This is a genomic window from Polaromonas sp. JS666, assembly GCF_900103405.1.
Lineage (GTDB): Bacteria > Pseudomonadota > Gammaproteobacteria > Burkholderiales > Burkholderiaceae_C > Polaromonas.
In genome coordinates this window covers 231043-286802 of the sequence record NZ_FNHX01000002.1, presented here as the reverse complement: position 1 = coordinate 286802, position 55760 = coordinate 231043, and the positions used below count along the sequence as shown (strand labels likewise).

Below are 55760 nucleotides of genomic sequence, written 5' to 3'. Positions count from 1 at the left end.
ACCTGCTGGCCTGGAAAGCGCTGAACCTGCGCGGCTTTCATGTGGCGCTGGAGCCGGCCAAGGCCACCCGCGTGGAGGTCAAGGAGACCGTGCTGACCGACTTTTTCGCGCGTGTGATCGTCATGCCCGACGGCCGCATCAACCTGCAGGACCTCGTCAAATCCGGGGAGCCGGCGGGAGCCGCGGAGACCACCGCCGCAGCCGCCGCGGCGGCATCCGCGCCCGCGGCCCCGCCTAAAACGGCGGTTGTCGATGCAAAAAGTGCTCAGGCCGCAGCGGGCCCGCCGCCCATCGTGAGCTTCGGCCCCATCAGCCTGATCAACGGCAAGGTGCTGTTTTCCGACCGCTTCGTCAAGCCGAACTACTCGGCCGACCTCAGCGACCTGACCGGCAAGCTCAGCGCCTTTTCGTCAGTGGCGCCCGCGCCCGCGGGCGGCGCGGCGGCCGCCCCCAATATGGCCGACCTGGAACTGCGCGGGCGGGCCGAGGGCACGGCCTCGCTTGAAATCCTGGGCAAACTCAACCCCCTGGCCAAGCCGCTGGCGCTGGACATCAAGGGCAAGGTGCGCGACCTGGAACTGCCGCCGCTGTCGCCGTACTCCGTCAAGTACTCGGGTTACGGCATCAACCGCGGCAAACTCAGCGTCGACGTGAGCTACCTGGTGCAGCCCGACGGCAAACTCACCGCCACCAACAAGGTGATCCTGAACCAGCTCAGCTTCGGCGAAAAGGTGCCCGGCTCCACGGCCAGCCTGCCGGTCAAGCTCGCCGTCGCGCTGCTGGCCGACCGCAACGGCGTGATCGACATCGACCTGCCCATCAGTGGCTCGCTCAACGACCCGCAGTTCAGCCTGGGCCCCATCATCGTCAAGGTCATCGTCAACGTGATCGTCAAGGCCATCACCGCGCCTTTCAGCCTGCTGGCCAACGCCTTCGGCGGCGGCGGCGAGGAGCTCAGCACCGTGGGCTTCGCGCCCGGCAGCGCCGAGCTGCGCCCCGAAGCCAAGGCCGGGCTGGACAAGGTGGCCAAGGCCCTGGCCGACAGGCCTTCGCTGCAGCTCACCGTGGTGGGCACCAGCAGCGTGGAGGCTGAGCGCGAGGGCTTCAAGCGCGAGCGGCTGGACGCGCTGGTGCGCGCCGAAAAACGCCGCATCACCGTGAAGGAGGGCGGCACCACCTCGGCCGCCGTCAGCATCAGCCCGGCCGAATACCCGGAGCTGCTCAAGGAGGTCTATAAACGCGCCGACATGCCCAAGCCGCGCAACCTGATAGGCCTGGCCAAGGACCTGCCCGTGCCCGAGATGGAAAAGCTGCTGCTGGCCGACATCAAGGTCAATGACGACGCCATGCGCGAACTCGCCGTGCAGCGCGGCGTGGCGGTCAAAGACTACCTCGCCTCGCGCGATCTGCCGCCCGAAAGACTGTTCCTGGGCGCGGCCAAAGCCGTGCCGCCCGAGGCCAAATGGACGCCCCGGGCGGAGCTGAATTTGGCGATGCCTTAAAAAAGGCGAAAATAGCACCAGCGCTTTATTGATAAAGCTTTTTATGGGACCAGAGCCAGTGCGCGCAACGCGGGTTGCGCGGCGCGGCCTCCCATCCATTCCAATACCTGCTGCCGCTGCGCAAGAATCCCCTGACGAGGGAGCCTTGCGGTCGGCGGCAACTATTTTTTTGACCTTGCGTTCCCATGTTTAAATCTTCAAAACCCGACACTCCCGCCGTGAAAACGCCATCCCCCAAGCAGGCCGAAGCCCATCCGCTGGACGGCCTGACCGGCGGCGCGTTTTCCGCGCCCACCTCCGGCGAGCGCGCCTCGCGCATCCGCAGCTGGCTGGCCACCGAGCCCACGGCCGAGCAGATGGCCGAGGTCTACAAGGACCTGTCCAACCGTGACAAGGGCGCGGCCAAGCCACTGAAGGAAAAGCTCGACGAGATCAAACGCAGCAAGGGCCAGGAAGCCGTGGCCGCCGAGTGGGCTGAAAAAGCCCAGGCGCTGCTGGCCGTGCCCAAGCTCAACCTGGCCGACGCCCTGGCCTGGCAGCGCGACGCCGCCAAGGCCGGCGCGCCCCTGTCCAAGGAACCGCTGGCCGGCCTGAAGGCGCAGCTGGCCGAGCGCGTCAAGACCATTGAAGACCTGCAGCATCGCACCCAGGTGCAGCGCGAGGCCGCCGTGCTGATCGCGCAGCGCATCGAGGTGCTATCTATCAAGCCCTGGCGCGAAGCCGAAGGCGCGCTGGACACCTTGAAGGCCGACGTGGCGCACTGGCAGGGCCAGGCCGACGAACTCACGCACGACGCCAACTGGGCCAGCGTCGACGCCAAGTTCCCGCCGCTGCTCGACGCCTCGCGCGGCCAGCTGCTGGCCGTGTGGGAGGCCTTCCAGGGCGCGCTGGCCCAGGCCGTCAAGGCCGCCGAGGACACGGCCGCGCCCTTGCCGGCGGTGCCCGTGTGGGCCGACGAACTGCGCGCCGCCCGCGGCCAGGCTCCCGCCGAGGGCGAGCAGCCCGCGCGCGCGCCCAAGGCCAAGATCGATCCGGCCGTGCTCAAGGAGATGCGCGAAAAGTCCTCGGCCGTCGTGCAGGCCGCGCTCGCCAAGCTCGAGCATGAGGTCACCGAAGGCCACGGCAAGTCCACACCCAAGGTCGCGGCCGAGCTGCGCCAGGCGCTCAAGGAACACATCCGCAACATCGACAGCAAGCTCGAAGCCGCCGCGCACGCCGCGCTCACCGCGGCTGGCGAACTCGAAGGCTGGCAGCGCTGGCGCGCCGACCAGATTCGCGAAGAACTGGTCGTGAAGGCTGAAGCGCTGGTGGCCAAGCCGCTGGGCGGGCGCAAGCAGCAGGAAGCCCTGCGCGCCATGCGCGAGCAGTGGAAGACCAGCGACCAGGGCGGCACGCCCAACCACGCGCTGTGGAAGCGCTTTGATGACGCCTGCAACGAAGCCCACAAGGTCGTCGAAGCCTGGCTCGAGAAGGTCAAGGAGCAAAACGAAACCGTCAAGGCCGAGCGCAAGCTGCTGATCGACGAAGTCCTCGCCTGGGCTGAAGCCAACAAGGGCAATACCGACTGGAAGCACCACATCCGCAGCCTCAACGGCTTTGTCGAGAAATGGCGCGAAGCCGGCCACCTGGGCGAAAAAGCGTTTGCCGAAATCCAGCCCGTGTGGAAGGCCGCCATGGATACGGCCGACGCCGCGCTGACCGCCGCACGCAGCGAAAGCATTGCGCGCCGCAAGGCCATGATTGAAGAAGCCGGCGTGCTGGGCGCCGAGCCGCAGCTGCGCATAGACGCCGTCAAGTCGCTGCAGCAGCGCTGGCAGCATGAGGCGCAGGCCGTGCCCATAGAGCGCAAGCAGGAACAAAAAATGTGGGACGCTTTCCGCAAGCCCATAGACGACGCTTTCCAGCGCAAGACCGCCGAGCGCGAAAAAGCCGCCGCAGCCCTGGGCGAATACGACCGCATGGTGCTGGAAGCCTCCAAAGCCGTGGAAGCCGCTACCGCCAGCGGCGACGCCCAGAAGATCCATGCCGCCGCCAAGGCGCTGGAAGCCATTGTGCGCGGCCAGGTGCCTGCGGCTGCCGCCGCAGCGCCTGCAGCCGCGCCTGCGGCCGCAACGCCTTCCGTGGAAGCCACGCTGGCCGCCGCGGGCAGCGAGCCGCCCGCTGAGGCCGCCGAGCCTGCCGCCGATGCTGAAGCCGCCGCTGCCGCTGAATTCGCCGAAGCCGGTGAGCCGGCCAGCGCGCCCGCTGAACCGCCTCCCGCACCCAAACCCGCGCCCAAGCCCATCGTGGCAAGGCGTGGCGACGACCGCCCCGGCATGAAAAAAGCCGACCCCGTGGCCGCAGGACGCGGCGGCAAGTTCGGCGACCGCAAGGATGCGCGTCCCGGCGGCAAGCCGGGCGGCCCGCGCCAGGGCACCGACAACAAATTCGAGCCCTACCGTCCCGACCGCGACGCCCGTGCGGGCCGTGACGAGCGCGGCCCGCGCGGCAGCGAGCGCCCGGCCTTTGAAGAGCGCGGCCCGCGCCTGGGCGACGCTGCTTTCCGCGCCCAGCGCGAAGCCTTTGAAGCGGCCAACCAGGCCCTGAAAAAGCTCGCCGTGCAGGCGCACGGCGAGGTGCTCACGCACCTGCTCAGCGCCTGGGAAAAACGCGATCCGGCGCAACTGCCCAGTGCGCAAGAGCTTGGCAAGGCCGTGCCGGCCACAGTGCGCAACCGCTGGGTGCAGGCCGTCAGCACACCTTCGGGCAAGGATGCTTCCGAAGCGCTGCTGCGCCTGGAAATCGCCGCCGACCTGCCCACGCCGGCCGAGCACATCAGCGCGCGCCGCATGCTGCAGCTGCAGCTGCTGACCAAACGCAATGCGCCCGCGCCGGCCGAAACCTGGGGCGAAGACACGGCCCAGGTGCTGGCGGCCGACTTTGACGCCGGCAATGCGCGGCGCGTGCAGAACGTGCTCAAGGCCCTGCTCAAACGATGAGCACTGCTGCCGCTGCTGTGGCCTTGCCCCAGGAGCGGCAACAGACGCTGGGCGAGGAAATCGCCAACAGCGTGAGCCACGGCGTGGCACTGCTTGCCGCGATGGCGGCCGTGCCTTTCCTGGTCATGGGCAGCATGCGCCAGGGCGATGCCATCGATATCGCGGGCGCCTCGGTGTTCGCCGCGAGCATGGTGCTGCTGTACTTCACCTCCATGCTGTACCACGCGCTGCCGGCGGTGCGCGCCGCGCGCGCCAAAAGCGTGTTCCAGGTCCTGGACCACGGCGCGATTTTTCTGCTGATCGCGGGAACCTACACACCCTTCACCCTGGGCGTGTTGCGTGGGCCCTGGGGCTGGACGCTGTTCGGCCTGGTCTGGGCCATGGCGCTGGCCGGCGTGGCGGTCAAAGCCGTTGCGGGCATACGCTACCCGCGTGTGTCCACGGCGCTGTATCTCGCGATGGGATGGATTGCCGTGATCGCCGTCAAACCCATGCTGGAGCTCATTCCCGGTTGGGGCTTGTTCTGGCTTGTGGCCGGCGGGCTTTTCTATACCCTGGGCGTGGGCTTTTTCGCCACCGATTCCAGGCTGCGCTACGGGCACTTTATCTGGCACCTGTTTGTGGCGGCGGGCACCGCCTGCCACTGCGTGGCCGTGCTGTATTACGCAAGCTGAAGCGCGGCACCCATCACGCCGCCCCGCTCAGCGGGCCGCTTCAATCAGGTGGGCAATCCCGTCATAACCGAGCCGCCGCGCGTGTTGCGGCGCGTTCAGGCCGTCGTGGTCTATCAGGGCTGTGTTCGCGCCCGCCGCCAGCAGGTGCTGGACCACGGCCGTGTGTCCCTGCATGGCGGCCAGTATCAGGGGCGTGCGGCCCGCCGCATCGGCCGCATTGAGGGCCGCGCCTTGCTGGAGCAGACGCTCCACCTGCGGCAGGTCGCCCGCGCGCGCCGCGTTCTGCAGTGCGCCTGCCAGTCTGGGTGTGCCGGGCGCTTCTGTGCGCGGTGAGGGCGCTGGCACACTGAGTTTTTCCCGTCGCTGCTCCGGTGCTGCGGCCGCGGCTGGCGCAGCGGCCCGTGCCGCCGGCGCCGCCATGGCGGGAGCTGCTGCAACCGCCGCGGCCGGTGCGGTCGGTGCGGCGTCCCGCATGGAAGAGGACGCCTGCCCGCCCGTTATCGCCTCGGCTGGGGGGGCAGGGCGTGCGAGCTGCGAGCTTTCTTTGGCGGCGGCAACTTCCGGCGCGGGCGGCGGTGGAGCCGCCGGGGCTGGCGAAGGCGCGGGTGAAGGTGCGGGTGAAGGTGCAGGGGAAGGCACCGCACTTGCCTGGGGCGGTGGTGCGGCTTCGGTTTCGGCTTTGCGTGCCACTGAGCCTGTGACGGAGGGTTGGGGTGAAGGTTTACCGGCGGAGGGCGTTGCGGGGGCTTTTGGCGGCGGTGGCGTGCCCGTTTTGGCGCTGCGGCTGTCGGCTTGGGGTGTTTGCTGCGGTGCGGGGGCCGATCCTGCCTCAGCTGCGGGTGCGGGGGTGGGCGGCGCGCTCGCACTGGGCTGGCCAAACGCCAGGTCTTTTTCTTCGTCGGTGCCGCGGTCGTATTGCAACACCAGCAGGCCGGTCAACCCAGCCAGTGCCAGGCCGGCCAGGGCGGAGATTTTCCAGCGCGACTGGTTGGCGGCGGTCGCCGTGGGTGCTCTGTCCGCTGTCGTGGAGGCTTTGTTTGCGGCGATCACCATCTGCGCGTGGGCGCGCACCGCCTCCCGCACGTGCGCGCCGGGGCGGCGTGTGTCCTGCGCGCTGGCTTCGCGGTAGCGCTGCGTCAGCTCATCGCCGGGCGGGCTGCGGTCAGGCTCTGTCATGCAAACTCCTGTAGCTGCTGGCGCAGGCTGTTTCGCGCATAGCGCAAACGGCTTTTGGCGGTCTCGAAATTCACGCCGGTCGCGGCGGCGATCTCATCCACGCTGAGGCCGGCTTCGGCCTGCAGCAAAAAGGCTTCGCGCTGCTCGCGCGGCAGGCGCTCGACCGCGGCGATCAGCGCCGCCGCCTGCTCGCTGGACTCGAGCCGGCGCAGCGGCCCGAAGCCGGAATCGGCGGCCAGTGTGTCGCCGATTCCCGGGCTGTCCTCGTCGTCGCTCGCGTCAATGCTCACGTGATGGCGCGCGCTGCGAAAGTGGTCAACGAGCCGGTTGTGCGCCATGGTGAAGAGCCAGGTCTTGAAGCGCGCCGACACCGTGTAGGTGGGTGCGCTGCGCGCCACGGCAAACCACACGTCCTGCAGCAGGTCGTCAGCCACCGCCTGCACTCGCACGCTGCGAAACACATAACGCCATACACCGAGTTCGTGGCGCGCATAGAGCGTGTCGAAAGCCGCGATGTCGCCGGCCGCATAGCGCAGCATCAGCGATTCGTCGCTGTCTTCGGCTGCGTTGTCTGGCGTTGGGGCGCTGGGCATGCGCCAGATTATCACGGCGCAGATGCACGCTTTCAGTATCGACGCAGAGGAGGGTCAGGGACATAGGAGGTAATACCTGATTGCGGGAAGGGATCCGGGACAGGGTGGTGCGCCACGGGTTCGCGGATCACGCCATTCGCAACCAGGTTCTCGCGGCTGTCGTAGCGGATGCGTATCACCTCATTGGGCTGGCTTTGCAGGCGCGCGAAGCTGGTGTGCGAGACCAGCGAGCTTTCGCGGGCACCGTGGCCCGTGCCCAATTTGGGAGCCGGCAAGGGGGCGGCCTGCGGCTTTCTGAGCAGGCCTTCCGCGGAGGCTGATGCCTCCGCGCCGCCGAGGATTCGGTCGGCCAGCGCGGATTTGCCGGCGGCCGGTGATTCCGCCGCGGGTGGTGCGGGGGCCGCGGGGGCGTCGGCTTCGCGCTCGCTGCGGCGGGGGCTGGAATACACGGGTGCCTGCGCCACCGGCTCGGGCGGCTGTTCGCGAAACAGCGCCACGCCGATCACACCGACATTGGCGGGCCGGCCGGTGCGGCCGGCATAAGAGTCCCCCAGCGCGGAAAACTCGAAGGCGGCGACTTCGCTGCTGCTTTTGCGCCAGCCCGTCACCTGGTACTGCTGCCAGGATGAAAACACATAGCCGGTCTGGTCCCAGGCGGCGGTTTCACCGCTCAGCACATTGACGCCATCGACGGCGGTCACGGCCAGCAGCCGCTCGCCGAGCTTGTTGCGCACGGCGATCGCGTATTTGGCGCCGTACTGGCCGGCCACCCAGTATTCGCCGCGGTGGTAGTACAGCGGCAGTGTGGCGCCGGTATTGCGGTCCACCACGGTGATGTCGGCCAGGCGGCCTATGGCGTGGGCCGGCAGGGTCCAGGCGGACAGGGCCAGCAGGAGGGAGGCGGGGAGGATGTGGTGTTTCATGGGGGCTCCAGAAAGAGGGTGGAGCTCCCTGAAACGGGGCAGGCGGGGAAAAGGGGTTAAAGGGGTTAAACGCGGCGCTTAATCCCCCGGCTGCGGAGGTTTGAGGCCACCCGCGGCCCTCCCGCTTATTTGGCGGGAATGAAGAATTTGTCGAACAGCACCGTCAGCGCCGGGAATTCCCGGGTGAAACGTTCGCGGTTGACGAAGTAGGCCTCGCAGGCCACGGCGAAAAACTCGGCCGGCGAGTTTGCGCCATAGTCGTCCAGCCAGGGCGGCTCGGCGCCGAAGCGTTTGGCCATGGCGACTTTTTCGCAAAATTCATCAAAGGCCGGCTGCATCACCGAGTGCCACCCGCTCATGGCGCTGCGGGTGGGCATGGGCGGACAGCCGTCGGCCGCGCCGTCGCGCATGTCCATCTTGTGGACGAATTCGTGGATCACGACGTTGTGCCCATGTTCGGCCGCGCTGCCCGCAGCGGCCACGTCCTGCCAGCTCAGGGTGACGGGTCCGCCGTCCATGGCTTCGCCCAGCAACTCTTCGTTGTAGCGGTGCACCACGCCGGCCTGGTCGGTGACTTCGCGGCGCGCCAGCATGGCGCCGGGATGCACCACGATGCCCTTGAAGTCGTCATACCAGCGCAGGCCCAGGTGCAGCACGGGCAGGCAGGCCTGCGCGGCGATCGCGACGGCCATTTCGTCGGTGACTTGCAGCCCCTGCGCGCCGGTGAACTCCTTTTGCTTGAGGAATTTCCCGGCCAGCTCGTGCAACTGCTGCAGTTCGGCCACCGGACGGCGGGCCAGGAAGGGAAACTGCAGCAGGGTGTCCATCCACAGGGTGTCGGGAATGGTCTTGGTGGGGGCGCTCTGGCGCCCCAGCGTTCTTAACCAGTTCAGCATGGGGAGGGTGTCTTGGTCGTAGGCAAGGCTTAAAGATTGGAAAAGAGGGTCAGCACAGGGCGATGCGCTGCAGGCCGCCGGCGGACAGGCGCAGCACGTCGGCACGCGGAACCGCAGCGGCCAGGTCCCAGTCGCTGAGCACCACCCGCGCCAGGCCCTCGCCCAGGTCGTGCATGGCGGGCTTGTGGGTGTGGCCGTGGATCAGGGTGGGGGCCTTTGCCGCGCGCAGCCATTGGCGCGCGGCTTCGGCATCGACGTCGGCATAGGATGTGCCCGAACGCTTGCGCGCCTCGCTTTGCCGGCGCAGCGCGCGCGCGATCTCCTGGCGCTCGGCCAGGGGCTTGGCCAGGAAAGTGCGCTGCCAGTCGGTGCCGCGCACCTGCCGGCGGAATTCCATGTAGTCGGTGTCGTCCAGGCACAGGGCGTCGCCGTGCGACAGCAGCCAGCGCCGGCCCGAGCCCGCGGGAAACTCCAGCACGGTCGGGTCGTGCAGCAAGGTGGTGTTGCACAGGTCCATCAGGGCCTGGCCCACCAGGAAGTCGCGGTTGCCGTGCATGAAAAAGAGCGCCAGCCGGCCGGCGGCTTCGCCCATGGCGCGCGCGCAGCGCGCATCGAAGCCGGCCGAAGGCGCGTTCAGGTCCTGGCCGACGGCATCGTCACCGACCCAGACTTCAAACAGGTCGCCCAGGATGAAGACCGCGTCGGCGGGCGTGCTTTCAAGGTAATGCCGCCAGGCTTCGAAGGTGGCCGGCTCGCCGGCCTGCAGGTGCAGGTCGGAAATGAAGTCGACCGTGCGCCAGGACGGCGGCGCCAAAAGCTCCGCGATCTCGGGGACGGCCTGGGGAGTGTTCACCGGCTGGGTGGGCGGGCTCAGTCCAGCGAGATGGCTCTCTGGATGATCACGTCTTCCATGGGCACGTCGTCGTGAAAGCCCTTGCGGCCGGTCTTGACGGCCTTGATCCTGTCGACCACGTCGGTGCCGGCGATTACCTTGCCGAACACGGCATAACCCCAGCCCGAAGCACTGGGCGCGGTGTGGTTCAGGAAGCCGTTGTCGGCTACGTTGATGAAGAACTGCGAGCTGGCCGAGTGCGGCGCGTTGGTGCGCGCCATGGCGATGGTGTAGTTGTCGTTCTTCAGGCCGTTGTTGGCTTCGTTCTCGATTTCAGCGTCGGTGGGCTTTTGTTTCATGCCGGGCTCGAAGCCGCCGCCCTGCACCATGAAGCCGGGAATCACGCGGTGAAACACGGTGTTGGCGTAGTGGCCCTTGTTGACGTAGTTCAGGAAGTTGGCGACGGTCTTGGGCGCCTTGGCGGCGTCCAGTTCCAGCGTGATGACGCCGTATTCGGCGATGTGGAGTTCGACTCTGGGCTTGCTCATGATGGTGTCCTGTAGGGGGAGGGCGGTTAATTGACGAGGGTGGCTGATTTGATGAGGACGGGTGTCTTGGGCGCGTCGCTCGGGAAGGGGCCGCCCGCGCCGGTCGGCACCAACTTGATTTTGTTGACCACGTCCATGCCGCTGACGACCTTGCCGAAGACGGTGTAGCCGTACAGTTGGGGCGCGTTGACGAGCTGCGCGCGCGGGGTGTTTTCGTAGACACGGCCCTGGTATTCGAATTTGGGCACCGGGTCGCCGGGCGGGATGATGGTGGGGTCCAGGAAATCGTTGTCCTTCACATTGATGAAGAACTGCGCCGAGGCGGAATTGGGGTCGTTGGTGCGCGCCATGGCCAGGGTGCCCACCACATTCCTCGGGCCGCCTTTGGCGAGTGCCTCACGGCCTTCGTGCGGCACGGGCGGGCGGGTTTTTTTCTCGGCGTAGGTGGCGTCGTAACCTCCGCCCTGCACCATGAAGTTGCTGATCACGCGGTGAAAAATCGTGCCGTCGTAGTGTTTGTCCTTGACGTATTGCAGGAAGTTCTCGACGGTCTTGGGGGCTTTGTCGGGGTAGACCTCGACCACGAAGTCGCCCTCGCTGGTGGCGAATTTGACCTTGGGCGCGTTTTGCGCGAGCGCCGGGCCGGCCAGCAGGGTCAGGCTCGCGGCGGCGGCCAGCGCGAATGCCGCGCGGCGCAAGGGGGAATGGAGGGAATGGAGAAAAGAGGCCGCGGACATCGCCGGCCTGGGGTGAACTGCCATCAAATGGCTCCTTCGAAAAATATTTTCCACTGGCTGCCCTGGCGGACCCAGTACTGGCGCTTGGTGCGGCCGGTCTTGGCGCCCTTGACCAGTTCGCCAAAGGTTACCACCATCGTGTCGGTGCTGTCGGTCCAGCGCAGGTAAGACACGTCCTTGAGCTGGATACCGCGCCCGCCCAGCTGCTTGAGTTCGCTTTGCAGGGCCGGCGTCCATTCAGCCAGGGTCTTGCCGTAGCTTGTGAAGTCGGGGGTGTACCAGGCGGTGAGCTTGGCGATGTCGCCGCTGGACTTGGCGCTGTGCCAGCCTTGCAGCACGCTCTCAAAGGACTTGATGTCGGATGCCAGCGATTGCGGCGCCACCCATTTGAGGCTGTGCGCGATGACGACGGGCGTGCTGCGCACCTCGACGGTGCGGATGATGCGTTCCAGGTCGGGATTGGCCAGCACCACGCAGCCGTCGGTGGACAGCGGCGCCCGCGAAAACTGCGCCGGCGGCGTGCCGTGCAGCCAGATGCCGCCGCCGGTCTTGCCGCGCTTGACGTCGAGCTGGTTGGGATAGTTGATGGGCAGCGCGCCCGAGCCGTAGAAGTCGCGCAGCGATTTGCGGTCCAGGTTGCTGGTGATGAAGTACACCCCGACCGGCGTGCGCAGGTCGCCCTCGACGGATTTTTCAATGCCGGACTTGCCGACCGAGATGTAGTAGTCGGCCACCAGCTTGATGCCGGTGGGCGTGTTCTCAAACAGGTAGAGGCGCGACCTGGAGGCGTCGACGGCGATCGCATGCTTGTTGCGCGGCGACAGCGCCAGGAATTGCGAGGGCACGGTGCCCGGCGCCGGGCGTTCGCGCAGCGCGCGCAGCCTGAGCAGCGATTCCTGGCGCAACTCGGCCAGCAGCGGGGCCGCGCTCTTGTTCGCGGTGATGTCGGGCACGTCGCCGGGCGCGCGCAGCGGGCGCGTGAAGCCGGCCAGCAGGTCGCCGTAGACCAGCTGCGCGAGCTGGAAATTGGGGTGGTCCTTGACCAGGCTCTCGGCCTTGCGCAATGCCTCGCGGGGGGCGGCCTGGCCGATCAGCTTGTAGATCTCAATCAGGCGGGCTTCCGCTTCGCCGTCGCGCGGTTCGCGTTGCGGTGCCGCGGCCGGCTTGGCGGCTTGTGCGTGGGGGCGGGCTTCCGTGCGCGCGAAGGCAAGCGCCGGCACCAGGCAAGGCGCCATGAAAAAAAGGGCGGTGAGCACCTTCTTCATGCAAGTTTCCACGACAGGGTGCCGGCCGGCGAAGAAGGGCAGGGACGGGCTGGGTAAAACACGTGGGCCAGGTCAGCCGCCCGTGGATTCCTTGACGATCACCCAGCGGTCACCCACCTTGGCGAGGTCCAGGGTCTTGCGGCTGGAGATATTCAGCGAATCGGCGCTGTAGTCCTGCTTGAACCGGGCCGTGGCCTTGCTGCCCTGCACCGAAATCGACAGGTTGGAAAGTTTCACGCTGATTTTGGACTTGCCGACGATGCGCGCGCGGCGGTCTTCTTCCCAGGCCTTGCGGGCCTGTTTGCCGGGTGGCTCGAAGTTCTGGCCGTAGCTGCCGAGGTAGCCGCTCATGTCCTTGTCGGACCAGGCCTGGGCCCAGCCGCGCACGGCGGCTTCGACTTCCTTCTCGGCGCCGGTGGCGGCGACCGGGCTGGGTGCGGGGGCCGGGGCAGCGGGTGCCGGCGTCGCGGCGGGTGCTGCCGCAGGCGCGGGCGCGGGTGCGGGCTTGGCGGCCGGTGCGGGCGCTGCTGCCGGCGCGGCGGCCGTGACCTGGCCGGAAGCCTGGGCGCCGGCGGCGGGCTTGGCGGCGGCTTGCGGCTGGGCCTTGGCGTCGGCCGAGAACAGGTTGCGGATCAGGGCCAGCTTGGGCGGGACGGCCGCATTGCCGCCGTCCAGCTGCAGTGCCTTGCTGTAGGCCTGGCTGGCCAGGCGGGCATAGACGTCGCCTAGGTTTTCGTGCGCGGTGGCGTAGCTGGGGTTGGTGCGTATGGCCATTTCCAGGGCGGCGCGGGCCTTGTCGAACTGGCTCTGGCCGGCATACAGCACGGCCATGTTGTTATAGGGCTCGGGAAGCTCGGGGTAGTCTTCGGTGATCTTGGTGAAGGTGGCGATGGCCTCGTTGGCCTTGCCGGTTTCGGTCTGGATCACGCCCTTGAAGAAACGCATCTGCGGGTCGCGCGGCTTGCTGGCGAGGTATTGGTCCACTTTGGCCATGGCTTCGGCAAACTGGCCGGCGCGCATCAGGCGGCTGACATCGGCATAGTCGTCGGCATGGGCCGCGGACATGGACAGGGCGGCGGCAGCCACCAGCAGGCGCAGGACGGCTGACAGGGGTTTGCGTTTAAAAAAGTTTTGCGTGGGCATAAGAACTTCTCGCTATTGTTTTGGGTCCCCTGGGGCTGTTTGAGGGCCGTGGGTCGAAAATTGCCATAAACAGCCCGGCTTTTCAGGTGGCCAGAGGGGCCGCTGAATGTTGTCCATCGGGCTGGATATACTGGCCGATTGTAGCTGAGGGGGTATAGTCCATGGCCGCCCGGATTCCGTACTTTTCCGTTTTGTCGCAGGTTTTTGCGCGTATGCCAACCGGCCCTTGTCCGCCCTTGGTGTCCGTGAGATAAACCTTCCTGTTCCCCCTGTCCAATTGATAGTCGGTTTTCGACCGATGTCTCCCGCCGCCCCAATTTTCATGAGCCTTCGCATTTACAACACGCTGTCGCGTGCCGTGGAAGAATTTTCCCCCCTGGAGCCCGGCCATGTGCGCATGTATGTGTGCGGCATGACGATTTACGACCTGTGCCACATCGGCCATGCGCGCATGATGATGGCTTTCGACGTGGTCCAGCGCTGGTTCAAGGCCAGCGGCCTGCGCGTGACCTATGTGCGCAACATCACGGACATCGACGACAAGATCATCAAGCGGGCGGTCGAGCGCGGCATCAGCATCCGGGCGCTGACCGACGAGATGATCCAGGCCATGCACCAGGACATAGGCGCGCTGGGCATGGAGCCGCCCTCACTGGAGCCGCGCGCCACCGAATACGTGCCGCAGATGCTGGGCCTGATCGCCACCCTCGAGGGCAAAGGCCTGGCCTATAAGGGCTCGACCGGCGACATGAACTATGCGGTGCGCAAGTTTCCCGGCTACGGCAAGCTCTCGGGCAAGTCCCTGGACGAGCTGCGCGCCGGCGAGCGCGTGGCGGTGCTGGACGGCAAGGACGACCCGCTGGACTTCGTGCTCTGGAAGAGCGCCAAGCCCACCGAGCCTGAAGACGCCAAGTGGGACAGCGATTACGGCCCGGGCCGCCCCGGCTGGCACATCGAGTGCTCGGCCATGAGCTGCCAGACCCTGGGCGAGACCTTCGACCTGCACGGCGGCGGCGCCGACCTGCAGTTCCCGCACCATGAAAACGAGATCGCCCAGAGCGAAGGCGCCAGCGGCAAGCCGCTGGCCCGTTTCTGGGTGCACAACGGTTTTGTGCGGGTGGACAACGAAAAAATGTCCAAGTCGCTGGGCAACTTCTTCACCATCCGCGACGTGCTCACGCGCTACGACGCCGAGACCATACGCTTCTTCCTGGTGCGCACGCATTACCGCAGCGCCCTGAACTACAGCGACGCCCACCTGGACGATGCCCGCAGCGCCCTCAAGCGCTTGTACACCGCGCTGGACGGGGTCGCAGCGGACACCGTTGCCATCGACTGGGCACAGCCCTTCGCCGCCCGCTTCAAGGCGGCCATGGACGAGGACTTCGGCACGCCCGAGGCGGTGGCCGTGCTGTTCGACCTGGCCGGGGAAGTCAACAAGACGCGCTCGCCCGCGCTGGCGGGCCTGCTCAAAAGCCTGGGGGGCTGCCTGGGCCTGCTGCAGGGCGAGCCCGGCGCCTATTTGCAGGCCGGCGCCGGCCTGGACGAGGCCAGCATCCAGGGCCTGATCGCCCAGCGCGCCGCCGCCAAGGCCGCGAAAAATTTCGCCGAGGCCGACCGCATCCGCCAGGATTTGCTGGCCCAGGGCATTGTGCTCAAGGACTCCGCCGCCGGCACGACCTGGGAGGCCCAGTCGTGAGCCTTGCCCGACCGGTCGGCCCCTGGCCGCCGCTGAACCCGCAGACCCTGCGCAAGGCGCCATGAAACAGGTCGTCAAAAGCGGCCCCGCCAGCGCCGAGCTGGCCGATGTGCCGGGCCCGGTCGCCGCGGCCCCCGCCTACTGGGCCGAGGCCTGCAAGCACCTGGTCAAGAAGGACCGCGTGATGAAGCGCCTGATCCCGCAGTTCGGCGACGCCCACCTGCAGGCCCGCGGCGACGCCTTCAGCACGCTGGCGCGCAGCATCGTGGGTCAGCAGATCTCGGTCAAGGCCGCGCAAACGGTGTGGCACCGCTTCGAGGCCCTGCCCAAAAAGATGACGCCGGCCAATGTGCTCAGGCTCAAGGTCGACGACATGCGGGCCGCCGGCCTGAGCGCGCGCAAGGTCGAATACCTGGTCGATTTGGCCATCAATTTCGACGCCGGCACGGTGCACGTGAAGGACTGGCAGTCCATGGACGACGAGGCCATCATCGCCGAACTCGTGGCCATCCGCGGCATCGGGCGCTGGACGGCCGAGATGTTTTTGATCTTTTACCTGATGCGTCCCAATGTCCTGCCGCTGGACGACATCGGCCTGATCAGTGGCATCAGCCAGAACTATTTTTCCGGCGAATCCGTCAGCCGTAGCGACGCGCGCGAGGTGGCCGCCGCCTGGGCGCCGTACTGCAGCGTCGCAACTTGGTATATTTGGCGCTCGCTGGATCCCTTGCCGGTCCTGGGTGCCCCTGGCGGCACCGAGCAAGATCTAAGTTTGAAGAAGCCCTGAGGAGCAACACATGGCGAAGAAAACCTTCCTTGATTTCGAGCAGCCGATCGCGGAACTCGAAGGAAAAATTGAAGAACTGCGCTACGTCCAGACCGAGTCGGCCGTCGATATCTCCGAGGAGATCGACCAGCTGGCCAAAAAAAGCCAGCAACTCACCAAAGACATCTACAGCGACCTGACGCCCTGGCAGATCACCAAGATCGCCCGCCACGCCGAGCGTCCCTACACGCTGGACTACATCAACGAAATCTTCACCGATTTCGTCGAGCTGCACGGCGACAGGCACTTCGCCGACGACCTGTCCATCGTCGGCGGCCTGGCCCGCTTCAACGGCACCGCCTGCATGGTGCTGGGCCACCAGAAGGGCCGGGACACCAAGGAACGCGGCCTGCGCAACTTCGGCATGAGCAAGCCCGAGGGCTACCGCAAGGCGCTGCGCCTGATGAAGACCGCCGAGAAGTTCAAGCTGCCGGTGTTCACCTTCGTCGACACGCCCGGCGCCTATCCCGGCATAGACGCCGAGGAGCGCGGCCAGTCCGAGGCCATAGGCCGCAACATCTTCGAGATGGCGCAGCTTGAAGTGCCCATCATCACCACCATCATCGGCGAGGGCGGCTCCGGCGGCGCGCTGGCGATTTCGGTGGCCGACCAGGTGGTGATGCTGCAGTACTCGATTTATTCCGTCATCAGCCCCGAGGGCTGCGCCTCCATCCTCTGGAAGACCTCTGACAAGGCCCAGGAAGCGGCCGAAGCCCTGGGCATCACCGCGCACCGCCTCAAGGCCTTGGGCGTGATCGACAAGATCGTCAACGAGCCCGTGGGCGGCGCCCACCGCGACCACAAGCAGATGGCGGCCTTTCTCAAGCGCGCCCTCAACGACGCCTTCCGCCAGGTCAGCGACCTGAAGGTCAAGGAGCTGCTGGACCGCCGCTACGAACGCCTGCAAAGTTATGGCCGCTTTACCGACACCAAGGCCGACGCTAAATAAACCGCCGGCTGGCTTCACGCCGGGCACGGCGTGAGCGGCCCTAACCCGGCGCTGGCGGCGCTGGAATCCCTTGATCCCGTTTTGCCTGTGGGCGTGGCCTACAGCGGCGGCGCTGATTCCACGGCGCTGCTGCTGGCCGCCGCACAGCGCTGGCCGGGGCAGGTGACCGCGCTGCACATCCACCACGGCCTGCAGGCCGCCGCCGACGACTTCGCGCGGGTTTGCGAGGACACCTGCGCGCGCCTGAAGGTGCCGCTGCAGGTGCTGCGCGTGCAGGCCGGCAACGCGGCGGGCCAGAGCCCCGAGGATGCGGCGCGGCTGGCGCGTTACGCCGCGCTGGCGCAGGCCGCCACCGAAAAAGGCCTGGGAGCCGTACTGCTGGGCCAGCATGCCGACGACCAGGTCGAAACCCTGCTGCTGGCGTTAAGCCGCGGCGCGGGCCTGCCGGGCCTGGCCTCCATGGCCGCGCGCTTTGAGCGCGGCGGCGTGCTGTTCCTGCGGCCGCTGCTGCAAATCCCCGCCGCGGCCCTGCGCGCCTGGCTGCTGGAGCAGCAGATCCCCTTTGTCGACGACCCGACTAACAGCGACGAGCGCTACACCCGCAACCGCATACGCGCCCGCCTGCTGCCGGCCCTGGCCGAATCCTTTCCGCAGTTTCGCGAAACCTTCGCGCGCAGCACCCAGCACGCGGCCCAGGCGCAGGCCCTGCTGGCCGAGGTGGCCCGTGAAGACCTGGCGCGCGTCGGTACGCCGCCCGCCATCACGGCCCTGCAGGCGCTTTCCGCGCCGCGCCAGGCCAATGTGCTGCGCCACTGGCTGCTGGAGTCGCATGGCGCCACGCCCAGCGCCGCGCAGCTCGAGCAGCTGCTGTCGCAAATCGCCGCCTGCACCACCCGCGGCCACCGCATCCACCTCAAGGTGGCAAGCGGCCACGTCACCCGGGCTGGCGCCACCTTGCGCTATGAGGCCGCGGCGGATAAGCCGGCTTAACCAGGTAGTAGTCCTCGGTATAATTGAAGGCTTTGCTGGCGCCGCAGCACCGTCAAAAGCCTCTCAATGAGCGCTTTTTGCCGGTAACAGCCCGCAAAAAATTCGCAAACAACTTCTGATTGACATCCTGCAATGGCATTGATCGTTCATAAATACGGCGGCACGTCGATGGGCTCGACCGAGCGCATCCGCAACGTGGCCAAACGCGTGGCCAAGTGGGCGCGGGCCGGCCACCAGATGGTCGTCGTCCCCAGCGCCATGAGCGGCGAAACCAACCGCCTGCTGGGCCTGGCCAAGGAACTGGCGCCCGCCAAGGCCGGCGACGCCTACAGCCGCGAACTCGACGCCCTGGCCGCCACCGGCGAACAGGCCTCCAGCGCCCTGCTGGCCATTGCGCTGCAGGCCGAAGGCATGCAGGCCGTGAGCTATGCCGGCTGGCAGGTCACCATCAAGACCAACAACGCCTATACCAAGGCCCGCATCGAGTCCATCGACGACGAGCGCGTGCGCGCCGACCTGGATGCCGGCAAGGTCGTCATCATCACGGGCTTCCAGGGCGTGGACGAGGGCGGCAACGTCACCACGCTGGGCCGCGGCGGCTCCGACACCTCGGCGGTCGCCATCGCCGCGGCGCTCAAGGCGCATGAATGCCTGATCTACACCGACGTCGACGGCGTCTACACCACCGACCCGCGCGTGGTGCCCGAGGCGCGCCGCCTGCACACCGTGAGCTTCGAGGAGATGCTCGAGATGGCCTCCATGGGCTCCAAGGTGCTGCAGATCCGCTCGGTGGAATTCGCCGGCAAATACCGGGTGCCGCTGCGCGTGCTGTCCAGCTTCACTGAATGGGACATCGACATCAACGAAGAAGCCAAGTCTGGCACTTTGATCAGCTTTGAGGAAGACGAAAACATGGAACAAGCCATCGTATCGGGCATCGCTTTCAACCGCGATGAAGCCAAAATCTCCGTGCTCGGCGTGCCCGACACCCCCGGCATCGCCTACCAGATCCTGGGCGCTGTGGCCGACGCCAACATCGAAGTCGATGTCATCATCCAGAACATCAGCAAGGACGGCAAGACCGACTTCAGCTTCACCGTCCACCGCAACGACTACTCCAAGGCCGTCGACCTGCTCAAGACCCAGGTCGTTCCCAAGCTGGGCGCCCAGGAAGTCACCGGCGACGCCAAGATCTGCAAGGTCAGCATCGTCGGCATCGGCATGCGCAGCCACGTGGGCATCGCCAGCAAGATGTTCCGCGTGCTGAGCGAGGAGGGCATCAACATCCAGATGATCTCCACCAGCGAAATCAAGACCTCCGTGGTCATCGACGAGAAGTACATGGAGCTCGCCGTGCGCGCCCTGCACAAGGCTTTTGACCTGGACCAGCCGTCCACCTGAAAATGGCCCGCAAGTCGTGAGATAATCGATTTATTGGAAACGTGACCGAGTGGCCGAAGGTGCTCCCCTGCTAAGGGAGTATGGGGTGTAGAGCCTCATCGAGGGTTCGAATCCCTCCGTTTCCGCCAAAACTACCGACTCTCTCCGCAAGGAGGAGTCGGTTTTTTTATGTCCTGCGCCGTCAGCCACCGCGCACGGCTGGCGAGACCAGTCCCGCTGTGGATTTTCGCGCTTGTTTGATCCGTTTTTTCATCGAGCGCTGGGCCACCGGTGGTGCTCTTTTGCGCAGGACTGGCGATCCACATTTCAGGGTTTTGATGGGGTCAAGCGACTGCGAAAAAGGTAGGTCACAGCAACGCGAAACTTAACACCATGGAAGCCTGACGCTTTGAGAATACTGAAAATGCCTCTTGATACGGCAAAGCATCATGAATACTTCACCTGCGACATGGGGAGCAATGCTTCACTATTTAGGCCGTCAATATCTGTATCAAGTGTGACGGAAACGCCCCTCGTCAGGGAGTCTATTCGGGCCTCAAAAATCTTCAGGGCATCGCTTTCATTTGATGTTGCCGAAATAATTGCACTTCGGGTCCCCGATACGGGGTCGGTCGCAATTAATGAATAGCCGCCCCTCTGATCCGGCTCCCAGGTCTGCCCAGGCCGCAAGGAGGAAGCCAAGATAGCGGTAATGGCGAATACCCAAATACCGTCGCGACCCTTTTGTCCACCGCAAGTGGTGTAGCGAGAGAACCATTTAGGCAAAGAGTCCCTCGGATGTACTTTAAAAAACGCATCCATGAATATTTCGCCGGCAGCATCAAACTCTTTCTTGTCATTCATTGCCAACACCCGTTCTAAAGTAGTTTCTCCGCTTGCGACGCATAATACTCGCGCTCGCGTCCGCATCTAACGATGGATGGCTCCACAATACCGGTGAGTCATAGGTAGTAAACATGAAATTCTTTGTCCTCGGTCTTGTGCTTCTTGTCGGTGGCATTCCACTAATGAATGTCAACTTTTATCTAGGCTGGGCATCAATTGGCGTTGGTGCAATACTGGCCCAATGGTTTAGAGGCGATGTAGTGGCTGCTCAGCGCCGCAGGTTGATGCAACGGCTCGAGGAAGCTGAAACAAAAGCAGAGCTAAGGAAGCAAGAAAAGAGATGAGAGCACTCGGGGTAAAAAAACCGGCAGTTGCCGGTTTCCAGATGTCCTATTTGCCTTGATCGGCGGTAAGTAGCGCATCGAGGGTTCGAATCCCTCCGTTTCCGCCAGTATAAAAAGCCGCCTTAGGGCGGCTTTTTTGCGTCTGCCAAAAACTCATCACTGCACCAAAGCCGCCGCAAGCTGCCCCACCTGTGCCAGCGCGGCATCGCGTTGCGCAGCCGGCTGTTTGGTGCCGGTAAGGTAAGCCGCCACCAGCAAAGGCGCGCGCCCACCAGGCGGCCAGATCAGGCCCACGTCGTTGGTGGAGCCGCGGGCCCCGCTTCCTGTCTTGTCGCCGACACGCCAGCCCGGCGGCAGCAGGGCGCGCAGGCGGCGGTCGCCGGTGGTGTTGGCTTGCAGCCATTGGACTAGCAACTGGCGCGAGGCATCGGACAGCGCCGAACCCAGTGTGAGCTTGTGAACCGTCGCCAGCATGGCGTCCGGCGTCGTGGTGTCGCGAACGTCGCCGGGCGCTGATTCATTGAGTTCGGGCTCGGTGCGGTCCAGCCTTGTCATCTTGTCGCCCAGGCCGCGCAGGTAGGCCGTGAGCCCGGCCGGGCCGCCGAAGCTGGCCAGCATCAGGTTGGCGGCGGCGTTGTCGCTGACGATGATGGACGCTTCGCACAGCGCGGCCATGGGCAAGCCTTGCGGGCCTATGTGCTGCTGTGTGGTGGGCGAGTGGGGCAGGATGTCGCCGGCCGCGATGGGGATTCTTCGGCCCAGCTGCTCCTGGCCGCTATCGACGCGATGCAGCACCAGGGCGGCCGCCAGCAGCTTGAAGGTGCTGCACATCGGAAAGCGTTCGCCGGCGCGGTAGCCGTATTTCGCGCCGCTGCCGGTGTCGAGCATGGAAACGCCCAGCCGGCCGCCGCTGGTTTTCTCGATGGCCACCAGGCGCCGGGTGACGGATGCCGGGGTCGAACTACCGGGCCTGCCGCCGGCGCCCAATGATTTCTGGGTGTAACCGAACAGCCCGCCCGCGACCACCAGCCCGCCCAGCGCACCTGAAAACTGCCGTCTCTGCATGTGTTTTCCTCTGAAGTTATTGAACAAGGCCGTGACGATAACAAGGGCCCGGCGATCCAACAAACGGCAATAATCAAGGCTATCCATAAGTAAATCTGGGGCTTGACGCTTATGCACCTTCCTCTGAATGCCTTGCGCGCCTTTGAGGTCTCGGCCCGGCACCTGAGCTTCACGCGGGCGGCCGATGAGCTCAACGTGACGCAGACCGCCATCAGCCAGCATGTGAAGAACCTCGAGGAGCGCATGGGCGTGCCGCTGTTTCGCCGACTGCCGCGCGGCCTCGCGTTGACCGACGAGGGCCTGGCCTTGCTGCCGGTGCTGGCGGAGTCTTTCGGCCGCATGGGCTCGGTGCTGGAGCAGTTCAAGGACGGGCAATTCCGCGAGGTACTGACGGTGGGCGCGGTCGGCACTTTCGCCGTCGGCTGGCTGATTCCGCGCCTGCGGGATTTCCAGCGCGCCCATCCTTTTATCGACTTTCGCCTCTTCACCAACAACAACCGCGTCGACCTGGCCGGCGAGGGCCTGGACTACGCGATCCGCTTCGGTGACGGCGCTTGGCACGGCACCGAGGCCGAGCCCCTGCTGGTGTCGCCGCTGTCGGCCATGTGTTCGCCCGCGCTGGCACGGGGCCTGCGCGAGCCCGCCGACCTGGCCAGGGAGCTGCTGCTGCGCTCCTACCGGGCCGATGAATGGGCGCGCTGGTTTGCCGCGGCCGGGGTGGCCTGCCCAGTGGTCAGGGGTGTGGTGTTTGATTCTTCGCTGACCATGGCCGAGGCGGCCGCGCAGGGCGCCGGTGTGGCGCTGCTGCCGGTGAACATGTTCGCGCGTGAACTGCAGGGCGGGCGCCTGGTGCGGCCGTTCGCGGTGGAAATCGAAACCGGCGGCTACTGGCTGACCCGGCTCAAATCGCGGCGGGCGACGGCGGGCATGCGCATCTTCCGGGACTGGCTGCTGGCCGCGGCGGCCGCCGCGTGATTCAGGTGTGCCGGCGGCCTGCCGGCTGCTTCACCACTGCGTAGAGCCCGCGGCCCGCTCGACTTCCTCGAGCGCGTAGCGGGTGAACTCGTCGATCTCATTGGACTTGTCGAACACCGCATCGGCCCCTATGGCCAGGCAGCGTTCGCGCACGGCGGGCGTGGCGTAGTTGGTCAGGACGATGACCTTTTGCCGCAAGTCCCTCTCGCGGCAATTCATCACCACACCCAGGCCGCTGCCCTCGAGCAAAAACAGGTCGACGATGGCGAGGTCCCAGGAGGCCTTGTTCTCGTTCAGCCACTGGACCGCTTCGCTTTCCTTGCTGGCCCAGCCCACGATGCGCGCGCGAGCCAGTTCCTCCAGCGATTCCGCGAGGCTGTCGCGGATGACGGGGCTGTCTTCAACCAGGTAGATTCTGAGGCGCATGCAGCTTGGGGTAACGGGGATTCGGGTCCGGCGGAATATGCCGCAGTTTACTGAGCGAACGCGTATTTCCGACTCGGGAAAAACGTGGACGGACGATTATGAAACAAAGCGTGAAAAAATCCCCGGGGCCGAGCGACCTTCGCGCCTTGGGGCCTGTTCGCCATAATTCGCGGTGTTCCACGCCGAAACAGATTACGGACCCCCATCATGCGCCTGCGCCACATCGAAGTCTTCAACGCCGTCATGTTGACCGGCAGCGTGAGCGGGGCTGCTCGCCTGATCAACGTCACGCAGCCGGCCGTGAGCCGCATCCTGCAGCATGCGGAACTGCAGCTGGGTTTTGCGCTGTTCCAGCGCAGCAAGGGCCGGCTGACGCCGACCTCCGAAGCGCTGACGCTGTACCCACACATCGAGCGCCTGTTCGCCCAGCTCGACGAAGTGCAGCGCCTGGCCGCCAACCTCAAGACCGGCGGCAGCGCGGGGGAACTGCGCATCCTCACGGTGCTGGCGCTCAGTTATGAAATCCTGCCGCACGCCATCAAGCTGTTTCGCGTCAAGCATGCCGACGTGGCTATCACCCTGCAGGCCCTGCATTCGCCGCAAATCGTCTCGGCGCTCGCGTTGCAGGAGGCCGATGCCGGCTTTCTGTTCAGCCCGGTCGCGCATTCGGCGCTGGCGCAGGAGCACCTGGCCGACGGCCGCATGGTCTGCGTGGCGCCCAAGGGCATGCTGGCTTCGCGCCTGGTCAAGCGCGGCAGCGTCACGCTGGCCGACTTGAGCAAGTCGCCGGTGGTCGGGCTGGATGCGCTGGACCCGGTGGGCCGCAGCCTCAACCAGGCCTGCCGCGAAGCCGGTGTGGGCCTGGAGTTCCCCATCACGGTGCAGACCTACCACTCGGCGCTGGCGCTGGCCCACCACGGGCTGGGCATCGCCGTGATCGATACCTGCACCGCGGCCTCGGCCGACCCGGCGCGCGTGGACGTGCTGGAGCTGGAGCCGCTGATCCCCGTGCCCATCAAGGCCTTGTTCCCGGCCGGCAAGCCCGGCTCGGTGGTGGTCAGGGCGTTTGTGCGCTGCTTCCAGCAGGCCTTGACGCAGCGCGCCTGAAACCCTAGGTGCGGCTTGCTGGTCTCTTCGCAAGAAACAGCGCGGAACCGGCTTTGCCGGGCCGCTGCTGTTGCCCCCTGCGGGGGGATCCGGCTACACGAAGTGAGCCGGGAAGGGGGTAACTTACCTCGCGATCATGCGGCTGATGCGCTGCGCCGAACCGAAGGCCAGGGTAAAGCCCAGCGCGCCGTGGCCGGTGTTGAAGAACAGGTTGTCCGGCCCTTTGGCGTGCCGGCCTATCACCGGCAGGCCGGTGGGTGTGGCCGGGCGCATGCCGGCCCAGGGGTGCAGGTTGTCAAAGCGGCTGCAGCCCGGGAAAACCGTCTCGGTCGAAGCCTGCAGCGAGGCGATCTGCGCCGGGTCCACGGCCGTGTCGTAGCCCGAGAGTTCGGCCATGCCGGCCACGCGCAGGCGCGAGCCTATGCGGGCGAAAACCACCTTGCGCGCGCTGTCGGTCACGCTGACCGAGGGCGCCGCATGCTCCGCGGGGGCGACGTCCACCGTGATGCTGTAGCCCTTGAGCGGATAGACCGGCAGGTGCAGGCCCAGGCCCTGCGCCACCAGGGCCGAATTTGCGCCCAGCGCCATGACAAAACGCTCGGCCTCGATGTGGCCTTGCGGCGTGGCCACGGCGGCGAGGGACTTGCCGCGCTGCACCAGCTGCTCTATGGGCGTGCCCAGCAGAAAGCGCACGCCCAGCCGGCGCAGCACCACCCCCAGCGCGTCGCAGGTTTTCTGGCAGTCGGCCGCGCACTCGCCGGGTGTGTAGATGGCGCCGGCGATCTGCCCATGGCGGCTTTTGAGCGCGGGCTCTATCTCCACGCAGCGGTCGGCGTCGACGGCTTCCTGGTTGCTGCCCAGTTCGCGCTGCAGCAGCATCTGGCGCTGCGCGGCCGCGAAAGCGGCTTCGTCGGAATACAGCACCAGCTTGCCGGTGGCGGAGAAATCGTTGTCGAGTTTTTCCTCGGCCATCATGGCGTCGAAGGACTGGCGGCTCAGCGCCGCCAGCGACAGCAGCTGGCCCGTGGTGCCCCGCGAGGTCTTGCTGTTGCAGGCTGCAAGGAAGCGCAGGCCCCACAGCCACTGCCGCGTGTCCAGGCGCGGGCGCAGCTTGAGCGGCGAGGAGGGCGACAGCAGCAGCTTGGGCAGTTGCCGCCAGATGGCCGGGTCGGCCAGCGGCTGGACGTAAGAGTAGCTCAGCTGGGCGCCGTTGCCGCCGCTGGCGCCGCTGCCGGGGCTGGCGCGGTCCACCACCGTGACTTCATGGCCGGCGCGGCGCAAGCTGTAGGCGGTCGCGAGGCCCACGATTCCCGCACCAAGCACGCACACATGCATAAAAACCCTTGTTGTTTCTCGAATGGACGCGACTGTACGCAAGGCGCGCGGGTTTGAACAATGCTGAATTCGCCCACGGCCATGACCTTTGGTTATGCCCCGGGCCCCATGGCGGTGCGCTTGGGTAAACCATGAGTTTTTGTCATGGGTTTGACGCGAAAATGAATGACACGCCGGGCGCGGCTCTTCCTACACTAGCGATGCCTGCTTACTCCCGGTTACCGAAACTACCAACCCATTGCCCCCGAAAGGACACGCATGAAATTCACTACCCTCATGAGCGCCGTGCTGCTGACAGCCGGCCTGGCCGCCAACGCGGGCGCGCAAACCGTGCCGACGCTGAAGAAGGTCGCCGACAGCAACAAGATCACGGTGTCCTATCGCGAGGCATCGGTGCCTTTCAGCTACCTGATCGGCTCCAAGACCTCGGTGGGTTTTTCCGCGGAACTGACCGAAGCCATCATTGACGACGTGCGCAAAAAGGTGAAAAAGCCCAACCTCGAAGTCGCCTACATGCCCGTGACCTCGCAGAACCGCATCCCGCTGCTGGTCAACGGCACTTACGACCTCGAGTGCGGCTCGACCACCAACAACTCCGCGCGCGGCAAGGACGTGGCCTTTGCCATCAACCACTTCTACACCGGCACACGCCTGCTGGTCAAAAAATCGTCCGGCATCAAGAACTACGCCGACCTGGCCAAAAAGACGGTGGCCAGCACCACCGGCACCACCAATGCGCAGGTGATCCGCAAGTACAGCGCCGACAAGAAGCTGGACATGCAACTGATCCTGGGCAAGGACCATGACGACTCGCTGCTGCTCGTCGAAAGCGACCGCGCCCTGGCCTTCGCCATGGACGACATCCTGCTGTTCGGCCTGATGGCCAATTCCAAGAACCCGGCCTCGCTGGAAGTCGTCGGCGACTCGCTGCAGGTAGAGCCCTATGCCTGCATGCTGCGCAAGGACGACCCCGAGTTCAAGAAGCTGGTCGACGGCACCATCACCCGCCTGATCAAGTCCGGCGAGTTCACCAAGATGTACGCCAAGTGGTTCACCTCGCCGATCCCGCCCAAGGGCGTGAACCTGAACCTGCCTATGAGCGAGGAGCTCAAGGCCAACCTCAAGGCGCTGAGCGACAAGCCGGCGCTGTAAGCCCGCCGGGGAGCGCCGGCGCGCCGCTCCCCGTTGATGGCTTCACGCCATCCCGCTGCCGGCCTCGGTGAGGACGGCAGTTCTTCCCCCCCAACAACATGAAACGGCCAGATGCCCTGAGGCACAGGCGGCCGGCGTTCGCCTGGATTTTGCTGTCCGGGCCCACTCACACTGAAAGGCAATGACATGAACAGACCCCGCGTGGTCGGCATCCTGGGCGGCATGGGGCCTGCCGCGGGCGCGGATTTTGCGCGCCTGTTTGTCCAGGCTTGCGCAGACCACATGCGCGCGCTGGACATTCCGGTGTCGGACCAGGGCTTTCCCGAGCACTGGCTGGCTCAGGTGCCGGTGCCCGACCGCAGCACGGCGCTGGAGCTGCCCGGGCCGGGCGGCCACCAGCCGCTGGACCCCATGCTGCAGGCCATGGGCAAGCTGGCGGCCCTGGGCGCTACCACGGTCGCGGTGGCCTGCAACACCGCCCACGCCTGGCACGGCCAGCTGCAGGAGCGTTTCCCGCAGCTCGAAGTGCTGCACGTGGCCCGCGAGGTGGCGCGGACGCTGGCCGCGCGCGGCGTGCGCGAAGTGGGACTGCTGGCCACCGAGGGCACTTACCGCGCGGGGCTCTACGACCAAGCGCTGCGCCAGGCCGGCCTGCAGTGCCATACACCCACGGCCGAAGAACGCGAACGCCTGATGCGCGGCATTTATGAGGGCGTGAAAATGGGCAACATGGCCCTGGCGCGCGAATGCTTCACGGGCGTAGCCGAGGCGCTGGCCGCGCGGCATGGGCTTTCCACGCTGATACTGGGCTGCACCGAGATACCGCTGGCGCTCAGCGTGGTGCCCGGCATGGAAACACTGGACTTGGTGGACCCGGCCGCGTTGCTGGCGCAGGCTTTGGCACAGCGGGCCTACGCGGCTTGAGCGGCTCTTAGTCCGCCGACGCGCTCCAGCGGTTATTCCAGGCTTTGTCCAGCGTGCGGCGGTCGCGCTTGGTGGGGCGGCCGTGTTCCTGGGCGCCGGCCGGGTCGCTGTTCAGGCGGCGCTGCTCGGCGGCCTCGGCCTTCAGGCGCAGGCTTTCCTCGGTTTCTTCATAGAGCTGCTGGGCCACCGGGGCTGAGCCGCGCTGGCTGCTGATGCCGCGTACCACCACGGTGCGGTTGACCTGGCCCTGGCGCAGCGACACGGTGTCGCCGGACTTGACCTCGCGCGCGGGCTTGGCTTCGGCACCGTTGACCTTGACCCGGCCCCTGTCGATTTCCTCGACCGCGAGCGCGCGGGTTTTGTAAAAGCGGGCGGCCCACAGCCATTTGTCGATGCGCAATTTATCCATTGGCGGCTATTTTGAACCAAGACCCAACGCCCCTGCCGGGCGCGTGGGCGCTTCAGGCCGTGGGCAGGCGGACCACCGCGTCCAGCCCCGTGACCTGGCCGTGCACGACGCGGTTTTCCAGGGTGATGCTGCCATGCATGGTTTCGACGATCTCGCGGCAGATGGCCAGCCCCAGGCCGGAGCCGTGGCGCACGTCGCCCGCCGAAAACGGCTCGTAAAGCCGCGCCGACAGCTCGGCCGACACGCCGGGCCCGCTGTCGCTCAAGGTCATCGCGACAAAGCTGGCGTCGCGCACGATGCGCACGGCCAGCGGGCCGCCGGCCGGCGTGTGCTTGATGGCGTTGTGCAGCAGGTTGCGCGTGAGTTCGCCCAGCATCCATTCATGCGATCTGACCTGGGCGGGCACGGTTTCTATCTCGAAGTCGATGTCTTTTTCGGCGATCAACGGTGAGAGGTCCAGCGCCACCGAGCGCACTACCTGCGCCAGGTCTATGGCCTGCAGGTCGGCCTGCTGGCGCAGTTGCTCCACCTTGGCCAGCGCCAGCATCTGGTTGGCCAGCACGGTGGCGCGGTCCACGGTCTGGTTGATCTCGCCGAGCGCGTCGCGCGCCTCCATGTCGCCGCGCAGCGCCGACTGCACCTGTACCTTGAGCACCGCCAGCGGCGTGCGCAGCTGGTGAGCCGCGTCCCGCACAAAACGTTTCTGGTTGTCCAGCAGGTGCTGCAGCCGACCCATGACCTGATTGGTCGCCTCGATCAGCGGCAGCAGCTCGCGCGGCGCGTCGGGGGCGGCAATGGCCGTCAGGTCGCCCTCGGGGCGCGCCTTGAGCTCGCCGCTGAGCCGGCGTACCGGCCGCGTGGCGCGCTGCACCACGACCACCGCGACCAGGGCGATCACTGCCAGCAGCACGGCCTGGCGCCACAAGGTGTCAAAGAGGATCTTGCGCGCCAGCGTCTTGCGCAGCTCCAGGGTCTCGGCCACCTGCACCACGGCCATGGCCCGGCCCTTGCCGCTGGCCACGGGCTGCAGCAGCACGGCGACGCGAACCGGTTCCTCGCGGAACACGTCGTCGTAAAAATCCACCAGCGCCGAATACGGCGGGCGTATCGGGATCTCGCCGCGCCAGAAGGGCAGTTGCGCAAAACCCGAGACCAGCTCCCCCTTGAGGCTGGAGACGCGGTAGAACAACCGGCTCTGGTTGTCGGCCTCGAAGGCCTCCAGCGCCGCATAGGGCACGGTCACGCGCAGTTCGGACTGTTCGTCGTAGCCGGTCACGTCGAGCTGTTCGCCTATGGATTTGGCCGAGGCCAGCAGGGTGCGGTCGTAGGCGGTGTTGACCGCGGCCAGCGCCTGGCGGTACAGGCTGGCGGTGTTCACGATGATCAGCAGGCCGACGGGAAGCAGGATGCCGGTCAGCAGATAACGCCGTAGCGAGATGGCCCGCTGGCTTGTGGGTTCGGGCGGCACAGGCTCCCGGTCGCTCATGCATCCACTTTCAGCAGGTAGCCCAGGCCGCGCAAGGTGACCAGGGTGACGCCGGTCTGGGCCAGCTTTTTGCGCAGGCGGTAGACCACCACTTCCACGGCCTCGTACTGCACGTCGGTTTCGCCGGGAAACACCAGTTCGAAGAGGCGCTCCTTGGACACGGCGTGGCCCAGTTTGCCTATCAGGGTCTGCAGCAGGGCCAGCTCGCGCGGCGTGAGTTCCAGCACCTGGTCGCGGTGGTAGATGGCGCCGCTTTCTTTGTCATAGCGCAGGTGGCCGACGAATTGGGGCGCGGCGCCGGGCTCCGCGCCGGCCGCGGGGCGGCGCCGGCTCAGGGCGCGCAGCCGCGCCTCGAGTTCGTCCAGGTCAAAGGGCTTGGGCAGGTAGTCGTCGGCGCCGGTGTTCAGGCCGACGATGCGGTCGCCTACGGTGCCGCGGGCCGTGAGGATCAGCACCGGGGTCGTCAGGCCCTGGCCGCGCGCCTGCGCCAGCACCTGCAGGCCGTCCAGGCCGGGCAGGGTCAGGTCCAGCACCACCACGTCGGGCTGTGTGGCCTTCCACTGCGCCAGGGCCTGGCGGCCGTCGGTGCAGCTGAAAACCTCCATGCCGCGCCGGCCCAGGGCGCGCTGCAGCGCCGCCTGCATGGAGGCGTCGTCCTCCACCAGCAGCAGTTTGACCGTGGACATCACCGTGGGCATCATGGGTTAGGGCCTGTTTGGGCCTGTTAACAGGCCCTAGACATTAGCACTTTCCCCAGTCCCGCCGGACAGCCGTTTGACAGCCAGGGGGTGCATGATAGGCGGGTTATCAGCCATCCGGGCGCCCCAGGCGCCCATCCACAGGAGACATTCCCATGCGTCGCGATACCTTTCTGAAATCCCTGGCGGCCCTGGCCGCGACCGGTGCCTTGCCCCTGTCGGCCTCCGCGGCCGCCAACATCAAGATGTTGATTCCGGCCAATCCCGGCGGCGGCTGGGACACCACGGGCCGCGCCCTGGGCAAGGCCATGACCGACTCCAAGGTTGCCGACACGGTGACCTACGACAACAAGGGCGGCGCCGCCGGCGCGCTGGGCCTGGCCCAGTTCGTCAACGGCTCCAAGGGTGACCCCAACGCGCTGATGGTGATGGGCGCTGTGATGCTGGGCGGCCTGATCACCGGCAAGCCGCCGGTGAGCCTGTCGCAGGCCACGCCGATCGCGCGCCTCTCAAGCGAATACAACGTGTTCGTGCTGCCCGCCAATTCGCCCTTCAAGACCATGAAGGACGTGGTCGACCAGCTCAAGAAAGACCCCGGCAGCGTGAAGTGGGGCGGCGGTTCGCGCGGCTCCACCGAGCACATCGCCGCGGCCATGATCGCGCAGAAGGTCGGCGCCGATCCTTCCAAGATCAACTACGTCGCCTTCCGCGGCGGCGGTGAGGCCACGGCGGCCATCCTGGGCGGCAACGTCACGGTGGGCGGCAGCGGCTACAGCGAGTTCGCCGAGTACATCAAGGCCGGCAAGATGCGCGCCATCGCCGTGACCTCCGGCAAGCGCCTGCCGGGCGTGGACGTGCCCACGCTCAAGGAGCAGGGCATAGACGTGGAAATCGGCAACTGGCGCGGCGTCTACGGCGCCCCCGGCATCACGGCCGAGCAGCGCAAGGCCCTGACCGACCTGGTGCTGGCTGCGCTGAAGTCGCCGGCCTGGGCCGAAGCCGTGAAGAAGAACGACTGGACGCCTGCCGTCCTGTCGGGCGAGGCTTTTGCCAAGTTCGTCGATGACGACTTCGCCGCCCTGCGCGCCACCATGGTCAAGTCCGGCATGGTCTGAGCCTTCGGGCCTTCGCACGCGCAAGTGTGCAAGGGCGCCACGCCGTCCCGGGTTCAGATTTGATGAAAATTTGACGAAAGGGCGGCGTGCCGCCAGACTGTTCACGTCCGTCCCACGTCTTTCGGGAACTATAACGATGACAACAACAACTTCGGATCCCTCGGCCGCCTGGCCGCAAACCCTGGTCGGCGCCGGCGTGCTGCTGACCGGCCTGGCGCTGGCCTTCGGCGCGATCAGCATCTCCTCCGAGGCCGGCTACGGCGGCGTCGGCCCCAACTTCCTGCCCTGGCTGGTCTCCGTCGGCCTCACGGTTTGCGGCGCCTGGATCATCTGGGAAGCGCGCAGCGGCGGCTTTCGCGAGCTGGATCCTCCTTCCGGCGCCGCGCAGGCCTACTGGCCCGGTTTTGCCTGGGTTTCGGCGGGGCTGCTGCTCAATGCGGCGCTGATCACCACCATAGGCTTCATCCTGAGCTGCACGCTGTGCTACCTGCTGGCGGTGCAAGGCCTGCGCCGCGCCAGCGGCCAGACGGGCGTCAATGCACCGCGCACCTGGGCCACCGACCTCGTGGTGGGCCTGCTGATTTCCGCGCCGGTCTTCTGGATGTTCACCAAATTCCTGGCGATCAACCTGCCGGGCCTGACGAACACGGGGTGGATCTGACATGGACATCTTCAATGCCCTGATGGCGGGTTTCGCCACGGCGATCACGCCGGTCAACCTGATCTGGTGCCTCGTGGGCTGTGCCCTGGGCACGGCCGTGGGCGTGTTGCCCGGCATAGGCCCGGCGGTGGCGGTGGCCATGCTGCTGCCCATCACCGCCAAGGTCGACATCACCGCTTCGATGATTTTTTTCTCGGGCATCTACTACGGCGCCATGTACGGCGGCTCCACGACCTCCATCCTGCTGAACACGCCCGGCGAAACCGCCAGCATGGTCACGGCCATGGAGGGCAACAAGATGGCCAAGAGCGGGCGCGCCGGCGCGGCGCTGGCCACGGCGGCGATAGGCTCGTTTGTGGCAGGCACCATCGCCACCGTCATCGTCACGCTGTTCGCCCCCTTTGTGGCGGAGTTCGCCGTCAAGCTGGGCCCACCCGAGTATTTCCTGCTGATGCTGCTGGCCTTCACCACGGTGAGCGCCGTGCTGGGCAAAAGCACCTTGCGCGGCATGACGGCGCTGCTGGTCGGCCTGGCCGCCGGCTGCGTCGGCCTGGACCAGATTTCGGGCCAGGGCCGCTACACCGGCGGCATCCCGGAACTGCTGGACGGTATTGAAATTGTGCTGGTGGCCGTGGGCCTGTTCGCGGTGGCGGAAGTGCTGTACGCCGTGCTCTACGAGGGCAAAACGGTGGAAGACCAGAACAAGCTCAGCCGCGTGCACATGACCAAGGCCGACTGGAAGCGGTCCATCCCCGCCTGGCTGCGCGGTACCGCGATCGGCACGCCTTTCGGCTGCATCCCGGCCGGCGGCACCGAGATACCGACCTTCCTGAGCTACGCCACGGAAAAGAAACTGGCGAGCCCCGAGATCAAGTCCGAGTTCGGCGGCAAGGGCGCCATCGAAGGCGTGGCCGGCCCCGAGGCGGCCAACAACGCCACGGTGACGGCGGCGCTGATCCCGCTGCTCACGCTGGGCATCCCGACCTCGAACACTACGGCCATCCTGCTGGGCGCTTTCCAGAACTACGGCATCCAGCCCGGCCCGCAGCTGTTCACCACCTCCGCCGCGCTGGTGTGGGCGCTGATCGCCTCGCTGTACATCGGCAACGTCATGCTGCTGGTGCTCAACCTGCCCATGGTGGGCCTGTGGGTCAAGCTGCTGAAGATCCCCAAGCCGCAGCTCTATGCGGGCATCCTGATCTTCGCGACGGTGGGCGCCTACGGCATGCGCCAGAGCGCCTTCGATTTGTTCCTGCTCTATGCCATCGGATTGCTGGGCGTGCTGATGCGCCGTTTCGACTTTCCCACCGCGCCCGTGGTGGTCGGCATGATCCTGGGCCCTCTGGCGGAGGCGCAGCTGCGCAACGCCGTGTCGATAGGCGAGGGCAGCGCCATGGTGTTTTTCCAGCGCCCCATGTCGATCACGCTGGTCGTGATTGTGGTGGCGGTACTGGTACTTCCACGCCTTGCCAAATACTGGACGAGGAGCAAAACTGTAAGCTGAGGTTCCAACAACAGAAGGAGACGACATGCTGACCATCAAACGACGCGCTGCCCTGGAAAAACTCGCAGGGCTGGGATTGGCGACATGGGGCGGGGCCATCCCCGCGTGGGCGCAGACGGCGGCCAAGCCGCCGGCGGCCGCGCAACCCAAAGCCAAGGTGGTCAAGCTGGCGCCCAAGCTGCGCATCGTGATCCCGGCCAATGCCGGGGGTGGTTGGGACCAGACCGGCCGCGCCCTGGGCACGGCGCTGGTGGGTGCCGGCGCGGTGGATGAGATCGAGTATGAAAACAAGGGCGGCAAGGGCGGCACCATAGGCTTGGCCTACTATGCCGAAAAATACAGCGGCGACGCCAACACCCTGCTGATGGGCGGCATGGTGATGGTGGGCGCGGTGGCCTTGCAAAAGCCCGCCGTGGACATGAGCCGCATCCGCCCGATCGCGCGCCTGACCAGCGACTACCTCGTGGTGGTGGTCGCCGCCAATTCGCCGGTGCGCACGATTGCGGACCTTGCCGGCCGCATGCGCGCCAATCCCAAGGACGTTCCCATCGCGGGCGGCTCCGCCGGCGGCGTGGACCATGTGTTCGCCGGTGTGTTCACCCGCGCGGCCGGCAGCAAGCCGGAAGAACTGGTGTACCTGCCCTTTGCCGGCGGCGCCGAAGTGGTGCAGGCCGTGCTGGGCGGCAAGGCGGCGGCCGGCATTTCGGGCTACAGCGAATTCGCCGACGAGCTGGCCAGCGGCAAGCTGCGCGCCATCGGTGTGTCGTCCAAGCGCACGGTGTTCGGCATTCCCTCCATCCGTGAGCAGGGGGTGGACGTGGACATGGCCAACTGGCGCGGTGTCTTCACCGGCCAGAACGTGGCCGAGGCGCGCCAGGCGGAAATGCTGGAGGCCGTGAAGGCGGCCACCGGCCATGAGTCCTGGCAGAAAACGCTCAAGCAGAACCACTGGGAGTCTTCGCTGCTTTCGGGCCCCAGCCTCGCGAGTTTTATCGATTTCGACCTGACCACTTCGCGGGTCATGGTGCATTTGCTCAAGCTCAAGGCCTGAGCCCGCACGCGCCCCGGGTGCATGCCCGGGTGCCTGTGCCTCTGCGTGTGGCATGAAAAGTGCTCCGGTGCAAGGGTCCGGGCACTGGATCAAACACCTAGCCATTGCCATGGAAACTCCATCTACCATGGCCTTGGGAGGAAAAAGACATGCTGACCATCCAACGACGCTCGGTTCTGGGTGCACTCGCCGGCCTCGGAATGGCCGCACCGCTTTGGGCCCAGTCCGCACCCAAGGGCAAGCTGGCGCCCAAGCTGCGCATCGTCATTCCCGCCATGTCCCGCACCGCGCTCGACGAAGCCGGCCGAGCCCTCGGTGATGCGCTGGTGGGCCAGGGCCTGAGCGACGAGATCGAATACGAGAACAAGGAAGGCGGCAGCGGCACCGCGGGCCTGGCCTGGTATGTGCAGAAGTACGGCGCCGACCCCAACGCCTTGTTCATGGGCGACAGCAACCTCGTTGGCGCGCTGGCATTGCAAAAGCCGGCCGTGGACCTCAGCAAGGTCAAGCCGATTGCGCGCCTGACCAGCGACTACCCGGTGGTCGTGGTGGCGGCCGCATCGCCGCTCAAGACCATCAACGAGCTGGTGGAGCGCCTGCGCAGCAATGCCAAACAGACGCCCATGGCCATAGGCGCGGTTGGCGGCGCCGATCATGTGTTTGCGGGTCTCTTGGCCAAGGCCGCCGGCGCCAAGCCGGAAGACGCGGTTTACCTGCCGTTCGCGCGCAACTTCGAGCTGGTCGATGCGGTGATGGGCGGCAAGGCGGCGGCCGGCGTTTCGAGCTATGGCACCTTCAGGGCGGAGCTGGCCGGCGGCAAGCTGCGCGCCCTCGGTGTCTCTTCCAAAAAAGCCGCTTACGGCGTCAAGTCGGTGCGCGAGCAGGGCCTGGACGTGGATCTCACCAACTGGCGCGCTGTGTTCACCGGCGCCGGCGTGCCGGCCGCGCGCCAGGCCGAGATGGTGGAGGGCGTGAAGGCTTCACTGGCCTATGAGCTCTGGAAGAAGACGCTCAAGGAAAGCTATTGGGAGCAGTCCTGGATGTCGGGGCCGGACCTCGGCAGCTTTATCGACTTCGATGTGAAGACCACGCAGCTGATGGTGCAGCTGCTCAAGCTGAAAGCTTGAGCACCGGCCTATTTCTTCGCACCCAGGGCCAGCGCCCGCTCACGCGAGGCCACCAGCGCCGCCGCATCGGCCTGTTGCACCGGCCAGCCCGCCAGGTGCTGCTGCGTGATCTCAGCCAGCCCCGCGATCCATTCGTGGCTGTCGTTGAGGCAGGGGATGTAGCCGAACTCCTTGCCGCCCGCGCGCAGGAAAGCCTCGCGCGCCTCCATGTTGATCTCTTCCAGTGTCTCCAGGCAGTCGCCGGTAAAACCCGGGCAGATCAAATCGACCCGCTTGACGCCGGCTCGGGCCATGGCCACCAGGGTGGGCTCGGTATAGGGCTCAAGCCATTTGGCCTTGCCGAAGCGCGACTGGAAGGTGACCTTGTACTGCGCGGGCTCCAGGCCCAGTTGCGCGGCCAGCAGGCGCGCGGTCTTGTGGCATTCGCAGTGGTAGCTGTCGCCCAGCGTGAGCGTGCGTTCGGGCACGCCGTGAAAACTCATGACCAGCTGTTCGGCGCGGCCCTCGGTGCGCCAATGCTCGCGCACGCGGGCGGCCAGGGCCTTGATGTAGCCCTCGTGGTCGTGGTAGTGATTGACGAAGCGGAGCTCGGGGATGCGGCGTATGCGCGCCGCCCACTGGTAGACCGCGTCAAACACGCTGGCGGTGGTGGTGCCGCTGTACTGCGGGTAGGCGGGCAGTATGAGCACGCGTTCCACGCCATCGGCCTTGAGCTGGCTCAGCTGCGAGGCGATGGACGGGCTGCCGTAGCGCATGGCGTAGCGCACCTCAACAGGGTGGCCGCGCACCGCCAGGTAGCCGCGCAGCATGGTGGCCTGCTTCTGCGTCCAGACCCGCAGCGGCGAACCCTCCTTCATCCAGATGCTGGCGTATTTGGCGGCCGATTTTTTGGGCCGCACGCGCAGGATGATGCCGTGCAGAATCAGCCACCATAGCGGCTTGGGGATTTCGACCACGCGCGGGTCGCCCAAAAATTCGGCCAGGTAGCGGCGCAGCGCCGGCGCCGTGGCTTCGTCAGGGGTTCCCAGGTTGCACAGCAGCACGGCGGTGGCGGAGGAGGCTGCCGGGCCGACGGGCGGCGCGCCGTGGGAGAAGGGCGGTTCAGGAGCGAAGCGGGGGCGAAAAAACATGGGTTATTCTCGCCTATCCCTTAGTCTTTTCCTATGCTCGACCTGACCACCATCAAAGCCATCACGCTAGACCTCGATGACACGCTGTGGCCCATCTGGCCGGCCATCGAAAGAGCCGAGAAAGCACTGGACGACTGGCTCAGCCAGCATGCCCCCATGACCGCGGCGCTGTTTTCCAACCCCGCCGCGCGGCACGAAATCCGCGAGCATGTCACGCGCTCGCGTCCCGAGCTCAAGTACAACCTCAGCGCCATACGCCGCGAGGCGATACGGCTGGCGCTGTACCGCTCGCGCGAGGACCCCCTGCTGGCCGAGCCCGCCTTCGATGTTTTTTTTGACGAGCGCAACAAGGTCACGCTGTTCGAGGACGCGGTGCTGGCGCTCGAGTTCCTGTCAGACCGGTACCCGCTGGTGGCGGTGTCCAACGGCAATGCCGACATCAAGCGCATAGGCATTGACGGCTATTTCAAGGCCAGCATCAGCGCCCAGCAGTTCGGCGTGGGCAAACCCGACCCGCGCATCTTCCATGCCGCCGCCGGGGCGGTGGAGGTTCTGCCGGGAGAGGTGCTGCATGTGGGCGACGATGCCACGCTGGACGTGCTGGGCGCGCTCAATTGCGGCATGCAGACGGTGTGGGTCAACCGATCCGACCAGTTGTGGGCGCACCCGGCGGTGCCGCACGAGACGGTGGCCACGCTGACCGAGTTGTGCGACCTGTTCCCGCGCTGATACCGGTCGGTGCCTCAGGGCTTTTTCCGAAGGAGCTTGCATGACGCTCAAGATTTATGGAACGGCGGCCTCGCGCGCGGCGCGCCCGCTGTGGCTGGTCCACGAGATGGGCCTGGCCCATGAACACATCCCGCTGCCCTTCACGGGTGGCGCCACGCGCACGCCGGAGTTCCTGGCCATCAACCCGAACGGCCGCATTCCCGTGGTGGACGATGACGGCGTGCTGGTCTGGGAGTCCCTGGCCTGCGTGCTCTACCTGGCCGAGCGTTTCAAGGCGCCCGGGGTGCCGCTGCTGGCCGCGCAGGACCATGCCGAGCAGGCCGAGATTTTGCGCTGGAGCTTCTGGGTGGTTACCGAGTGCGAAAAAGACGCGCTGGCGTTTTTGATGCACCGCATCCTGATGCCGGCCGACCGCCGCAAGCCCCAGTTGGCCGACGATGCCGAGCGCCACCTGCTGACACCGCTGCGCGTGCTCGATCAGCACCTGCAGGCCAGGCCTTACCTGGCCGGCGAGCGTTTCACCGCGGCCGACATCTGCGTGGCCTCGGTGCTGGCCTGGGTGCAGGGCGCGGCCGGGCTGATGGAGAAATGCCCGCGGGTGGATGAGTGGCTGCAGCGCTGCCTGTCGCGGCCGGCTTACCGCACGGTGCGTTTGCTGGCCAAAAGCGCCTGAGGGCGCTTAATGAAGATGCCGGGCTGCCTCCAGCCCTGAGCGCACCGCGCCTTCCAGCGTGGCGGGGTAGGGCCCGGCGATGTAGTCGCCGCAGGCATACAGGCCGGGCGCGACCTCGGCGCCGGGGCGCAACAGGCCGGGCGTGCAGGCAAAGGTGGCGCGCTTTTCCACAATGGTCTGCACAGCCTGCATGGCGCCCAGCCCCAGGTGCCAGAGTTGGGATTTCGCCTGCGCCAGCACCTGTGCGGTCAGCGTGGCGCTGTCGCCGCTGCTGGCGCTGATCACAAAGGCCAGCAGGCCGGCCGGGCCGCCCAGCTGCCCGCGGTCAAACACGAACTGGGCCGGCTCCGCCGCGTTGGATGGCAAGGCCAGCATGGGAAGCGGCAGGCGCGCGCCCGAAGACCAGGCATAGACGGTCGTCAGGGCCTCGTGTTGCAAGCCCTGCGCGCGCGCCAGCCAGTCCGCCGCAGCCACGCCGCTGCCTTCCACCAGGCGTGCGGCCTCTTGCGGCGGGCAGGCCAGCACCACACAGTCGAAGGCCGCGCTGGTATCGGTGCTCACGACCCAGCCCGAGCCGAGAGGCGCGATGGCCTGCACGCGCGCGCCCAGCTGCGGCGCATTGCCCTGCGCGGCCAGCCAGGACAGCGCCGCATCGGGCAGCAGGGTGCTGAGGTCGGTGCGCGGCAGCAGCAGGTTGGAGCCGCCGGTTTCCGAAAAAAGCGCGTCATGCATCACGCGCAGGAACACCTGGCCGCTGGCGCGTTCGGCGGGCGTGTTGAGCGCCGAGACGCACAGCGGTTCGATCAGTGCGGCCATGGCGCCGGGCGCCAGGCCCCGGCACAGGTCGGCCACCGACTCGCCCGGCGCGCACTGGAATTTCTTGAGCTGCCAGCCCACCGCGAGCTTGAGCATGGAAAACTTGTCGCCCAGCGGCCAGTCGCGCGCCAGCAGGATGCCGGCCAGCGCGTCCAGCGGCGCCGGCAGCTGCGGCAGCTTCAGGCCGCCGCCATCGGGAAACTGCAATGTCAGCGGCATCCTCAGCAGCGTGGCCTCGGTGTCCACACCCAGGTCTTTCATCAGGCGCAGCGTTTCGGCGTAAGCACCTATGAGGATGTGCTGGCCGTTGTCCAGCACCACCGGCTCGCCCTGCAGGGTGCCGCCCACGCGGCGCGCGCGTCCGCCGGCGACGCGGGTGGTTTCAAACAGCGTGGCCTGGTAGCCCAGGCGCGTGGCTTCGACGGCAGCGGCGCAGCCGGCCCAGCCCGCGCCTATGACGGCGACTCTCATGATCAGACAACTCGCCCGAAGGCCTGCGTTTTCCAGGCCAGCCAGAACTTGCGCAGCGGCGTGAGGCTCACGCGCTGGTGCAGCACCTGGTAGCCGTCGGCGGCGATCTCGCGCAGCAAGGTGCGGTAGATGCTGGCCATCATGAGGCCGGGCTTTTGCGCGCGGCGGTCGGTTTCGGGCAGCATGGCCAGCGCTTCGTCGTAAAGCGCCAGGGCGCGCTCGGTCTGGAATTTCATGAGCGCGGTAAAGCGGTCGGAGTACTGGCGCTTCAGGATCTCGTGCGCTTTCACGTCGAACTGCTGCAGCTCGTTGACGGGCAGGTAGATGCGCCCGCGCATCGCGTCCTCGCCCACGTCGCGGATGATGTTGGTGAGCTGGAAAGCCAGGCCCAGCTTGTGTGCGTAGGCGGTGGTGGCCTCGTCGGCCTGGCCGAAAATCCGCGCGGCCACTTCGCCCACGATGCCTGCCACCAGGTGGCAATACTGCTTGAGGCCGGGGTAGTCGAGGTAGCGGTTTTGCTCCAGGTCCATCTGGCAGCCGTCGATCACGGCCTGCAAGTGGCGCGCCTCTATGCGGTAGGTGGCGGCCAGCGGCATCAGTGCTTTCATGACCGGGTGCGTCGGCTCGCCGGCATAGGATTTCAGGACCTCGGTTTGCCACCAGGCCAGCTTGGTGCGGGCCACGCCGGGGTCGGTGACCTCGTCGACCACGTCGTCGATCTCGCGGCAAAAGGCATAAAAAGCCGTGATGGCGGCGCGCCGCTCTTTGGGTAAAAACAGGAAGGCGTAATAAAAACTGCTGCCGGATGCGGCGGCTTTTTGCTGGACATACTGCTCAGGCGTCATGCGGCGATTGTCACATGGGATGCCGCGTCTTCATGGGGCCGGATCAGCGCATCCGCAAGGCGCGCCAGCCCATCAGCAGCAAGTCCCAGGGCTTGAGCTTGGGGCGCCGCTGCAAGGTGTTAAAGCCTTGCGCTTCTATCTTGTCCAGGATGCGCAGGCCGCCCTGCACCACCAGGCGCAGCTCCCAGCCGCCGCGCCCGGGAATTATTTTGCACAGGGGTGCGCCCCTGAGCATCATGGCGCGGGCGGCGCGCACATGGGCCGCGATCAGCGCGAGGGTGGCCGGGTTGGCTTGCAGCGCCAGCAATTGCGCTTCATCGACGCCGTGGCGAGCCCAGGCGTCGGCCGGCAGGTAGATGCGCCCGCGCGGGATGTCCACGCCCAGGTCTTGCCAGAAATTGATCAACTGCAGGGCGGTGCAGATGTCGTCGCTCATGTGCAGCGAAGCGGCGTCCTGGATGCCGTAGAGGTGCAGCAGCAGCCGGCCCACGGGGTTGGCCGAACGCTTGCAGTAGTCCAGCAACTCGGCCTCGTCGGCATAACGCTGCTTGACCGCGTCCTGCTCAAAGGCGCTCAGCAGGTCGGCCAGCAGGTTGACGGGCAGTTCGAACCGGGCCAGCTGTGGACTCAATTGCGCGAAGACCGGCACCCAGCGCGGGGACGGCGGCAAACCTGCCGCGGTCGCCATCAGGTCGGCGCGGTAGGCGGCCAGCTCGTCCAGCCGGGCCTGCGGCGTGGCCTCGCCCTCATCGGCGATGTCATCGGCCGTGCGGGCGAACCAGTAAATCGCCGCGATGGGCGGGCGCAACCGCGGCGGGCACAGCAGCGAGGCGACGGGGAAGTTTTCATAGTGCGACACCCCCTGAAGGGGAACCGGGGCGCTGGGCTGTTGGAGGCCTGGGGTCATGCGGGCGATTGTCGCTTGACAAGCCTCAGCATTTACCCTAGATTACTAACCGGTCAGTCAGTAGTGAGTTTTCCAAGCTTCTTCTGGCTGCATGCCGTCCGAGTTTTCACACCAATCCGACCATGAATAAAACCGTTTTCTCCGTGGTGGGCGCCGCTGTATTGCTGGCCGCCTGTTCCAAGCCCGCCCCACCCGAAGAGCCGGTTCGCGCCGTGAAGGTGCTCACCGTGGGGACCAACGCGTTTTCGTCCAGCCATGAATATGCGGGCGAAGTCAAAGCCCAGGTCGAGTCCAGGCTGGGCTTCCGGGTCGGCGGCAAGATCATCAAGCGCCAGGCCGAGCTCGGCCAGCGCGTCAAGGCCGGGCAGGTGCTGGCCCAACTGGACCCGCAGGACTTCAGGCTGGCCGCCGATTCGGCCCGCGCCCAGGTGGCCGCGGCCACCACCAACCGCGACCTGGCCGCCGCCGACTTCAAGCGCTACAAGGAGCTCAAGGAGCAGAACTTCATCAGCGGTGCTGAGCTGGAGCGCCGCGAGACCACCCTCAAGGCGGCGCAGGCGCAGCTCGAGCAGGCGCAATCGCAGTTCGCCGTGCAGGGCAACCAGGCCAATTACGCGGCGCTGGTCGCCGATGTGTCGGGTGTGGTGACGGCCGTCGAGGCCGAGCCGGGCCAGGTTGTGACGGCGGGAACGCCGGTGGTGCGCATCGCGGCCGACGGCGTGCGCGACGTGGTGTTCTCGGTGCCCGAAGACAAGGTGGCCGGCATCAAGGCCGGCTCGGCGGTCAAGATACGTGTCTGGTCGCAAAACGCCGATCTGGCCGGCAAGGTTCGCGAAGTCGCCGCCAGCAGCGACCCGGTCACGCGCACCTATACCGTCAAGGTCTCCATCGATGCCAAGGAGCCGCCGCCGCTGGGCGCCACCGTGTATGTGGTGCCCGAATCGGGCAGCGCCGTCGGTGTGCCCGTGATCAAGCTGCCGACCACGGCGCTGCGCCAGGAAGGCAAGTCCACGGCCGTGTGGGTGGTCGACAAGGCCAGCATGACGGTCAAGCCGCAAATCATCCAGGTTGCCACGGCCGACGGCAACGACGTGGTCGTGGCCTCGGGGCTGCAGGCCGGCATGCTGGTCGTGAGCGCCGGCGTGCATGTGCTGTCGCCGGGCCAGAAAGTCACTTTCTACCAGCCCAGTGTGGCCCTGGCAGGCGCCACGCCGGCGCAGACCAGCCCGAATGCCATGGCTGCCGCCGCGGCGCCCGCATCCGCTGCCTCCGGCGCGAAGTGAGGCGGCCATGACGCAAGCCCACCACGACGGCAACAGCCCTGCCGGCGAACTCGCTTCGCCCTCGACCCGCTTCAACCTTTCCAAATGGGCGCTGGACCATCCGGCGCTCACGCGCTACCTGCTGCTGGTGCTGATGATCCTGGGCTTCGCGTCCTATTTCCAGCTTGGGCAGGACGAGGACCCGCCTTTCACCTTCCGCGCCATGGTGGTGCGCACCTACTGGCCGGGCGCCACGGCGCAGCAGGTGGCCGAGCAGGTCACCGACAAGCTGGAGCGCACACTGCAGGAAGCGCCCTATGCCGACCGCATCCGCAGCTATTCCAAGCCCGGCGAGTCGCAGATCATTTTCCAGATCAAGGACTCCTCCAAACCCAGCGAGGTCGCCAACGTCTGGTATTCGGTGCGCAAAAAAATCGGCGACATGCGCGGCACCTTGCCGGGCGGCATCCAGGGGCCGTTCTTCAACGACGAATTCGGCGACGTCTACGGCGTGATCTACGCGCTGGAATCCGACGGCTTCAACTATGCCGAGCTCAAGACCTTTGCCGACGACGTGCGTCAGCAATTGCTGCGCGTGCCGGACGTGAGCAAGGTCGAGCTCTTCGGCGTGCAGGACGAAAAAGTCTTCATCGAGATCTCGCAAAAGCGCCTGGCGCAGCTGGGGCTGGACCTGAACCAGGTGTTGGCCCAGCTCGGCCAGCAAAACGCCGTTGAGGCGGCCGGCGCGGTGCAGACGCCGCTGGATGTGGTGCAGGTGCGCGTGGCGGGCCAGTTCGAGGTGATAGAGCAGTTGCGCGCCATGCCGATACGCGGCAGCTCGGGCGGCCAGCTGCGGCTGGGCGACATCGCCGAGATCAAGCGCGGTTATGTGGACCCGCCTTCCGTGAAGGTGCACCACCAGGGCAAGGAAGTGATCGCGCTGGGCGTGTCCATGGCCAAGGGCGGCGACATCATCGCGCTGGGCAAGTCGCTCACGACGCTGTCGGCCCGTATCGACAAGACCCTGCCGGCCGGCATCAAGCTGGTGAACGTGCAGAACCAGCCCAAGGCGGTATCCACCTCGGTGAACGAGTTCGTGCGCGTGCTGATCGAGGCCGTGGTGATCGTGCTGGCGGTCAGCTTCATCAGCCTGGGCTTTCACAAACGCCCGGACAACGGATCGGGCCCCTTGCCGATCTGGAAGCGCTATTACATCGACATGCGGCCCGGCCTGGTGGTGGGCATCACCATCCCTCTGGTGCTGAGCCTGACTTTCCTGGCCATGTGGTACTACGGCATAGGGCTGCACAAGATTTCGCTGGGCTCGCTGATCATCGCGCTGGGGCTGCTGGTGGACGACGCCATCATTGCCGTCGAGATGATGGTGCGCAAGATGGAGGAAGGCTACGACAAGGTGCGCGCCGCCACCTTTGCCTATGAGATCACCGCCATGCCCATGCTGACGGGCACGCTGATCACCGCCACGGGCTTTCTGCCCATCGGCCTGGCCAAGTCCACCACCGGTGAATACACCTTCGCGATTTTCGCGGTGACGGTGATCGCGCTGGTGCTGAGCTGGATCGTCTCGGTGTACTTCGTGCCCTACCTGGGCACGCTGCTGCTCAAGGTGCCGCCGCACGTTCAGGAAGTGGCCGCCGGCAAGGACAGCCCGCACGAAATGTTCGACAGCCCGTTTTACAGCAACTTCCGCAAGACGGTGGACTGGTGCGTGGAGCACCGCTGGCTCACCATAGGCGCCACCGTGCTGATCTTCGTGCTGGGCATCGTGGGCATGGGCAAGGTGCAGCAGCAGTTCTTCCCCGACTCCAGCCGGCCCGAGATCATGGTCGACATCTGGTTCCCCGAAGGCACCTCCTTTGCCGCCAACGAGGCCACCGCCAAACGCGTGGAGCAGCGCCTGATGCGGGAGGAGGGCGTGAGTTCGGTCAGCACCTGGCTGGGCTCCGGCGTGCCGCGCTTTTACCTGCCGCTGGACCAGGTCTTTCCGCAGACCAACGTCTCGCAGATGATCGTGCTGCCCAAGGACCTGAAGGTGCGCGAGTCGCTGCGCATCAAGCTGCCGGCCCTGCTGGCCACCGAGTTCCCCGAGGTGCGCGGCCGCGTCAAGCTGCTGCCCAACGGCCCGCCCGTGCCCTACCCGGTGCAGTTCCGCGTGGTGGGCATAGACCCGCTGGTGCTGCGCGAGCGCGCCGACGAGGTCAAGGCGGTGATGCGCGAAAGCGGCAACACGCGCGGCGTGAACGACAACTGGAATGAGTCGGTGAAAGTGCTGCGCCTGGAGGTGGACCAGGCCAAGGCGCGCGCGCTGGGCGTGACCAGCCAGTCGATTGCCCAGGCCTCGCGCACCATCCTGGCCGGCACGCCCGTGGGCCAGTTCCGCGAGGGCGACAAGCTGATCGACATCGTGCTGCGCCAGCCGCTGGACGAGCGCAACGCGATCACCGACATCGGCAACGCCTACCTGCCCACGGCGTCGGGCAAATCGATTCCGCTCACGCAGATCGCCAAGCCGGTGTTCACCTGGGAGCCGGGCGTGATGTGGCGCGAGAACCGCGACTACGCCATCACGGTGCAGAGCGACATCGTCGAAGGCCTGCAGGGCGCCACCGTCACGCAGGAGTTGATGCCCAAGCTCAAGGCGCTGGAAGCGAAATGGCTGGAAAAAGGCCTGCAGGGCTACCGCATCCAGGTGGCCGGCGCGGTGGAGGAAAGCAGCAAGGGCTCGTCCTCGATTGTTGCCGGCCTGCCGGTCGCGCTGTTTATCGTGCTGACCCTGCTGATGCTGCAACTGCACAGCTTCAGCCGTTCGATCCTGGCCTTTGTGACGGGCTTCATGGGCATCGCGGGCGTGGCCGGGGCGCTGCTGGTGTTGAACCGGCCCTTCGGTTTCGTCGCGCTGCTGGGCGTGATCGCGCTGTTCGGCATGATCATCCGCAACTCGGTGATCCTGATTGACCAGATCGAACAGGACCGCGCCCGCGGCGTGCCGACCTGGAACGCGATCGTCGAGGCGGCCGTGCGCCGGCTGCGGCCCATCGTGCTGACGGCCGCCGCCGCCGTGCTGGCCATGATCCCGCTGTCGCGCAGCGTGTTCTGGGGGCCGATGGCGGTCGCCATCATGGGCGGCCTGATTGTGGCGACGGTGCTGACTTTGCTGGCTTTGCCGGCCATGTATGCGGCATGGTTCCGCGTCAAACGCGAAGACCGGCTGCAGGGCGGGGCGCCTACGGCCGAAAAGCCATTGCCGGCCTGATTCTCTGCGGCTGGCCGCCCGGACGCAAAAACCGGGCGCGATACGGCTAAAATAGAGAGTTGACCGATTTCAAGCGGGGATTCGGAGGTTTTTCGGATTCCCGTTTTTATTTCCGGCGCGCGGGTGGCGAAATTGGTAGACGCACCAGGTTTAGGTCCTGACGCCAGCAATGGTGTGGGGGTTCGAGTCCCCCCCCGCGCACCACCCTGAGGCTTGCGGGCGGCAGTTCTTGCGTCCATGCGCTCAGGCGTTGCGGAAAACCCGCGACATGCCAGGTGAAAACCTGTTTTGACTACTTTTTGATCTTAGGAAGACCATCATGGCCGTGACTGTTGAAACCCTTGAAAAGCTCGAGCGCAAGATGACGCTCACGCTGCCCGTCAACACCATCCAGTCGGAAGTTGACACCCGCCTCAAGCGCCTGGCCCGCACGGTCAAGATGGACGGTTTCCGTCCCGGCAAGGTTCCCATGAATGTCGTGGCCCAGCGCTACGGCTACTCGGTGCACTACGAGGTCATGAACGACAAGGTCGGTGAAGCCTTCGCCGTGGCCGCCAACGAAGCCAAGCTGCGCGTTGCCGGCCAGCCCCGCATCAGCGAAAAAGAAGGCGCTCCCGAAGGCGAACTCGCGTTCGACGCGGTCTTCGAGGTCTATCCCGAAGTCAAGATCGCCGACCTGTCGAACGCCCAGGTCGAAAAAGTCAGCGCCGAAGTCAGCGACGCGGCCATCGACAAGACCCTGGACATCCTGCGCAAGCAGCGCCGCACCTTTGCCCAGCGCGCGGCCGACGCGCCCGCGCAGGACGGCGACCGCGCCACCATCGACTTTGAAGGCAAGATCGACGGCGAACCCTTTGCCGGCGGCAAGGCCGAGGACTACCAGTTCCTGATCGGCGACGGCCAGATGCTCAAGGAGTTCGAGGACGCCGTGCGTGGCATGAAGACCGGCGAAAGCAAGACTTTCCCGCTGAACTTCCCGGCCGACTACCACGGCAAGGACGTGGCCGGCAAACAGGCCGACTTCCTCGTGACGGTCAAGAAGATCGAAGCCGCCCACCTGCCTGAAGTCAATGAAGCCCTGGCCAAGTCCCTGGGTATCGCCGACGCGACGGTTGAAGGCCTGCGCGCCGACATCAAGAAAAACCTCGAGCGCGAAGTCAAGTTCCGCGTGCTGGCCCGCAACAAGAACGCCGTGATGGACGCGCTGGTCGCCAATGCCGAACTCGACCTGCCCAAGTCCAGCGTGCAGGCTGAACTGGACCGCATGGTCGAAGGCGCCCGCGCCGACCTCAAGCAGCGCGGCATCAAGGACGCCGACAAGGCGCCGATCCCCGAGGAAATCTTCCGCCCGCAAGCCGAAAAGCGCGTGCGCCTGGGCCTGGTGGTGGCCGAACTGGTGCGTACCAACGAACTGCAGGCCAAGCCCGAGCAGCTCAAGGCCCACATCGAAGAGCTGGCCGCCAGCTACGAAAAGCCGCAGGACGTGGTGCGCTGGTACCTGAGCGACAACCGCCGCATGGCCGAAGTCGAGGCGGTTGTGATCGAAAACAACGTTACCGACTTCGTGCTGGGCAAGGCCAAGGTCACTGAAAAAGCCATTTCCTTCGACGACCTGATGGGCCAGAACTGATTCTTCAGCGCCTTTGTTGACATTGGGGCTTGTGCTTTGCGGCGCAGGCCCCAATTTCTTTGGGCTACGGCATCGGCAGCCCGCGAGTGCGCCGCCGGCCTTCGCCGGAATTCCCGGGTGGAATTTTTGGGTACAGTACAAACATCTCTGGAGAACACATGATGGTCCGAAACAGTATTTACGGCGGCGCCCATACCGGCCCGCAAGCCGGCGCCCTGGATGCGCAAGGCCTGGGCATGGTGCCCATGGTCATCGAGCAATCCGGCCGCGGCGAGCGTTCCTACGACATTTACTCGCGCCTGCTCAAGGAACGCGTGATCTTCCTGGTGGGCCCGGTCAACGACCAGACGGCCAACCTGGTGGTGGCCCAGCTCCTGTTCCTGGAAAGCGAAAACCCGGACAAGGACATTTCCTTCTACATCAACTCGCCGGGCGGCTCCGTCACCGCCGGCATGGCGATTTACGACACCATGCAGTTCATCAAGCCCGATGTTTCCACGCTCTGCGTGGGCATGGCGGCCAGCATGGGTGCTTTCCTGCTGTCGGCCGGCGCCAAGGGCAAACGCTTCTCGCTGCCGAATTCGCGCGTGATGATCCACCAGCCCTCGGGCGGTGCCCAGGGCCAGGCGACGGACATCGAAATCCACGCCCGTGACATCCTCAAGACGCGCGACCAGCTCAACCGCATCCTGGCGGCCAACACCGGCCAGCCTATCGAGAAGATCGAGCGCGACACCGAGCGTGACTACTTCATGTTCGCGGACGACGCCAAGGAATACGGCCTGGTCGACCAGGTCATCGCCAAGCGGCCTTAAGCGTCCAGGGGCGGTCAAGCCGGCCTAGGCGGCCCAAACCCCTCAAGTTGCTCTGCAACAACGGCGTTTTCTGTAACAGAAACGCCGTTTTTTTATTGGTTATCATTAGGTAACAGTTCCCTTCAGGCTCCTTAAAGGCATCCCCACCAATGGCCGAGAAAAAAGGCTCCTCCAGCGAAAAGACTTTGCACTGCTCTTTTTGCGGTAAAAGTCAGCACGAAGTCAAAAAACTGATCGCTGGCCCCTCGGTATTCATTTGCGACGAATGCATCGATCTCTGCAACGAGATCATTCGCGACGAACTCCCCGCCGGCGAAGATGTCCGCGAAACCCGCACCGATTTGCCCACTCCCCTGGAAATCAAGGGGACGCTGGACGGCTATGTGATCGGCCAGGAACCGGCCAAGCGCACGCTGGCCGTGGCCGTCTACAACCACTACAAGCGGCTGCGCCACAAGGAAAAAGCCAAAAAAGACGATGTGGAGCTGACCAAGAGCAATATCCTGCTGATCGGCCCCACCGGCTCGGGCAAGACCCTGCTGGCCCAGACGCTGGCGCGCACCCTCAATGTGCCCTTCGTGATGGCCGACGCCACCACGCTGACCGAGGCCGGTTACGTGGGTGAGGACGTCGAAAACATCATCCAGAAGCTGCTGCAGAGCTGCAACTATGAAGTCGAGCGCGCTCAGCAGGGCATCGTCTACATCGACGAGATCGACAAGATCTCGCGCAAGTCCGACAACCCGTCCATCACGCGCGATGTGTCGGGCGAGGGCGTGCAGCAGGCGCTGCTCAAGTTGATCGAAGGCACCATGGCCTCGGTGCCGCCGCAGGGCGGCCGCAAGCACCCGAACCAGGATTTCCTGCAGGTGGACACCACCAACATCCTGTTCATCTGCGGCGGCGCCTTCGCCGGCCTCGAAAAAGTCATCGAAAACCGCACGGAAGCCTCGGGCATGGGTTTTGGTGCGACCGTCAAGAGCAAGAAATCCCGCACCCTGACCGAAGCCTTCAAGGAAGTCGAGCCGGAAGACCTGATCAAGTTCGGCCTGATCCCCGAACTGGTCGGCCGTATGCCTGTGGTCGCCACGCTGGCCGAGCTCAGCGAAGACGCCCTGGTGCAGATCCTGACCGAGCCCAAGAACGCCGTCGTCAAGCAGTTCAGCAAGCTGCTGGCCATGGAAGGGGTTGACCTCGAGATTCGCCCCTCCGCGCTCAAGGCGATTGCCCGCAAGGCCCTGGCCCGCAAGACCGGCGCGCGCGGCTTGCGCTCCATCCTGGAACAGTCGCTGATTGACACCATGTTTGACCTGCCCAATGCCAGCAATGTGGACAAGGTTGTTGTGGACGAGTCCACAATCGAAGAAAACAAGGCCCCCCTGCTCGTGTACCGTGAAGCGGCCAAGAAAGCCTGAATCCCCTAAAGGCTGGCCGGAATGCTTGAAAAGCGCTCCCCTGCGCCCCATGTCTGGGTTGATTGTGTTTCGCCGGGCCATGCAACTGGCCGTCACGGCTAACGTTTAAGGTTTATATGTCCGGACAAACTTCATTGCCTTCCACCCCCATTGACCTTCCTCTCCTGCCTCTGCGGGACGTGGTGGTCTTTCCGCACATGGTGATCCCGCTGTTCGTGGGCCGCCCCAAGAGCATCAAGGCGCTGGAGTCGGCCATGGAAGCCGAGCGCCGCATCATGCTGGTGGCGCAAAAAGCCGCCGCCAAGGACGAGCCCTCGGTCGAGGACATGTTCGAGGTCGGCTGCGTGGCCACCATCCTGCAGCTGCTCAAGCTGCCTGATGGCACCGTGAAGGTGCTGGTTGAAGGCCAGCAGCGCGCCAGCGTCAACAAGATTGAAGAAGGCGAGCAGCATTTCACGGCCAACGTCACGCCCGTCGAAACCGTGGCCGTGATCGCCGGCGACAAGACCAGTGAAATCGAAGCCCTGCGCCGGGCCGTGATGCAGCAGTTCGACCACTACGTCAAACTGAACAAGAAAATCCCGCCCGAGATTCTCACCTCGATCTCCAGCATCGACGATGCCGGCCGCCTGGCCGACACGATCGCCGCGCACCTGCCGCTCAAACTCGACGCGAAGCAGGTCATCCTCGACCTGGCCAACGTCAAGGCGCGGCTCGAAAACCTTTATGAGCAGCTCGAGCGCGAAGTCGACATCCTCAACGTCGACAAGAAGATCCGTGGCCGCGTGAAGCGCCAGATGGAAAAGAACCAGCGCGACTTCTACCTCAATGAGCAGGTCAAGGCCATCCAGAAGGAACTGGGCGAAGGCGAAGAGGGCGCCGACATCGAAGAGATCGAGAAGAAGATCAAGACGGCCAAGATGCCGCAGGAAGCCCGTAAAAAGGCCGAGAGCGAGCTCAAGAAACTCAAGCTCATGTCGCCCATGTCCGCCGAAGCGACCGTGGTGCGCACCTACATCGACGTGCTGACCGGCCTGCCCTGGAGCAAGAAGACCAAGATCAAGCACGACCTGGGCAATGCCGAGAACGTACTCAACGAAGACCACTATGGCCTCGAGAAGGTCAAGGACCGCATCGTCGAGTATCTCGCGGTGCAGCAGCGCGTCGACAAGCTCAAGGCGCCCATCCTGTGCCTGGTCGGGCCTCCCGGCGTGGGCAAGACCTCGCTGGGCCAGTCCATTGCCAAGGCGACCGGCCGCAAGTATGTGCGCATGGCCCTGGGCGGCATGCGCGACGAGGCTGAAATCCGCGGCCATCGCCGCACCTATATCGGCGCCTTGCCGGGCAAGGTCCTGCAAAGCCTGACCAAGGCCGGCACGCGCAACCCGTTGTTCCTGCTCGACGAGATCGACAAGCTGGGCACCGACTTCCGCGGCGACCCTTCCAGCGCTTTGCTGGAAGTGCTGGACCCGGAACAGAACCATACCTTCGGCGACCACTACGTCGAGGTCGACTTCGACCTCAGTGACGTGATGTTCGTGGCCACCTCGAACTCGATGAACATTCCGCCGGCCCTGCTGGACCGCATGGAAGTGATCCGCCTGTCCGGCTACACCGAAGACGAAAAAACCAGCATCGCCATGCGCTACCTGCTGCCCAAGCAGGTCAAGAACAACGGCGTGAAGGAAGGCGAGCTTGAGGTGCAGGAGCAGGCCGTGCGCGACATCGTGCGCTACTACACGCGCGAAGCCGGCGTGCGTTCGCTGGAGCGCGAACTCTCCAAGATCTGCCGCAAGGTCATCAAGGGCATACAGCTCAAGAAGATGGAAGCCAAGGTCCTTGTCACGCCGGACAACCTCAATGAGTTCCTGGGCGTGCGCAAATACAACTACGGCCGCGCCGAGCAGCAGAACCAAGTCGGCCAGGTCGTGGGCCTGGCATGGACCGAAGTCGGCGGCGACCTGCTGACCATAGAAGCGGCCATCATGCCCGGCAAGGGCGTGATCACGCGCACCGGTTCGCTCGGCGACGTCATGAAGGAGTCCGTGGAAGCCGCGCGCACGGTGGTGCGCAGTCGCGCCAAGGTGCTGGGCATCAAGGACGAGATGTTCGAAAAGCGCGACATCCACATCCACGTGCCCGACGGCGCGACGCCCAAGGACGGCCCGAGCGCCGGCGCCGCGATGACGACGGCTTTCGTGTCCGCATTGACCGGCATCCCGGTGCGCGGCGATGTGGCCATGACGGGCGAGATCACGCTGCGCGGTGAAGTCACCGCGATCGGCGGCCTGAAGGAAAAACTGCTGGCGGCCTTGCGCGGCGGCATCAAGACCGTGTTGATCCCCGAAGAGAATGCCAAGGACCTGCAGGAGATTCCCGACAACGTCAAAAGCGGTCTGGAGATCGTGCCGGTGAAATGGATAGACCAGGTGCTGCAGGTCGCGCTTGAGCGCCAGCCTGTTCCCCTGACGGATGAAGAAGCCGCCGTTGCCGCGCAGGCCGCTGCCGCTGTGCCGGCGGAAGCCGCGGGCACGGTCAAACATTGAATCTTTCGCAAAGTTTTTTCGGGCAGTTTGAAAAAGCCGAAAAACTACGCTATAATTTGAGGCTGTTATCGCGGGAGTAGCTCAGTTGGTAGAGCGCAACCTTGCCAAGGTTGAGGTCGAGAGTTCGAGACTCTTCTCCCGCTCCAATTCAAAGGGCAGCACTTCAAAATGCTGTCCTTTTTCATTGGGGTTTCACGAATAGTCATTGGGGTTTCACGAATAGTCGGCAAGGCCATAGTGCCGAAGCCGGTGGCAGACAGAATACGGCGCGGTAACAAAGCGGTTATGTACCGGATTGCAAATCCGGCTAGCCCGGTTCGACTCCGGGCCGCGCCTCCATCAAACCCTGCAATCAGCCCCAGCCATGGGGCTTTTTTGTTTGACAATAGGCCATAGACGCCGGGCCGGATGTTTGCACGGAGCCCCTGGAAATAAAGCGTTTGAGCCTGAGTGGTGAAATAGGTAGACACAGCGGACTTAAAATCCGCCGCTTCGTGAATAGCGGGCGTACCGGTTCGATTCCGGTCTCAGGCACCACAGCACAGCGGCTCACCCATGCCCCGGGCACGCCTTCGAAAACTGGGTAAGATAAATTCCATCATGTCCCGCTACAACACACCTTTTGAGATCCACGTGCACGGCGAAGTGCCTTTGCGTGTGGAAGTTACCTTTGAGCAGCTGCAGGAGGCCCTGAAGCCGCTGTGGAAGTACACGGGCTCCAAATCCCTGGCGGCGGCCGCCGCGAGCGCCTACGAGGAAGAGCCGGGCATCCGCTTCGACGTTCACAAACATTTGTTGCAGATGTGCTGGACCGTGCCGGGCGACGAGGATTTCCGCCAGGCCCTCGACGAAATGTGCATGGGCCTGAACGACCTCGCCGAGGCGGGCGCCCCCATCGAGGTGACCTTCTACGACTCCGACTTCGACGAGGAGGAGGGCGACGAGGATGAAGAAGCGCGTGACGATTTCGCGATGTACTTCGTCGGCCCGACGCCGGCCGCCATCATGCAGGTGCAGCGCGACCTGCTGGTGCAGGACATGATTGGCCTGATGGAGCGCCACTTCGACGGCTCCGAGCTCGGCGAAGTCGTCGCGGCGGTCGACAGGCTGTTCGAGCAGCGCTTTGACGCCCTGGTCAACTCCATGCAGCTCGGCAAGCCGCCACGGGGGCTGGGCGGGCCGCAGGGCGGCTCAGGCCACGGCGGCGGGCGCAAGCCCCGGCACCTGCACTAGGCGGGCCTGGAAATGCCGCAGGGGGCTGCGGCATTCGGCGTTTCGCCGGGAAATCCCAGGCCGCGCAAATAAACGTCGATCGCGCACTGGCCGACTTCCAGCAAATCGAAAGCCTGTGGGTCCAGCAGCCAGTTCTGGATCAGCCCGTCGATCAGCGCATGCAGGCCCTGCGCGCCCACCGATGCCGGCACCGGCAAGGCAAGCTTCATCTGCTCCGCGGCGGTTCCCAGGCTTTGCTCTATGCGTTCCACGAAGCCGTTGCGCACCGTGAGGTGGCGCAGCCGGACGGCCTGCAGTTCCTCCACATATTCGACTTTCTGGGTCGCGACCTCGAACACCCGGCGGGTCTGCATATCGGTCACGATGTGCCGTAAAGCATTGACGGTGGACAGCCGTATCCGGTCTATGGCGTTGGGGCCGGCCCCGCCATCCGGGCCCGGGGCTTCCTGTTGCTCGTTCTCATGGTGGAAGGACTCTTCCATGGGCAGCGTGACCCGCTCCATCATCGCGTTGAACAGGTCCGCCTTGTCCTTGAAATGCCAGTAAACCGCGCCGCGGGTGGCCCCGGCGCGCCTGGCGATGTCCTGCAGGCTGGTGCGCGACACCCCCTGCGCCTGGAACAGGTGCTCTGCCGCGTCCAGCAGCTTGTGGCGAGTGGCAAGAGCCTCTTCTTTTGTTCGACGGGCCATTGACTGCCTCCAATGTAAATTTCTGGATTTTTGTTATACATTCACAAATGTATGTAAACTATAACACTCGCAAAAACCCTTATTCTTTTCGTTTTCGGCGAACAACAGGCTGTGCCGCCATTGCCGACTACGCCCTTGCTTTGCGCTTTTTTCCCAAAAATTCGAGGAATAGCATGCCCAAGTCTCGCGTTGCCCGTTCGTTTGTACTCCCCCCATTCCTGAAATACCAGCCCCTTGCCGCCGCGGCCGCATTGGCCTTGCTTCTGGCCGGATGCGGCAAAGGCGCAGGCGCCCCCGGCGGGGCGCCGCCGCCCGCGGAAGTCGGTGTGGTCACCGTGACCCAGGGCGATGTCGGCCTGATCACCGAACTGCCCGGCCGCCTGGAGGCTTCGCGCGTGGCCGAGGTTCGGGCGCGCGCCGCCGGCATCCTGCAAAAGCGGTTGTTCCGCGAAGGCAGCGACGTCAAGGCCGGCCAGCAGCTGTTCAGCATCGACTCCGCGCCTTACGCGGCCGCGGCCGCCAGCGCCAAGGCCAGCCAGGCCCGCGCCGAAGCCAACCTGGCGCAGGCGACCGCACTGGCCGAACGCTACAAGCCGCTGGTGGAGGCCAATGCCGTCAGCAAGCAGGAATACGCCAACGCCGTGGCCGCACAGAAACAGGCCGAGGCCGACGTGGCCGTGGGCAAGGCCAGCGTGCAGACCGCCAACATCAACCTGGGCTACGCCTCGGTGACGGCGCCCATCTCTGGCCGCATAGGCCGCGCGCTGGTGACCGAAGGCGCGCTGGTCGGGCAGGGCGAAGCCACGCAGCTCGCGGTGGTCCAGCAGATCAACCCCATGTACGTCAACTTCACGCAGTCGGCGCCCGAGATCATGAAGCTGCGCGCCGCGATGGACAGCGGCCAGTTCAAGCGCGCCAGCGGCGCCGAAGCCGCCAGCGTGCGCATCGTGCTCGAAGACGGCAGCGAATATGCGCGTCCCGGCCGCTTGCTGTTTTCCGATCTGACGGTGGACGCCACGACCGGGCAGGTGACCTTGCGCGCCGAAGTGCCCAATCCCGGCGGCCAGCTGTTGCCGGGCCTCTATGTGCGCGTGCGCCTGGAACAGGCGCAGGTCAGCAATGCCATCACCTTGCCGCAGCAGGCCGTCACGCGCACGGCGCAGGGCGATACGGTCATGGTGGTGGGGGCCGACGGCAAGGTCAGCCCGCGACCCATCAAGATAGGCTCGGCCCAGGGCAACCAGTGGGTGGTGCTGGACGGCCTGAAGACCGGCGAGCAGGTCATGGTCGACGGCTTCCAGAAACTGCAGCCCGGCGCCACGGTCAAGCCCGTGCCGTGGCAGGCGCCCGGCGCCAAGCCCGCCGCCGGCGCGGCGTCCGCCCCGGCGGCGCCGGCGTCAAACGCATCCGCCGCGAAACCCGCCGCTTCCGCCGCATCCGCGGCAGCGAAGTAAGGAGCCCCAGCACATGTCCAAGTTTTTCATTGACAGGCCGATCTTTGCCTGGGTGATCGCACTGTTCATCCTGGTGGTGGGCGGCGTGGCGATCACGCAGCTGCCGATCGCCCAGTACCCGCCCGTGGCGCCGCCCGCCATCGTCGTCAGCACCGCCTACCCGGGCGCTTCGGCCCAGACGCTGGAGGACAGCGTGCTGTCGGTGATCGAGCGGGAAATGAACGGTTCGCCCGGCCTCATTTACATGGAATCGGTCGCGCAGGCCGATGGCACCGGCAGCATCACGCTGAGCTTTGAGCCCGGCACCAACGCCGACCTGGCCCAGGTGGACGTGCAGAACCGGCTCTCGCGCGCCTCTCCGCGCCTGCCCGCCGCGGTGACGCAGCAAGGTGTGCGCGTCGACAAATCGCGCTCCAACTTCCTGCTGTTCACCATGCTGTCGTCCGACAACCCGGCGCATGACCCCATTGCGTTGGGCGACTATGCCTCGCGCAACATCGTGCCCGAGCTGCAGCGCGTCAAAGGCATAGGCCAG

Annotated in this window: 50 protein-coding genes and 5 tRNA genes (2 of these 55 only partly in view); 34 read left to right on the top strand and 21 right to left on the bottom strand. The window is 65.7% G+C overall.

What is annotated here, in order from left to right; translation table 11 throughout:
* From BLQ85_RS05735 to BLQ85_RS05725, 3 genes are all read left to right on the top strand, one after another.
* On the top strand, nt 1-1502 hold the end of the coding sequence (locus BLQ85_RS05735) for a DUF748 domain-containing protein (protein ID WP_074575380.1). It extends 2395 nt beyond the left edge of the window; the window shows 1502 of its 3897 coding nt (coding positions 2396-3897); the start codon falls outside the window, past its left edge; it ends in the stop codon at nt 1500-1502.
* 185 nt (nt 1503-1687) lie between these two features.
* The gene (locus BLQ85_RS05730) at nt 1688-4480 is read left to right on the top strand and encodes a DUF349 domain-containing protein (RefSeq protein WP_074575379.1); all 2793 of its coding nucleotides are present in this window, start codon (nt 1688-1690) and stop codon (nt 4478-4480) included.
* Nucleotides 4477-5154 (top strand): PAQR family membrane homeostasis protein TrhA, encoded by a 678-nt coding sequence (locus BLQ85_RS05725; RefSeq protein ID WP_074575378.1) that lies wholly within the window; start codon nt 4477-4479, stop codon nt 5152-5154. Before BLQ85_RS05730 ends, BLQ85_RS05725 begins: the two co-directional genes overlap by 4 nt.
* Before the next feature lie 27 nt (nt 5155-5181).
* Here the strand turns inward: BLQ85_RS05725 and BLQ85_RS05720 are convergent, their stop codons facing one another.
* The 9 genes from BLQ85_RS05720 to BLQ85_RS05680 form a co-directional block, all read right to left on the bottom strand.
* On the bottom strand, nt 5182-6330 hold the full coding sequence (locus tag BLQ85_RS05720) for an ankyrin repeat domain-containing protein (protein ID WP_074575377.1): 1149 nt from the start codon (nt 6328-6330) through the stop codon (nt 5182-5184).
* On the bottom strand, nt 6327-6923 hold the full coding sequence (locus tag BLQ85_RS05715; RefSeq protein ID WP_074575376.1) for an RNA polymerase sigma factor: 597 nt from the start codon (nt 6921-6923) through the stop codon (nt 6327-6329). Before BLQ85_RS05715 ends, BLQ85_RS05720 begins: the two co-directional genes overlap by 4 nt.
* 32 nt (nt 6924-6955) lie before the next feature.
* A complete protein-coding gene (locus tag BLQ85_RS05710) occupies nt 6956-7846 on the bottom strand; it encodes a hypothetical protein (RefSeq protein WP_074575375.1) in 891 nt (296 codons plus the stop codon).
* A 125-nt stretch (nt 7847-7971) separates the two neighbouring features.
* Nucleotides 7972-8742: a M90 family metallopeptidase gene (locus BLQ85_RS05705; protein ID WP_074575374.1), complete on the bottom strand. Its 771-nt coding sequence runs from the start codon at nt 8740-8742 to the stop codon at nt 7972-7974.
* 49 nt (nt 8743-8791) lie between these two features.
* A complete protein-coding gene (locus tag BLQ85_RS05700; RefSeq protein WP_074575373.1) occupies nt 8792-9595 on the bottom strand; it encodes a UDP-2,3-diacylglucosamine diphosphatase in 804 nt (267 codons plus the stop codon).
* 17 nt (nt 9596-9612) lie between these two features.
* Nucleotides 9613-10122: a peptidylprolyl isomerase gene (locus BLQ85_RS05695; protein WP_007873399.1), complete on the bottom strand. Its 510-nt coding sequence runs from the start codon at nt 10120-10122 to the stop codon at nt 9613-9615.
* Between the two features lie 26 nt (nt 10123-10148).
* Nucleotides 10149-10859, bottom strand: a complete 711-nt coding sequence (locus tag BLQ85_RS05690; RefSeq protein ID WP_074575372.1) for a peptidylprolyl isomerase — start codon at nt 10857-10859, stop codon at nt 10149-10151.
* Nucleotides 10860-10882: 23 nt separating this feature from the next.
* Nucleotides 10883-12124: a L,D-transpeptidase family protein gene (locus BLQ85_RS05685; protein ID WP_074575371.1), complete on the bottom strand. Its 1242-nt coding sequence runs from the start codon at nt 12122-12124 to the stop codon at nt 10883-10885.
* Between the two features lie 72 nt (nt 12125-12196).
* Nucleotides 12197-13267: a nuclear transport factor 2 family protein gene (locus tag BLQ85_RS05680; RefSeq protein ID WP_074575370.1), complete on the bottom strand. Its 1071-nt coding sequence runs from the start codon at nt 13265-13267 to the stop codon at nt 12197-12199.
* 322 nt (nt 13268-13589) lie between these two features.
* On the opposite strand from BLQ85_RS05680, the gene cysS reads away from it, so the two are divergent.
* From cysS to BLQ85_RS05650, 6 genes are all read left to right on the top strand, one after another.
* Nucleotides 13590-14966 carry a cysteine--tRNA ligase gene (gene cysS / locus BLQ85_RS05675; protein ID WP_074575369.1) on the top strand — a complete coding sequence of 459 codons (1377 nt, stop codon included), beginning with the start codon at nt 13590-13592 and terminating at the stop codon, nt 14964-14966.
* A 61-nt stretch (nt 14967-15027) separates the two neighbouring features.
* A complete protein-coding gene (locus BLQ85_RS05670; protein WP_007870432.1) occupies nt 15028-15753 on the top strand; it encodes a DNA-3-methyladenine glycosylase family protein in 726 nt (241 codons plus the stop codon).
* A 10-nt stretch (nt 15754-15763) separates the two neighbouring features.
* Nucleotides 15764-16741: an acetyl-CoA carboxylase carboxyltransferase subunit alpha gene (locus BLQ85_RS05665; RefSeq protein ID WP_007870434.1), complete on the top strand. Its 978-nt coding sequence runs from the start codon at nt 15764-15766 to the stop codon at nt 16739-16741.
* Between the two features lie 30 nt (nt 16742-16771).
* Nucleotides 16772-17731: a tRNA lysidine(34) synthetase TilS gene (gene tilS, locus BLQ85_RS05660; RefSeq protein WP_074575368.1), complete on the top strand. Its 960-nt coding sequence runs from the start codon at nt 16772-16774 to the stop codon at nt 17729-17731.
* A gap of 132 nt (nt 17732-17863) precedes the next feature.
* Nucleotides 17864-19132: an aspartate kinase gene (locus BLQ85_RS05655; protein ID WP_074575367.1), complete on the top strand. Its 1269-nt coding sequence runs from the start codon at nt 17864-17866 to the stop codon at nt 19130-19132.
* Between the two features lie 35 nt (nt 19133-19167).
* A tRNA-Ser gene (locus BLQ85_RS05650) sits at nt 19168-19260 on the top strand.
* A gap of 298 nt (nt 19261-19558) precedes the next feature.
* Here the strand turns inward: BLQ85_RS05650 and BLQ85_RS24165 are convergent.
* Nucleotides 19559-19975 (bottom strand): hypothetical protein, encoded by a 417-nt coding sequence (locus tag BLQ85_RS24165; protein ID WP_139200902.1) that lies wholly within the window; start codon nt 19973-19975, stop codon nt 19559-19561.
* Between the two features lie 113 nt (nt 19976-20088).
* Here BLQ85_RS24165 and BLQ85_RS24160 point away from each other — a divergent pair, with 113 nt between their 5' ends.
* On the top strand, nt 20089-20301 hold the full coding sequence (locus BLQ85_RS24160) for a hypothetical protein (RefSeq protein WP_139200901.1): 213 nt from the start codon (nt 20089-20091) through the stop codon (nt 20299-20301).
* Between the two features lie 156 nt (nt 20302-20457).
* On the opposite strand, the gene bla is transcribed toward BLQ85_RS24160, so the two are convergent.
* Entirely contained in the window at nt 20458-21366 is a 909-nt protein-coding gene (gene bla / locus BLQ85_RS05645; protein WP_083336754.1) for a class A beta-lactamase, read from the bottom strand.
* A gap of 111 nt (nt 21367-21477) precedes the next feature.
* Here bla and BLQ85_RS05640 point away from each other — a divergent pair, with 111 nt between their 5' ends.
* A complete protein-coding gene (locus tag BLQ85_RS05640) occupies nt 21478-22341 on the top strand; it encodes a LysR family transcriptional regulator (RefSeq protein WP_074575366.1) in 864 nt (287 codons plus the stop codon).
* Between the two features lie 30 nt (nt 22342-22371).
* On the opposite strand, the gene BLQ85_RS05635 is transcribed toward BLQ85_RS05640, so the two are convergent.
* Nucleotides 22372-22767, bottom strand: a complete 396-nt coding sequence (locus BLQ85_RS05635; RefSeq protein ID WP_074575365.1) for a response regulator — start codon at nt 22765-22767, stop codon at nt 22372-22374.
* Between the two features lie 207 nt (nt 22768-22974).
* On the opposite strand from BLQ85_RS05635, the gene BLQ85_RS05630 reads away from it, so the two are divergent.
* Nucleotides 22975-23874 carry a LysR family transcriptional regulator gene (locus BLQ85_RS05630; RefSeq protein WP_074575364.1) on the top strand — a complete coding sequence of 300 codons (900 nt, stop codon included), beginning with the start codon at nt 22975-22977 and terminating at the stop codon, nt 23872-23874.
* 123 nt (nt 23875-23997) lie between these two features.
* Here BLQ85_RS05630 and BLQ85_RS05625 read toward each other — a convergent pair whose 3' ends face one another.
* Nucleotides 23998-25209, bottom strand: a complete 1212-nt coding sequence (locus BLQ85_RS05625) for a D-amino acid dehydrogenase (protein WP_074575363.1) — start codon at nt 25207-25209, stop codon at nt 23998-24000.
* A 258-nt stretch (nt 25210-25467) separates the two neighbouring features.
* On the opposite strand from BLQ85_RS05625, the gene BLQ85_RS05620 reads away from it, so the two are divergent.
* Both BLQ85_RS05620 and BLQ85_RS05615 read left to right on the top strand, forming a co-directional pair.
* On the top strand, nt 25468-26361 hold the full coding sequence (locus BLQ85_RS05620; protein WP_007870531.1) for a transporter substrate-binding domain-containing protein: 894 nt from the start codon (nt 25468-25470) through the stop codon (nt 26359-26361).
* A 186-nt stretch (nt 26362-26547) separates the two neighbouring features.
* Complete coding sequence (locus BLQ85_RS05615; RefSeq protein WP_074575362.1) at nt 26548-27285, top strand: aspartate/glutamate racemase family protein; 738 nt, start codon at nt 26548-26550, stop codon at nt 27283-27285.
* A gap of 7 nt (nt 27286-27292) precedes the next feature.
* On the opposite strand, the gene BLQ85_RS05610 is transcribed toward BLQ85_RS05615, so the two are convergent.
* The 3 genes from BLQ85_RS05610 to BLQ85_RS05600 are packed head-to-tail and all read right to left on the bottom strand — an operon-like array spanning nt 27293 to nt 29881.
* A complete protein-coding gene (locus BLQ85_RS05610) occupies nt 27293-27694 on the bottom strand; it encodes an RNA-binding S4 domain-containing protein (protein WP_074575361.1) in 402 nt (133 codons plus the stop codon).
* A 52-nt stretch (nt 27695-27746) separates the two neighbouring features.
* On the bottom strand, nt 27747-29180 hold the full coding sequence (locus BLQ85_RS05605; protein WP_074575360.1) for a sensor histidine kinase: 1434 nt from the start codon (nt 29178-29180) through the stop codon (nt 27747-27749).
* A complete protein-coding gene (locus BLQ85_RS05600) occupies nt 29177-29881 on the bottom strand; it encodes a response regulator transcription factor (RefSeq protein ID WP_083336753.1) in 705 nt (234 codons plus the stop codon). Before BLQ85_RS05600 ends, BLQ85_RS05605 begins: the two co-directional genes overlap by 4 nt.
* Nucleotides 29882-30033: 152 nt before the next feature.
* On the opposite strand from BLQ85_RS05600, the gene BLQ85_RS05595 reads away from it, so the two are divergent.
* From BLQ85_RS05595 to BLQ85_RS05575, 5 genes are all read left to right on the top strand, one after another.
* Nucleotides 30034-30993: a Bug family tripartite tricarboxylate transporter substrate binding protein gene (locus tag BLQ85_RS05595; RefSeq protein ID WP_007870542.1), complete on the top strand. Its 960-nt coding sequence runs from the start codon at nt 30034-30036 to the stop codon at nt 30991-30993.
* A gap of 136 nt (nt 30994-31129) precedes the next feature.
* Nucleotides 31130-31654 carry a tripartite tricarboxylate transporter TctB family protein gene (locus tag BLQ85_RS05590; RefSeq protein WP_074575359.1) on the top strand — a complete coding sequence of 175 codons (525 nt, stop codon included), beginning with the start codon at nt 31130-31132 and terminating at the stop codon, nt 31652-31654.
* 1 nt (nt 31655) lies between these two features.
* A complete protein-coding gene (locus BLQ85_RS05585; protein ID WP_074575358.1) occupies nt 31656-33158 on the top strand; it encodes a tripartite tricarboxylate transporter permease in 1503 nt (500 codons plus the stop codon).
* Nucleotides 33159-33183: 25 nt separating this feature from the next.
* Complete coding sequence (locus tag BLQ85_RS05580) at nt 33184-34209, top strand: tripartite tricarboxylate transporter substrate binding protein (protein ID WP_074575357.1); 1026 nt, start codon at nt 33184-33186, stop codon at nt 34207-34209.
* Nucleotides 34210-34358: 149 nt separating this feature from the next.
* Nucleotides 34359-35336: a Bug family tripartite tricarboxylate transporter substrate binding protein gene (locus BLQ85_RS05575; protein WP_074575356.1), complete on the top strand. Its 978-nt coding sequence runs from the start codon at nt 34359-34361 to the stop codon at nt 35334-35336.
* Between the two features lie 8 nt (nt 35337-35344).
* Here BLQ85_RS05575 and hemH read toward each other — a convergent pair whose 3' ends face one another.
* Entirely contained in the window at nt 35345-36466 is a 1122-nt protein-coding gene (gene hemH, locus BLQ85_RS05570; RefSeq protein ID WP_074575355.1) for a ferrochelatase, read from the bottom strand.
* A 33-nt stretch (nt 36467-36499) separates the two neighbouring features.
* On the opposite strand from hemH, the gene BLQ85_RS05565 reads away from it, so the two are divergent.
* Nucleotides 36500-37195: an HAD family hydrolase gene (locus BLQ85_RS05565; protein WP_074575354.1), complete on the top strand. Its 696-nt coding sequence runs from the start codon at nt 36500-36502 to the stop codon at nt 37193-37195.
* 40 nt (nt 37196-37235) lie between these two features.
* Complete coding sequence (locus BLQ85_RS05560) at nt 37236-37868, top strand: glutathione S-transferase family protein (protein ID WP_074575353.1); 633 nt, start codon at nt 37236-37238, stop codon at nt 37866-37868.
* Between the two features lie 6 nt (nt 37869-37874).
* On the opposite strand, the gene hpnE is transcribed toward BLQ85_RS05560, so the two are convergent.
* From hpnE to hpnC, 3 genes are read right to left on the bottom strand one after another with little or no spacing between them, the layout of a single operon-like run.
* Entirely contained in the window at nt 37875-39155 is a 1281-nt protein-coding gene (gene hpnE / locus BLQ85_RS05555; protein ID WP_074575352.1) for a hydroxysqualene dehydroxylase HpnE, read from the bottom strand.
* 2 nt (nt 39156-39157) lie between these two features.
* The gene (hpnD, locus tag BLQ85_RS05550) at nt 39158-40000 is read right to left on the bottom strand and encodes a presqualene diphosphate synthase HpnD (protein WP_074575351.1); all 843 of its coding nucleotides are present in this window, start codon (nt 39998-40000) and stop codon (nt 39158-39160) included.
* Nucleotides 40001-40043: 43 nt separating this feature from the next.
* Nucleotides 40044-40907 (bottom strand): squalene synthase HpnC, encoded by an 864-nt coding sequence (gene hpnC, locus BLQ85_RS05545; RefSeq protein ID WP_074575350.1) that lies wholly within the window; start codon nt 40905-40907, stop codon nt 40044-40046.
* 122 nt (nt 40908-41029) lie between these two features.
* Here hpnC and BLQ85_RS05540 point away from each other — a divergent pair, with 122 nt between their 5' ends.
* The 11 genes from BLQ85_RS05540 to BLQ85_RS05490 all read left to right on the top strand — a co-directional run bounded on the left by BLQ85_RS05540 (nt 41030) and on the right by BLQ85_RS05490 (nt 53082).
* Nucleotides 41030-42190 carry an efflux RND transporter periplasmic adaptor subunit gene (locus tag BLQ85_RS05540; protein WP_074575349.1) on the top strand — a complete coding sequence of 387 codons (1161 nt, stop codon included), beginning with the start codon at nt 41030-41032 and terminating at the stop codon, nt 42188-42190.
* A 7-nt stretch (nt 42191-42197) separates the two neighbouring features.
* A complete protein-coding gene (locus BLQ85_RS05535) occupies nt 42198-45443 on the top strand; it encodes an efflux RND transporter permease subunit (protein WP_254779722.1) in 3246 nt (1081 codons plus the stop codon).
* Nucleotides 45444-45560: 117 nt separating this feature from the next.
* Nucleotides 45561-45647: transfer RNA gene (locus BLQ85_RS05530), tRNA-Leu, on the top strand.
* A gap of 115 nt (nt 45648-45762) precedes the next feature.
* Nucleotides 45763-47073: a trigger factor gene (tig, locus tag BLQ85_RS05525; protein ID WP_074575348.1), complete on the top strand. Its 1311-nt coding sequence runs from the start codon at nt 45763-45765 to the stop codon at nt 47071-47073.
* 158 nt (nt 47074-47231) lie between these two features.
* Nucleotides 47232-47888, top strand: a complete 657-nt coding sequence (gene clpP / locus BLQ85_RS05520) for an ATP-dependent Clp endopeptidase proteolytic subunit ClpP (protein WP_305790502.1) — start codon at nt 47232-47234, stop codon at nt 47886-47888.
* A 149-nt stretch (nt 47889-48037) separates the two neighbouring features.
* Entirely contained in the window at nt 48038-49303 is a 1266-nt protein-coding gene (gene clpX / locus BLQ85_RS05515; RefSeq protein ID WP_074575347.1) for an ATP-dependent Clp protease ATP-binding subunit ClpX, read from the top strand.
* A gap of 116 nt (nt 49304-49419) precedes the next feature.
* Complete coding sequence (gene lon / locus BLQ85_RS05510) at nt 49420-51849, top strand: endopeptidase La (protein ID WP_074575346.1); 2430 nt, start codon at nt 49420-49422, stop codon at nt 51847-51849.
* 70 nt (nt 51850-51919) lie between these two features.
* A tRNA-Gly gene (locus tag BLQ85_RS05505) sits at nt 51920-51995 on the top strand.
* A 119-nt stretch (nt 51996-52114) separates the two neighbouring features.
* Nucleotides 52115-52188, top strand: a tRNA-Cys gene (locus BLQ85_RS05500).
* A gap of 105 nt (nt 52189-52293) precedes the next feature.
* Nucleotides 52294-52386: transfer RNA gene (locus BLQ85_RS05495), tRNA-Leu, on the top strand.
* A gap of 63 nt (nt 52387-52449) precedes the next feature.
* On the top strand, nt 52450-53082 hold the full coding sequence (locus tag BLQ85_RS05490; protein ID WP_007870593.1) for a DUF6806 family protein: 633 nt from the start codon (nt 52450-52452) through the stop codon (nt 53080-53082).
* Here BLQ85_RS05490 and BLQ85_RS05485 read toward each other — a convergent pair.
* Nucleotides 53079-53771: a TetR family transcriptional regulator gene (locus BLQ85_RS05485; protein WP_074575345.1), complete on the bottom strand. Its 693-nt coding sequence runs from the start codon at nt 53769-53771 to the stop codon at nt 53079-53081. The genes BLQ85_RS05490 and BLQ85_RS05485 overlap by 4 nt on opposite strands.
* 173 nt (nt 53772-53944) lie before the next feature.
* On the opposite strand from BLQ85_RS05485, the gene BLQ85_RS05480 reads away from it, so the two are divergent.
* The gene (locus tag BLQ85_RS05480; protein WP_139200900.1) at nt 53945-55225 is read left to right on the top strand and encodes an efflux RND transporter periplasmic adaptor subunit; all 1281 of its coding nucleotides are present in this window, start codon (nt 53945-53947) and stop codon (nt 55223-55225) included.
* A 13-nt stretch (nt 55226-55238) separates the two neighbouring features.
* Nucleotides 55239-55760 carry the 5' end (the start) of an efflux RND transporter permease subunit gene (locus BLQ85_RS05475; protein WP_074575344.1) on the top strand. 2658 nt of this gene lie beyond the right edge of the window, so 522 of the gene's 3180 nt are visible here — the first part of the coding sequence; it begins with the start codon at nt 55239-55241; its stop codon lies off the right edge, out of view.

What these genes read in the sequence shown, in the direction of transcription:
- BLQ85_RS05730 (WP_074575379.1), top strand. Translation starts at nt 1,688, where the DNA reads ATGTTTAAATCTTCAAAACCCGACACTCCCGCCGTGAAAACGCCATCC.
- BLQ85_RS05725 (WP_074575378.1), top strand. Translation starts at nt 4,477, where the DNA reads ATGAGCACTGCTGCCGCTGCTGTGGCCTTGCCCCAGGAGCGGCAACAG.
- BLQ85_RS05720 (WP_074575377.1), bottom strand. Translation starts at nt 6,330, where the DNA reads ATGACAGAGCCTGACCGCAGCCCGCCCGGCGATGAGCTGACGCAGCGC.
- BLQ85_RS05715 (WP_074575376.1), bottom strand. Translation starts at nt 6,923, where the DNA reads ATGCCCAGCGCCCCAACGCCAGACAACGCAGCCGAAGACAGCGACGAA.
- BLQ85_RS05710 (WP_074575375.1), bottom strand. Translation starts at nt 7,846, where the DNA reads ATGAAACACCACATCCTCCCCGCCTCCCTCCTGCTGGCCCTGTCCGCC.
- BLQ85_RS05705 (WP_074575374.1), bottom strand. Translation starts at nt 8,742, where the DNA reads ATGCTGAACTGGTTAAGAACGCTGGGGCGCCAGAGCGCCCCCACCAAG.
- BLQ85_RS05695 (WP_007873399.1), bottom strand. Translation starts at nt 10,122, where the DNA reads ATGAGCAAGCCCAGAGTCGAACTCCACATCGCCGAATACGGCGTCATC.
- BLQ85_RS05690 (WP_074575372.1), bottom strand. Translation starts at nt 10,859, where the DNA reads ATGTCCGCGGCCTCTTTTCTCCATTCCCTCCATTCCCCCTTGCGCCGC.
- BLQ85_RS05685 (WP_074575371.1), bottom strand. Translation starts at nt 12,124, where the DNA reads ATGAAGAAGGTGCTCACCGCCCTTTTTTTCATGGCGCCTTGCCTGGTG.
- BLQ85_RS05680 (WP_074575370.1), bottom strand. Translation starts at nt 13,267, where the DNA reads ATGCCCACGCAAAACTTTTTTAAACGCAAACCCCTGTCAGCCGTCCTG.
- cysS (WP_074575369.1), top strand. Translation starts at nt 13,590, where the DNA reads ATGAGCCTTCGCATTTACAACACGCTGTCGCGTGCCGTGGAAGAATTT.
- BLQ85_RS05670 (WP_007870432.1), top strand. Translation starts at nt 15,028, where the DNA reads ATGAAACAGGTCGTCAAAAGCGGCCCCGCCAGCGCCGAGCTGGCCGAT.
- BLQ85_RS05665 (WP_007870434.1), top strand. Translation starts at nt 15,764, where the DNA reads ATGGCGAAGAAAACCTTCCTTGATTTCGAGCAGCCGATCGCGGAACTC.
- BLQ85_RS05655 (WP_074575367.1), top strand. Translation starts at nt 17,864, where the DNA reads ATGGCATTGATCGTTCATAAATACGGCGGCACGTCGATGGGCTCGACC.
- BLQ85_RS24165 (WP_139200902.1), bottom strand. Translation starts at nt 19,975, where the DNA reads ATGAATGACAAGAAAGAGTTTGATGCTGCCGGCGAAATATTCATGGAT.
- BLQ85_RS24160 (WP_139200901.1), top strand. Translation starts at nt 20,089, where the DNA reads ATGAAATTCTTTGTCCTCGGTCTTGTGCTTCTTGTCGGTGGCATTCCA.
- bla (WP_083336754.1), bottom strand. Translation starts at nt 21,366, where the DNA reads ATGCAGAGACGGCAGTTTTCAGGTGCGCTGGGCGGGCTGGTGGTCGCG.
- BLQ85_RS05640 (WP_074575366.1), top strand. Translation starts at nt 21,478, where the DNA reads ATGCACCTTCCTCTGAATGCCTTGCGCGCCTTTGAGGTCTCGGCCCGG.
- BLQ85_RS05635 (WP_074575365.1), bottom strand. Translation starts at nt 22,767, where the DNA reads ATGCGCCTCAGAATCTACCTGGTTGAAGACAGCCCCGTCATCCGCGAC.
- BLQ85_RS05630 (WP_074575364.1), top strand. Translation starts at nt 22,975, where the DNA reads ATGCGCCTGCGCCACATCGAAGTCTTCAACGCCGTCATGTTGACCGGC.
- BLQ85_RS05625 (WP_074575363.1), bottom strand. Translation starts at nt 25,209, where the DNA reads ATGCATGTGTGCGTGCTTGGTGCGGGAATCGTGGGCCTCGCGACCGCC.
- BLQ85_RS05620 (WP_007870531.1), top strand. Translation starts at nt 25,468, where the DNA reads ATGAAATTCACTACCCTCATGAGCGCCGTGCTGCTGACAGCCGGCCTG.
- BLQ85_RS05615 (WP_074575362.1), top strand. Translation starts at nt 26,548, where the DNA reads ATGAACAGACCCCGCGTGGTCGGCATCCTGGGCGGCATGGGGCCTGCC.
- BLQ85_RS05610 (WP_074575361.1), bottom strand. Translation starts at nt 27,694, where the DNA reads ATGGATAAATTGCGCATCGACAAATGGCTGTGGGCCGCCCGCTTTTAC.
- BLQ85_RS05605 (WP_074575360.1), bottom strand. Translation starts at nt 29,180, where the DNA reads ATGAGCGACCGGGAGCCTGTGCCGCCCGAACCCACAAGCCAGCGGGCC.
- BLQ85_RS05600 (WP_083336753.1), bottom strand. Translation starts at nt 29,881, where the DNA reads ATGATGCCCACGGTGATGTCCACGGTCAAACTGCTGCTGGTGGAGGAC.
- BLQ85_RS05595 (WP_007870542.1), top strand. Translation starts at nt 30,034, where the DNA reads ATGCGTCGCGATACCTTTCTGAAATCCCTGGCGGCCCTGGCCGCGACC.
- BLQ85_RS05590 (WP_074575359.1), top strand. Translation starts at nt 31,130, where the DNA reads ATGACAACAACAACTTCGGATCCCTCGGCCGCCTGGCCGCAAACCCTG.
- BLQ85_RS05585 (WP_074575358.1), top strand. Translation starts at nt 31,656, where the DNA reads ATGGACATCTTCAATGCCCTGATGGCGGGTTTCGCCACGGCGATCACG.
- BLQ85_RS05580 (WP_074575357.1), top strand. Translation starts at nt 33,184, where the DNA reads ATGCTGACCATCAAACGACGCGCTGCCCTGGAAAAACTCGCAGGGCTG.
- BLQ85_RS05575 (WP_074575356.1), top strand. Translation starts at nt 34,359, where the DNA reads ATGCTGACCATCCAACGACGCTCGGTTCTGGGTGCACTCGCCGGCCTC.
- hemH (WP_074575355.1), bottom strand. Translation starts at nt 36,466, where the DNA reads ATGTTTTTTCGCCCCCGCTTCGCTCCTGAACCGCCCTTCTCCCACGGC.
- BLQ85_RS05565 (WP_074575354.1), top strand. Translation starts at nt 36,500, where the DNA reads ATGCTCGACCTGACCACCATCAAAGCCATCACGCTAGACCTCGATGAC.
- BLQ85_RS05560 (WP_074575353.1), top strand. Translation starts at nt 37,236, where the DNA reads ATGACGCTCAAGATTTATGGAACGGCGGCCTCGCGCGCGGCGCGCCCG.
- hpnE (WP_074575352.1), bottom strand. Translation starts at nt 39,155, where the DNA reads ATGAGAGTCGCCGTCATAGGCGCGGGCTGGGCCGGCTGCGCCGCTGCC.
- hpnD (WP_074575351.1), bottom strand. Translation starts at nt 40,000, where the DNA reads ATGACGCCTGAGCAGTATGTCCAGCAAAAAGCCGCCGCATCCGGCAGC.
- hpnC (WP_074575350.1), bottom strand. Translation starts at nt 40,907, where the DNA reads ATGACCCCAGGCCTCCAACAGCCCAGCGCCCCGGTTCCCCTTCAGGGG.
- BLQ85_RS05540 (WP_074575349.1), top strand. Translation starts at nt 41,030, where the DNA reads ATGAATAAAACCGTTTTCTCCGTGGTGGGCGCCGCTGTATTGCTGGCC.
- BLQ85_RS05535 (WP_254779722.1), top strand. Translation starts at nt 42,198, where the DNA reads ATGACGCAAGCCCACCACGACGGCAACAGCCCTGCCGGCGAACTCGCT.
- tig (WP_074575348.1), top strand. Translation starts at nt 45,763, where the DNA reads ATGGCCGTGACTGTTGAAACCCTTGAAAAGCTCGAGCGCAAGATGACG.
- clpP (WP_305790502.1), top strand. Translation starts at nt 47,232, where the DNA reads ATGATGGTCCGAAACAGTATTTACGGCGGCGCCCATACCGGCCCGCAA.
- clpX (WP_074575347.1), top strand. Translation starts at nt 48,038, where the DNA reads ATGGCCGAGAAAAAAGGCTCCTCCAGCGAAAAGACTTTGCACTGCTCT.
- lon (WP_074575346.1), top strand. Translation starts at nt 49,420, where the DNA reads ATGTCCGGACAAACTTCATTGCCTTCCACCCCCATTGACCTTCCTCTC.
- BLQ85_RS05490 (WP_007870593.1), top strand. Translation starts at nt 52,450, where the DNA reads ATGTCCCGCTACAACACACCTTTTGAGATCCACGTGCACGGCGAAGTG.
- BLQ85_RS05485 (WP_074575345.1), bottom strand. Translation starts at nt 53,771, where the DNA reads ATGGCCCGTCGAACAAAAGAAGAGGCTCTTGCCACTCGCCACAAGCTG.
- BLQ85_RS05480 (WP_139200900.1), top strand. Translation starts at nt 53,945, where the DNA reads ATGCCCAAGTCTCGCGTTGCCCGTTCGTTTGTACTCCCCCCATTCCTG.